Genomic DNA, 53,841 nt, shown 5'->3' on the forward strand with positions numbered 1-53,841 from the left:
GTTGTTCGGGCGTACCTTGCTCTCCCGTGAACTCGCCAAGATTCCGGGGGAGTTGCTGCCGGGGCAGCGGGTGCGGCTGAGTGAGCCCTGGCGGGGGGCGCCGCAACTCGACTGGGGCGATGTGAAGTTGACGGCGAGCGCGAAGGATACGCGTGAGTCTGCGAGTGCGGGGTTCTTTGCGTTGCCTTGGTTGGTTGCGGTGGTGCTGTTCTTGGCGGGTGCCGTGGGAGGGGGGTTGTGGGTTCGTTTGCGGGTGCGGGCCGGTGGGGGCTGGTCGCGCCCACGCGGCGGAGCCGCAAATTGACACAGCCCCGCGCCCCTGAAGGGGCGCTTTACAGCGCGTCGGTGCCCCGCTCGCCCGTCCGTACCCGTACGACCGCCTCGACCGGCAGGGCCCAGACCTTGCCGTCGCCGATCTTGCCCGTCCGGGCCGCCTTGACGATCGCGTCGACGACCGCGTCCGAGTCGGCGTCGTCGACGACGACCTCGATACGGACCTTGGGCACCAGGTCGACCTGGTACTCGGCGCCGCGGTACACCTCGGTGTGGCCGCGCTGCCGGCCGTAGCCGCTGGCCTCGGTCACGGTCAGGCCGTGGACGCCGATCTCCTGGAGCGCGGTCTTGACCTCGTCGAGGCGGTACGGCTTGACGATCGCGGTGATGAGCTTCATGCCTGGGTCTTGGCCTTCTGATCGGAGGGGGTGGAGGGGATCACGGAGGACGCGCCGACCGGGGCACCGTGGCCCAGGACGCCGTGATCGTATGCGGTCTCGGCGTGCACCGTAAGGTCCAGACCGGTGTGCTCGTGCTCCTCGTCGGCCCGGAAGCCCATGGTCCTGTCGATCAGCTTCCCGATGCCGTACGTCAGTACGAAGGCGTACGTCCCCACGGCGGCCACGGCCACCAGCTGCCTGCCGAGCTGGGCGAGCCCGCCGCCGTAGAGGAGGCCCTCGGCGCCGCCGGTCATCGCCTTCTCCGCGAAGACTCCGATCAGGAGCGTGCCGATGACTCCGCCGACCAGGTGGACGCCGACGACGTCGAGCGAGTCGTCGTAGTTCAGCCGGAACTTCCAGCCCACGGCGTACGAGCAGACGACACCGGCGGCGAGGCCGACGACGAGTGCGCCGAGGAGCGAGACCGAACCGCAGGACGGGGTGATCGCGACCAGGCCCGCGACCGCGCCGGACGCCGCGCCGAGCGTGGTCGGGTGGCCGTCGCGCCTCTGCTCGACGAAGAGCCAGCCGAGCAGACCGGTGCAGCCGGCGGCGAGGGTGTTGAGGAAGGCCGCCGCCGCCAGCCCGTTGGCACCGAGGGCGGAACCGGCGTTGAAGCCGAACCAGCCGAACCAGAGGAGACCGGCACCCATCATGACCATGGGCAGGTTGTGCGGGCGCATGGCATCTTTCTTGAAGCCCAGACGCGGGCCGAGGACCAGCGCGAGCGCCAGACCGGAGGCGCCGGAGGTGATCTCCACCGGCAGACCGCCCGCGAAGTCGAGCGCGCCGAGCCGGTCCAGGATCCAGCCGCCAGGGCCCCACACCCAGTGGGCGACGGGAACGTATACGAGCAGCGCCCACACGGGCACGAACACCAGCCACGCCCCGAACTTCGCGCGATCCGCGATCGCGCCGCTGATCAGGGCCGCCGTGATGATCGCGAAGGTGAGCTGGAAGGTGGCGAAGAGGAGGGTCGGGACGGTGCCGTGGACGCTGTCCGGGCCGAGGCCGCTCATGCCGGCGTGCTTCAGCCCGCCGATGAGCCCGCCGCCGATGTCGTCCCCGAAGGCCAGCGAGTAGCCGGCCGCCAGCCACACCACCGTGACCAGGGCGATCGACACGAAGCTCATCATCAGCATGTTGAGGACGCTCTTCGTGCGGACCATGCCGCCGTAGAACAGGGCCAGACCCGGGGTCATCAGCAGGACGAGGGCGGTGGCGGCGAGCAGCCAGGCGGTGTCGCCGGTGTCGATGCCTTGCGCGGCGAGGGGCATGGAGGTCTCCAACGAGGTGGGGGCTCGTCAGAGGGTCACCGGCACGCGTTTCCGGTTGTGCACGGGGGTGTTTCCGATGTGTTTCATTGCGGTCGGGTTACCGGAAGCTCACCGTCGGGACGGTGTTCGGGCGCCTGTACGGCGGGGCTCTGTGGATCAGGGAGAATGGGGCCCATGAGCGTTCGCAGTCAGTCATCCGAGTCGTCGGCGTCGTCGGCGGCACCCCACCGCGCCGGCTTCGCCTGCTTCGTGGGTCGCCCCAACGCGGGCAAGTCCACCCTTACGAACGCTCTGGTCGGCCAGAAGGTGGCGATCACCGCGAACCAGCCGCAGACGACGCGGCACACGGTACGCGGGATCGTGCACCGGCCCGAGGCCCAGCTGATCCTCGTCGACACCCCCGGTCTCCACAAGCCGCGCACGCTGCTCGGCCAGCGGCTGAACGACGTCGTCCGGACCACCTGGGCCGAGGTCGACGTGATCGGCTTCTGCCTGCCCGCGAACGAGAAGCTCGGCCCGGGTGACCGGTTCATCGCGAAGGAACTGGCGGGGATCAAGAAGTCCCCGAAGGTCGCGATCATCACGAAGACCGACCTCGTCGACTCCAAGACCCTCGCCGAGCAGCTGATCGCCGTCGACCAGCTCGGCAAGGAGCTCGGTATCGAGTGGGCGGAGATCGTCCCGGTGTCGGCGACCGCGAACCAGCAGGTGGACCTGCTGGCGGACCTGCTGATCCCGATGCTTCCCGAGGGTCCGGCGCTGTATCCCGAGGGCGACCTCACCGACGAGCCCGAGCAGGTCATGATCGCGGAGTTGATCCGGGAGGCGGCGCTCGAGGGTGTGCGAGACGAGCTTCCGCACTCCATCGCCGTCGTCGTGGAGGAGATGCTGCCCCGCGAGGACCGGCCCGCCGACAAGCCCCTCCTCGACATCCACGCCTTCGTCTACATCGAGCGGCCGAGCCAGAAGGGCATCATCATCGGGCCCAAGGGGAAGCGGCTGAAGGAGGTCGGCATCAAGTCGCGGAAGCAGATCGAGGCGTTGCTGGGGACGCCGGTGTTTTTGGATCTGCACGTGAAGGTGGCGAAGGACTGGCAGCGGGATCCGCGGCAGCTGCGGAAGCTGGGGTTCTAGGTTTTTTTCGCCCCCGCCGCCCCTACCCGTCCCGTCCTTCGGGGGCTCCGCCCCCGGGCCCCCGCTCCTCAAACGCCGGAGGGGCTATTTTTAGCCTGTCCGGCGTTTGAGGACGAGGCCCCTTCAGGGCCGATGGGGGTCTGGGGGCGCAGCCCCCAGGGTCGGGGTCAGGTCCTGCAGGCCCACCACCTGCAGTAGTCGCAGGCGGTCGTACGCCTCTGTTCCTGGGCGGGCCGTGTGGACTACCAGGAGGTGGTGGTGTTCGTGGCTGACCATGACCTCGCAGTCCAGCTCCAGCAGGCCGACCACGGGGTGCACGAAGCGCTTCGTCGCCCTGTCCCGCTGGGACACCTCGTGCTCGTCCCACAGGCGCGCGAACTCCTCGCTCGCGGACCGGAGTTCGGCGACCAGCGCGGTCGGTTCCGGATCGTCGGGGCGGGCCGCGGCCACCGCGCGCAGGGTGGCGACCTGGGTGCGCGCGTGGTCCGCGAGGTCCTCCTCGGGGAAGAGCGTGCGCGCGGCCGGGTCCAGGAAGAAGCGGCGGACCAGGTTGCGGTCGCGGCGCGGACGGGACATCACGTCGCCGACCAGCGCCCGGGCCATCGCGTTCTGTGCCAGCACCTCACCGCAGTCGTTCACCACCTGCGCCGGGGTGTCGTGCAGCCGGTCCAGGATCAGCAGCAGCCCCGGGCGGACATGCGCCGACGCCGTCTCGCGCCGCGGGGGCTCCTCGCCGGCCAGGTGGAACAGGTGGTCCTGCTCCACGGCGGTCAGTCGCAGCGCGCGGGCCAGCGCGGTCAGCATCTGACGGGACGGACGCGGTCCCCGGGACTGTTCGAGGCGGGTGTAGTAGTCCACCGACATCCCGGCGAGCTGGGCCACCTCCTCCCGGCGCAGGCCCGGTGTACGGCGGCGCGCACCGGCCGTGAGGCCCACGTCGGACGGGTTCAGCCGGGCACGGCCACGGCGCAGGAAGTCGGCGAGTTCGGCTCGGTTCACCCCTCCAGCGTGCGGCAGCCCGCCCGGCTTATCCAGGGACTGTCGATCCCCTGATCAGGAGGTCTCTCCCGGTGCGTCCGCGGCCGTTCCACGCTGGTCGGGACGACAGGAGCAGAACATGCTGACTTTGGTGACAGGTACGACAGGACAGGTCGGCCGGCGCTTCGTACCGAGGCTGCTGGCGCAATCCCGGCCGGGGGAGAAGGTGCGGGTTCTCGTACGGGACGCCTCGCGCGCTGAGCCCTTCGCGGAACTCGGCGCCGAGGTCGTCGTAGGGGATCTGCGGGACACCGAGGTGCTGGGCAAGGCCGTCGCGGGCGTCGATGCGGTGGTGAACGTCGCCGCGGCCTTCCGGGGAGTGCCGGACGAGGAGGCGTGGGCCGTCAACCGGGACGCGGCGGTGGAGCTGGGGCGCGCCGCGGTGGCCTCCGGGGTGCAGAGGTTCGTGCAGGTCAGCACCGGTCTCGTGTACGGCGCCGGGCGCGGCCGCCCGCTCACCGAGGACGACGAGAGCCTGCCGGGCGGGGCGATGTGGGGTGCCTATCCCGAGTCCAAGGCGGAGGCCGAGCGGCGGTTGCTCGCGATGGAGGGTCTCGACGTGCGCGTCGGGCGGCTTCCCTTCGTCTACGGCGAGGGGGATCCGCATCTCGCGCAGTCCCTGATGTGGGCCAAGAACTGGGCGGCGAACCAGCGGCTCCAGATGGGGCACCACGCGGATGTCGGCCAGGCGTTGCTGCGGATCCTGCACGCGCCGGGGATCTCGGGGCGGGTGTACAACATCGCCGACGACGCGCCTGTGACGGCGGTGGAGTTGCATCAGCTCAACGGGGTGGAGATTCCGGCCGCGCTCTACACCCGGACCGACCCGGACCCGTGGGCTGTCATCACGTCCACCGAGCGGATTCGGCGGGAGCTGGGGTATCGGGCGGTGTATCCGTCGGTTTATGCGGCTCGGGAGGCCGGGGCGCTGTAGCTCTGGGCCGGTTGGCGTCTGCGGGCCGGTGGGGGCTGGTCGCGCAGTTCCCCGCGCCCCTGACTGGGTCTAGTCGACGTTTCTTATGCGGCCGACCAGTACCGCCCCTCCCAAACCCACCACCGCCGCCACCCCATACAGCACCCGGTACCCCCCTAGGTGCGTCACGATCGGTGCTGCCAACGCGGGGGCGGCCACCTGGGGGAGGGCATTGGCGATGTTGATGACGCCCAAGTCCTTTCCCCGGTCCATCGCCGTGGGCAGGACATCTGTCATCAAGGCGAAGTCGACCGACATGAAAACCCCCAGCCCGACCCCCAGCAGCGCCGCCACGATGATCGCGCTCGGCCAGGTCTGCCAGACGGCGAGCAGTCCCGTGGCGACCGCCATCAGCACCCCGGACCAGCGCACGAAGGGCTTGCGCCGCCCCACACGGTCCGACCAGACGCCGCCCACGACCACCGTGGCCAGCAGCGCCACGCTGTCCACCGCGGTCAGGATCAGGACGCCCTGCTCGGGATCGTCGTAGTGGAGGCTGTCCCGCAGGTAGTAGAGGAGGTAGAGGAGCACCAGCGCGTTGCTGAGGTTGATCAGGAAGCGGGTCAGCCAGGCCCACGCGAAGTCCGGGTAGCGGCGTGGGCTGAGCCGGAAGCCGCGCGCGAACGACCGCCATGACCAGGCCGGCCGGTCCGTGGCCGACAGCCGCAGATCCCGGTGCGCGAGCACGTACGGCAGCACCCCCGCCAGGGTGAACACCGCGCAGGCCGCGTAGCCCGCCGCGATGCCGCCCGCCGCCGTCGCGAGTCCCGTGCCGACGACCGCGCCGAGGATCTGCGCCGCGCCGATCCAGCCGCCCACCGCGCCCCGCTGGAACCGAGGCACCCGGTCCGGTACGGCCGCCGTGACGGCCGCGAAGGACGCGTTCAGGGTGAGCTGGACCAGACACCAGCCGAGCGTCATGAGCCACAGCCCGCCCGCACCGGCGAGCACCAGCAGCGACAGCGCGCCGCCCGCCGCACCGGCCACGATCCACGGGCTGCGGCGGCCCCAGCGGGCCGTGGTGCGGTCCGACAGGGCGCCGAAGAACGGGTTCGCCGCCAGCGACACCACCGCGCCCACGCCCGTCACCCAGGCCAGCAGCGTCTCCTTCGACATGCCGGTGCCGGGCGCGAAGTCCTCCGCCTGCCGGGCCAGCAGGATCTGCAGCGGCCCGTACCAGCCCACCCAGATCGCCACGTTGGCCAGCGACAGGGACGCGGTCCAGCCCTTGCCGACCCGCTCGACGGGTTCGGCGAGGGCGTCCGGGCGGACGGTCGTCACTTCTGGGCCCGCAGCAGCTCCTGGAACCAGCCGTAGGACGCCTTCGGGGTCCTGGTGAGCGTCGCGGGGTCGTCGAAGTCCACGTGGACCAAGCCGAACCGCCGCGCGTACCCCTCCGCCCACTCGAAGTTGTCCATCAGCGACCACACGAAGTACCCGCGCACGTCCACGCCTGCCTCGACCGCCTTGTGCAGGGCGCGGATGTGGCCGTCCAGGTAGGCGATCCGCTTCTGGTCGTCGATGCCCTCGTAGGAGCAGCCGTTCTCGGTGATGACCACGGGCGGGAGCCGGTCGCCGTAGCGCTCGCGCATGCCGGTGAGGAGTTCGGTGAGTCCTTCCGGGACCACCGGCCACCCGAAGTCGGTCACCGGGACGTTCTCGATCTCCTGGACGGAGAAGGGGAGTTCGGCGGGGATCGTCAGGCCGCCGAACTCGATGTCCTCGCCCTGCGGGGCGCCCACGCGGGTCGGGGCGTAGTAGTTGACGCCGTAGAAGTCGAGGGGTTCGCTGATCACCTTCAGGTCGGCGGCGACGTCGCCCGGCATCAACTCGCCTAGTCCGGACGGGTATTCGCCCAGCAGGACCGGGTCGGCGAAGAGCCGGTTGAGCAGCAGGTCGTAGAAGTCGGCTGCCTCCAGGTCCGGTTGGTCCTGGGAGGCCGGCCAGGTCGGGCCGTGCGAGTTGGCGATCCCGATGTCCGTGGCGCCGGAGGCGCGCAGTGCCTGGACGGCCAGGCCGTGGGCCAGGAGCTGGTGGTGGGCGGCGGGCAGCGCGTCGAACATCAGCTGCTTGCCGGGGGCGTGGGCGCCGAGCGCATGGCCGAACAGGGTGTGTTCGGCGGGCTCGTTGATGGTGATCCACTTGGTGACGCGGTCGCCGAGACGGTCGGCGACGACGGAGACGTACTCGGCGAACCGGGAGGCGGTGTCCCGCTCCAGCCAGCCGCCCTCCTCCTGAAGGGTCACCGGCAGGTCCCAGTGGAAGAGGGTCGGGACCGGACGCACGCCCGCCCCGGCCAGTTCGTCCACGAGGCGGTCGTAGAAGTCCAGGCCCTTGTCCGTGCGGACGCGCGGCCAGGAGATCGAGAAGCGGTACGCGTCCACGCCCAGGCCCGCCAGCAGGGACACGTCCTCGCGGTAGCGGTGGTAGTGGTCGCAGGCCACCGCCGCCGTCGAGCCGTCCTTCACGCGGCCCGGTTCGGCCGTGAAGGTGTCCCACACGGACCGCTCGCGCTCGTCCGCCGCGCCCTCGATCTGATGGGCCGAGGTCGAGACACCCCACAGGAAGCCGGCCGGGAACCGGGGGATCGCATGCTCTTCAGTCGCCATGCGCCGGATCATCGGTACTGGCGGGTAGGGAAGTCAACGGGCAGGCGTGAACAAGCAGTTACGCGCCCTCTTTGAGCACCTTCGAGATCAGTTTCCGCTGCTCTTCCGTCAGCCGGGGATCGGCCGCGTACACCGTCCTGCCGTCCACGGTGATCTCGTAGCTGAAGCCGTCCGGAACCCCGATCGGCCGGGTGCCCCGGCCGGCCGCGACCGCCTTCTCGGCCAGGGCCTGCCATTCGTGGGCATCGGGCAGCCCGGAGGTGTCGACCACCTTGTGCCGCTCGATGCCCGCGAACCCGCCCGTGCGCCTCACCTGAATACGCATGGGTCCCTGTCTAGTACGGACTCACAGGATCCGCACCCCCACCTGCTCCCAGGCCTTCGACACGGCCTGGAGCTCCTCGCCGCCGTCGCCGTAGCGCTCGCGGGCCGCCTTGGTGGTCAGCTTCGCGAAGTCGTTGAACAGGGCGCTCGCGCTCAGCTCGCCGCCGGTCAGCACGTCGTACCAGATCTGGCCCGCGCGCTCCCAGGCGTGGCCGCCGAGGGCGGACGCGACCAGGTAGAACGCGTGGTTGGGGATACCGGAGTTGATGTGCACGCCGCCGTTGTCGCGGCCGGTGCGGACGTAGTCGTCCATGGTCGCGGGCTGCGGGTCCTTGCCGAGCACGTCGTCGTCGTACGCGCTGCCCGGCTCCTTCATCGAACGCAGCGCCTTGCCGGAGACGCTCGGCGCGAGCAGGCCCGCACCGATCAGCCAGTCGGCCTCGGCCGCGGTCTGGCCGAGCGTGTACTGCTTGATGAGCGAGCCGAACACGTCGGACATCGACTCGTTGAGGGCGCCCGGCTGGCCGTAGTAGGTGAGGTTCGCCGTGTACTGCGTGACGCCGTGCGTGAGTTCGTGGCCGATGACGTCGATCGGGATGGTGAAGTCGAGGAAGATCTCGCCGTCACCGTCGCCGAACACCATCTGCTCGCCGTTCCAGAAGGCGTTGTTGTAGTTCTCGTCGAAGTGGACGGTGGCGTCGAGCGGGAGGCCGTCGCCGTCGATGGAGTGGCGCGTGTAGGCCTTCATGTACAGCTCGAAGGTGGCGCCGAGGCCGGCGTAGGCGCGGTTGACGGTGGCGTCCTGGCCGGGGTCGGAACCCTCGGCGCGGACCTTCGTGCCCGGCAGGTCCGTGCTGTGCCCGGCGTCGTAGATGGTGCGCAGCGGCTGGTCCGACGGTGCCTTCGTGGTCGGCGTGGCCGCGAGGCCGAACTCGGTCGTCACACGGCGGCGGCCGCGCAGTTCGCTGTCGCGCATCAAGGTGCGCTGGGCGGGACCGGAGAGTGCGGGATCGTCGTTCCGGGCCAGCCTGTCGAGGACATGCGGCGGAATGACGGTGCAGAAGACGGGCTCGAAGCCCCCGTTGGTCGTCATGCCCGGCACCCTTGCACTGAGTCATGTGCGTGTCACTAGCCGCAACCATGATTGGTGAAATATACGGACAGGGTTGCGCACGCTCCGTGACGGAGTGGTATGGCGCACTTTTTGCCCCATTCGTCCCGCGAGTCCCGCATACTGATACGGCGCCCCCGCACCCGCACCGGCTCGGCTAGCATGCTTCGCATCATGCATTTCGGGCTGCTTCTTCTTAGCTGCCGCGGCGAGGGCCTGTAGTCCAGGTCGACTCCCTCCCCGCGGAGCTTCGTGTTGCGTGTCGGCCGTCCTTTCCGGACATCCTGAGGAGCCCCGCAATCATGGCGAACCGCCAGCAGCCCAGCACCATGCCGATCCACAAGTACGGCCGGTACGAGCAGGTCGAGATCCCCGACCGCACCTGGCCGAACCAGCGGATCACCGTCGCCCCCCGCTGGCTCTCCACCGACCTGCGTGACGGCAACCAGTCGCTGATCGACCCGATGTCGCCCGAGCGCAAGCGCCGGATGTTCGACCAGCTCGTCAAGATGGGCTACAAGGAGATCGAGGTCGGCTTCCCCGCCTCGGGCCAGACCGACTTCGACTTCGTACGCTCGATCATCGAGGAGCCCGGGGTCATCCCCGACGACGTCACGATCTCCGTACTGACCCAGGCCCGCGAGGACCTGATCGAGCGGACCGTGGAGTCCCTGAAGGGCGCCAAGCGGGCCACCGTCCACCTGTACAACGCCACCGCGCCCGTCTTCCGCCGCGTGGTCTTCCGCGGCTCCAAGGACGACATCAAGCAGATCGCCGTCGACGGCACCCGCCTGGTCATGGAGTACGCGGAGAAACTGCTGGGCCCCGAGACGGAGTTCGGCTACCAGTACAGCCCCGAGATCTTCACGGACACCGAGCTGGACTTCGCGCTGGAGGTCTGCGAGGCGGTCATGGACGTCTACCAGCCGGGTCCGGGCCGCGAGATCATCCTCAACCTGCCCGCCACGGTGGAGCGTTCGACTCCCTCCACCCACGCGGACCGCTTCGAGTGGATGAGCCGCAACATCTCCCGCCGCGAGCACGTCGTCATCTCCGTCCACCCGCACAACGACCGCGGCACGGCCGTCGCCGCCGCCGAACTGGCCCTGATGGCCGGCGCCGACCGCGTCGAGGGCTGTCTGTTCGGCCAGGGCGAGCGCACCGGCAACGTCGACCTGGTCACCCTGGGCATGAACCTGTTCTCGCAGGGCGTCGACCCGCAGATCGACTTCTCCGACATCGACGAGATCCGTCGTACGTGGGAGTACTGCAACCAGATGGAGGTCCACCCGCGCCACCCGTACGTGGGCGACCTGGTCTACACGTCCTTCTCCGGCTCCCACCAGGACGCCATCAAGAAGGGCTTCGACGCGATGGAGGCCGACGCCAAGGCCAAGGGCGTCACCGTCGACGACATCGAGTGGGCGGTCCCGTACCTGCCCATCGACCCCAAGGACGTCGGCCGCTCCTACGAGGCCGTCATCCGGGTCAACTCGCAGTCCGGCAAGGGCGGTATCGCGTACGTCCTGAAGAACGACCACAAGCTGGACCTGCCCCGCCGGATGCAGATCGAGTTCTCGAAGATCATCCAGGCGAAGACCGACGCCGAGGGCGGCGAGGTCACCGGCTCGGACATCTGGGCGACCTTCCAGGACGAGTACCTGCCCAACCCCGAGAACCCGTGGGGCCGCATCCAGGTCAGGAACGGCCAGTCGACCACCGACACCGACGGGGTGGACACCCTGAAGGTGGAGGCCACCGTCGACGGCGCCGACACCGTCCTGACCGGCTCGGGCAACGGTCCGATCTCGGCCTTCTTCGACGCGCTGGCCGAGGTCGGCATCGACGCCCGGCTGCTGGACTACCAGGAGCACACGATGAGCGAGGGCGCCTCCGCACAGGCCGCCTCCTACATCGAATGCGCGATCGACGGCAAGGTTCTGTGGGGAATCGGCATCGACGCGAACACGACGCGTGCGTCGCTGAAGGCGGTCGTCTCGGCCGTCAACCGGGCAGCTCGATAGTCACTCTGACCGGCGGTTTCGGGGCCTTGATCGCTGTATACGGCGATCAAGGCCCCGTCGTTTATCGGCCATCGGCGCGTGGAGGTCACGAGCAGGTCTCGTCGAAGGTGCTGACTCCACCTCATGGATGTGGCTAACATCACGCAAGCGCGGCGATGTTGCCGCGGGGTTACGCGGAGGTGTGACGTGCTGCCAGGACGGGGACGAAACGGCCGTGCTGCCAGGCCTGCGCGCCTCCTGGGCACCCGTACCGCGTGGACCACCGTCGGCGACGGTGAGTTCTTCTGTCCCGGGTGCGGGGGCGACCGCAACTACCGGCGCCTGACGGGCCGCCGCCGCTTCACCCTGCTCGGCGTCCCGGTCCTGCCGCGCGGCGACACCGGCCCGGTGGTGGAATGCGTGGCCTGCCAACGCCACTTCGGCACGGACGTCCTCGACCACCCGACCACCACCCGCTTCTCGGCGATGCTCCGCGACGCCGTTCACACGGTCGCCCTCGCGGTCCTGGCGGCGGGCGGCACCTGTTCCCGCACCTCCCTCGAGGTCGCGGCCGCCACGGTCCGCGCGGCCGGCTTCGACGACTGCACCGAGGGCCAGCTGGAGACGCTCGTCGAGGCCCTCGCCGAGGACACCGGCCGGGTCTACGACCGCCCCTGCGGCGCAGGCCTCGCCATAGAGCTCCACGAGGCACTCGACCCCCTCGCCCCCCACCTCGCCCCCGCGGGCCGCGAGTCGATCCTCCTCCAGGCCGCCCGCATCGCCCTCGCGGACGGCCCGTACACCCCACCGGAACGGGACGCCCTCACGACGGTCGGCACGGCCCTGACGATCTGCTCGGACGACGTGACACGCCTGCTGGCGGCGGCACGGACGCCGTCCTGATACTCCCGGGGGAGTAACGCCGACTGCCGGGCCACCCCCGGCAGTACCCCCCAACTCGCCCTCCGGCCCGACGATTCGCCCCCTCCCCGCCGGGAGTCTGGAACCGACCCAGACGTTCGAACCGGAGGGAGGCCCGTCGATGGGGGCCGCAAAGATGAGCGCACGGCGACGGGCCGTGCCCTGGCTGGTGCTGGGGTTGTGGATCGTCCTGCTGGTGGCTGTGTCGCCGTTCGCGGCGAAGCTCGCCGATGTGCAGCGGGACCGGGCCGTGGACTATCTGCCGGCGAGCGCCGACTCGACCCAGGTCGCGAAGATCCAGGAGGAGCTGCCCGGCGGCGGGGCCACGCAGATGGTCGTCGTCTACCACCGGGACGGTGGGCTGACCGCGGCCGACAGGGCGACCGCCGCCGAGCAGATCGGGCGGATCGCCGACACGCACACGCTCACCACCGAGCCGCGGGGGATTCCGTCCAAGGACGGGACCACCGTGATGTATCCCGTCGCCAGCACCGAGCCGGGCACGGACGAGAAGGCCCGCGACCTGCTCGTCAACGACGTGCGGGACATCACCGAGGGCGGGGACGGGCTCGGCGTCGAGGTCGGCGGGGAGGGTGCCCTGGCCACCGACGCAGGCGAGGTCTACGACTCGCTCGGCGGGCCGCTGCTCTACACCACCGCCGGGGTCGTCGCCCTGCTGCTGATCGTCATCTACCGCAGCCCGCTGCTGTGGCTGGTGCCGCTCGGGGTCGCGGGCATGTCGGAGTTCCTCGCCCGAGGTGTGGCCTACGGGCTCAACCAGGGCTTCGGGACCTCCGTCACCGGCCAGAGCGGCGGCATCATGACGATCCTCGTGTTCGGCGCGGGGACCGACTACGCGCTGCTGCTCGTCTCCCGGTACCGGGAGGAGCTGAGGCGCACCGAGCGGCCGTACGACGCCATGGCGGCCGCGCTGAAGGGCTGCGGGCCCGCCGTGCTCGCCTCCTCCGGGACCGTGGCCGCCGGGCTGCTGTGTCTGCTCGCCGCCGACCTCAACAGCAGCCGCGGGATGGGGCCGTTGGGCACGGTCGGGGTCCTGGTCGCGCTCGTCGCGATGATGACGCTGCTGCCCGCGGTCCTGGTGCTGCTCGGCCGCAGGGTCTTCTGGCCGCTCGTGCCGCGCTACGGCAGTACACCCAAGGTCCGCCGGTCACTGTTCGCCGCGATGGGCAGCTCCGCCGGGCGGCGGCCGCTCACCGTGCTGGCCGCCGGCGCCGTACTGCTCGGGGCGCTCGCCCTTGGCACGCTGAACCTGCCGGGCAGTATCAAGCAGGAGGACTCCTTCACCACCAAGCCGGATGCCGTCGCCGCCATGCAGACGCTCGCCGAGGCGTATCCGGAACGGGGTACGCAGCCCATCAGCGTCATGACCCCGGCCGACCGCGCCGACACCACCCTGGCCGCGATCCGGGGCACGGACGGGGTCGACAGCGCCCAGCGCGGTCGTACCGGAGGCGGCTGGACCGAGATCGCCGTCACGGCGAAGGGCGCCCCGCAGTCCGCGGGGGAGACCGCCACCATCGAGGCACTGCGCGACACGCTGGACGGGTCGTACGTCGGCGGGCCCAGCGCCCAGCAGATCGACCTGGAGGACACCAACGCCCGGGACCGGTCCATCGTCGTACCGATCGTCCTCGTCTCCGTGCTGCTGATCCTGATCGTGCTGCTCAGGTCGCTGGTCGCACCGCTGATCCTGGTGGTCGCCGTGGTCGCCGTGTGGGGCGCGGCCCTCGGTATCGGCGGGCTGGTCTTCGGGCCGGTGTTCGGGTTCGAGGGCACCGATCCCGGACTCGGACTGCTGTCCTTCGTGTTCCTGGTCGCCCTGGGAGTCGACTACGGCATCTTCCTGATGCACCGGATGCGCGAGGAGTCCCTGGCCGGCGCCGAACCCGTCGACGCGGCCCTCACCGCGCTGCGCTCCACCGGCGGGGTCATCGCCTCGGCCGGCCTGGTCCTCGCGGCCACCTTCGCGGTGCTCACCAACATGCCGCTGGTCCAGCTCGTCGAGCTGGGCTTCGTGATCGCGGTCGGCGTGCTGCTCGACACCTTCCTGGTGCGGACCTACCTGGTCACCAGCGCGGCCGTCGCCCTGCGCCGGAAGGTGTGGTGGCCGGGGCCGCTGTCCCGGGCGCCCGAGCCGCCCGTACCGGCCGAGCGGCAGCGGGAACCGGTGTGACGAGGTCGGTCCTGGGCGCCCTTCCCTCCCGGAAGGGCGCCCTCCGCCACGAAGATGAGACCGTGCAACAGATCACCGGACCCCGACTCGGCGAGCGGATCATGGCGGCGGTCAACCGGGACCCCCGCACCGCCCCGCACGGCACCCGCAACGACGCGCTGCTCGCCGTCGCGCTGGCGGCGGTGGCCGTCTGCGCCGGCCTGTTCATCGACGACGGCCGCCGCCCGGACGCCCTCGGCTGGACGCTGCTGCTCGCCGCCCACGTGCCGATCGTGTGGCGCCGCCGCCGTCCGCTGCTCGTACTGGCCGCGATGGTGGCGCTGATCGCGCCGTACCACGCCCTCGACAACAACCACGCGGCCCCCACCCCCGTCGCCTACGTCGCCCTCTACACGGTCGCCGTCACCGGCCGCCCCCTGCGGACGGTCCTGACGGGCGCCGTCGTGCTGAGTGTCTCGATGACCGTGATGCTCACCGTCAACGCGCACCGGGCCCTCGAACTGCTGCAGACCTCCGGCTGGATCATCGCCGTCCTCTTCTGCGGCATCGATGTCCGCTACTACCGCCAGTACGTGGCCTCCATCGTCGAGCGTGCCGTCCGTGCCGAACGCACCCGGGAGGAGGAGGCCCGTCGCCGGGTCGCCGAGGAACGCCTGCGCATCGCCCGCGACCTGCACGACCTGCTCGCCCACACCATCACCCTGATCGGCGTCCAGACCTCCGTGGCGGCCCACGTCCTGGCCGCCGACCCCGAGCGCCTCGACCGGGAGTCGGTCGCCAAGTCCCTCGACGACATCGCCGAGACCTGCCGGACCGCGCGCGGCGAACTCCGTACGACCCTGGAGGTACTGCGCGAACACGGCCTGCCCGACACCCGCGGCCCGCTGCCCGGACTCGACGGACTGCCCGACCTCGTCGCCGCGGCCCGGCTCGCGGGCGCCCGCGTCGAACAGGACCTGCGGATCCGCACCGAGCCACCGCCCGCCGTCGGCGCCGCCGCCTACCGGATCGTCCAGGAAGCACTCACCAACGCGGTCCGGCACGCGGGACCCGAACCCGCCGTACGACTGCGGCTGTACGACGAACCGGGCGCCCTGCGCCTCGCCGTGATCGACGACGGCACCGGGCCGACCCCCGGCGGCACCCCCGGTTTCGGGCTGCTCGGCATGCGGGAGCGGGCCCGCAGCGTCGGTGGCACACTCGACGCCGGGCCACGCCCTGACGGCGGCTTCGAGGTGACGGCGGCGCTGCCGCTCACCATGGGGAAAGGAACCGTATGACCATCCGCGTACTGCTCGCCGACGACCAGACCCTGGTGCGGGCCGCGTTCGCCATGCTCGTCGAGTCGGCGCGGGACATGCAGGTCGTGGGCGAGGCCGGCAGCGGACGGGAGGCCGTGGGCGCGGCCCGCGAAGTGCGGCCCGACCTGGTGGTGATGGACATCCGCATGCCCGACCTGGACGGTATCGAGGCGACCCGGCTCATCGCGGCCGACGAGGCACTCGCCGGGGTGCGGGTACTGGTCCTGACCACCTACGACACCGACGAGAACATCGTCGAGGCGCTGCGCGCGGGGGCCTCAGGCTTCCTGGTGAAGGACACCAGGCCGGCCGAACTCCTCGACGCCATCCGCACGGTGGCGGCCGGTGAGGCGCTGCTCTCCCCGGGACCGACGGCCCGCCTGATCGAGCGGTTCCTGCGCAGCCCGTCCATGCCGATGCCGTCGGCGGGCAACGGGCCCGAGTGCCTCTCCGGCCGGGAACGCGAGGTGCTGGCGCTGGTCGCGCGGGGCCTCAACAACACCGAGATCGCCGAGGCGTTGGGCCTCAGCCCGCTCACCGCGAAGACCCACGTCAGCCGGATCATGGGCAAGCTGGGAGTGCGGGACCGGGCGCAACTGGTCATCGTGGCGTACGAGTCGGGCATGGTGACACCGGGGACCCCGTGACGGCCGGGTCGTTCCGCCACCTCCGTCGGGAGGGGGCGCCGACCCCTGTACGGCGCCCCCTCCTTCCGATGGCCCGAGAGGTCCCGCGACTACATCGTCTGCTGGTACGTCGAGTCCTCGTCGGAGTCGTAGATCAGCTTGCCGCCCTTGTCGTAGCCCTTGACGTGCGGGTTCTTGGTGACCTGCTCGGTCAGGGTGCCGGAGGCGGCGAACCAGCCGTGGTCGAGGACGGCCTCACGGGTGGCGCCGCCGTAGGAGACGGTCACCTTGGCCACCGTCGGATCGACCGTGCCGATGAAGCCCCAGCTGAACGGCAGTTTCCAGTGGCCCTTGTTCAGGAACGACTGCTGGTAGAGCTTGTTGGCGCCCGTGTCGACCAGCACGGGCGGTGAGTCCGGCTGCCGGTCGCCGCCGGCGGTGTTGAGCCCGGAGGCCCCGCCGTCCTTGATGTTGCAGACCAGCCGGATCTGCGTCGCCTTCTCCTTCACGGCGACCACGAAGATGCCGTCGCCTGGCGAGTTGAAGTCGCCGGTGCTGTCGAGCGCCAGGATGATCCGGTAGTCCTCGGCCTTGCCCAGGTTCATCTTGTGAGCGCCCTGGGCCTCGTTATGGCGTTGCCACGCCAGGCACTTGTCCAGCCCGTCCACGGCCTGCGCGAGCGTGATCCCGTCCCGGAGCTGCCCGGCCGTGGCCGGCCCCGCGGGCCCACCGGGTGTGGGGGAGGGGGTGCGTGCCGGTGTGGCGCTCGCGGACGCCGTCGGTGTGGTCGCGGTCTCGGCCACCCCCCCTCGCCCGCCGTCCAGCGCGAACGCCCCCACCGGCACCGCGGCCAGCGTCACCAGGACCGCGCCGGCCACCGCCACCCGTCGGCGCCGCTCGACCACGCCCTGGCGGCGGATCTGCGGATACGGCACCGGCGACGGCCGGATCGTGTACGCGTCCTCGGCGAGGAGCTCCCGCAGCTGCTCCTCGAAGTCCCGCTCCTCTTCGCTCACTTCGTGCCTCCCTGCGGGGCGCGGTCCATGACCTGCGCGAGTCCCGGATACGTACGCAACTTCGCCAGCCCCTTGGACGCCTGGCTCTTGACCGTGCCCTGGGAGCAGCCGAGCACCTCGGCGACCTCCAGCTCCGACAGGTCCTCCCAGTACCGCATGACCACCACCGCCCGCTGCCTGGGCGGCAGCCCGGCCAACGCGCCCAGCAGCACCCCGCGTTCGTCCACCCGGGCCACGGCCTCGTCCCGGCCCGCCATCTCGGGCGGCGCGTCGGTCAGCGACTCCTTGACGCGCCGCTTGCGGAAGCGGTCGCTGTTGCACGTGACGAGCATCCGCCGGACGTACGCCTCCGGGTTGTCGCTGCCCGACACGCGCCGCCAGGAGCGGTACGCCTTCGCCAGCGCCGTCTGCGTCAGGTCCTCGGCGTGATGTGCGTCGCCGGTGAGCAGATAGGCGGTCCGCACGAGGTGCGACCACCTGGCTCTGACGAATTCCTGGAACCGGTCCTCTTGTTCGGCCTGCATCAAGCACCCTCCCTCGCCCACCAGACCACGGTCCGGGCGGATTCGGTTGCCCGAGTGTCGATGACGGGTTCGAATGGGGTGATGAAGCGTGGGGACTGGGACAGGGACTGGGACTGGGACTGGGACGAACAGGACGCGGGTGTCCTCCGGTTGCCGTCCGGCCGCCTGGTCCGGGGCCGAGGCCTGCGGCACCCACTGGACCCGGCCGCGCCGACACCGTCGTACGGCCCCTATCTGCTCGGCGGCGACCCGCCGGAGGTTCCCTGGGCCTCCCGCTGGCTCCGCTGGCCGGACTTCCGGTTGCTGGCGGACCGGAGGGAGGCCCGCGGCGTCCTGACCGACGCCTGGGAACGGTCGGCAACCGAACGGGTCGAGATCGCCTGCGGGGGCGGCAAGGGCCGCACGGGAACGGCCCTTGCCTGCTTGGCGGTTCTGGACGGAGTGCCCGCGCAGAACGCCGTGGCGTACGTACGCCGGTTCCGACCGGTCAGGTGAGGGTGTCGGCGACCGCCCGTGCCGCGTCGGCGACCAGGGCGTCGTCCCGTACGGCGTCCTGCGCGGGCATGGTCGACAGCACCGCGAGGACGATCGGGTCGCCGTCGTCGGTCCAGACCACGCCCACGTCGTTGGCGGTGCCGTAGGAACCGCTGCCCGTCTTGTCGGCGATCGTCCACGTCTTCGGCAGGCCCGCGTGGAACCGGTTCACGCTGGTCGTGTTGCTCAGCAACCAGTGCGTGAGCAGCTCACGGTCCCGGCGGTTCAACGCGTCGCCGAGGACCAGCCGGCCGTAGGTGCGACCGATGGCGTACGGGCTCGTCGTGTCCGTGCGCCGCCACGGCTCGGCGGTGTTGAGCTCGGGCTCCCAGCGGTCGAGGCGGGTCACCGGGTCGCCGAGGGAGCGGGCGAAGCGGGTGATCGCGGTGGGGCCGCCGAGTTCGCGCAGGAGGAGGTTGCCGGCCGTGTTGTCGCTGTAGGTGATGGCCACCTCGGCGAGCTCGGCGATCGTCATGCCCTCCGCCAGATGCTCGGCGGTCCGGTCCGAGCCCGGGATCACCAGGTCGTCCTCGGTGTAGTGGACGCGGCGGGCGAGGACCTCGCCGTGGCGGTCCAGGTCGCGCAGGACGGCGGCGGCCGCGAGGGCCTTGAACACGGAGCACATCGGGAAGCGCTCGTCGGCGCGGAAACCGACGGACCGCTTGGTCGTGAGGCGATGCGCGAAGACGCCGAGCCGGGCGTTGTACCGCTCTTCCAGCGCACGCAGCCGGGCGGTCACGTCGTCTTCGGCTTCGGCGGCATGCGCGGCCGTGCCGGTCAGGACGGTGGCCGTGCCGGCGGCCAGGAGGGTGCGTCGGGGCAGCTTTCCGGAGCCTGAGATCTCGTTCTCCTTCGCTCGGGGACAGAGGCCGATCTCCTCAATTCTCTTCAATGATCGACGTCGGGGCTCATCCCTTGGTTGCACCGCTGTAGACCATCGGCGGACGGACAGGCTCGCTCGCGGCCGACACAGTGGCGGCATGGAGAAGACAACGGGGATCGACCGGGCGCGGTTTCTGGCGGGGGTCGCAGGGGCCGGGGCCGCTTTGCTCCTGCCGGCGACTCGGGCGCAAGGGAAGGCGCGAAAGCCCGGACTCAAGCGCCATGGCGTCGTCTACACCGTCGGCGAGGGCGAGACGCCCGCCACCGCCTGGAACGCCGCCCGCATGCGCGCCGACATCCGGGCCGTCCGCGACGACCTGCACGCCGACACCGTCGACGTCACCGGTGACGGCGTCGAACGCCTCACCGCCACCGCCGCCGAGGCAGCCGAACGCGGGCTGCACGTCTGGCTCCAGCCGACCCTCGGGGACGTTCCGCGGCGGGACATCCTCGACCACCTCGCGGAGACGGGCCGGTTCGCCGAGCGGCTGCGCCGGCAGGGCGCGAGCGTGGAGCTCGGCGTGGGCTGCGAGTTCTGGCTGTTCGTGCCGGGGATCCTGCCGGGGGACACCGTCCTGGAGCGGGTCGAGAACCGGATGAAGGGCCACTACGACCCGGTGCGGATGCAGCGCGAACTGGACCGCTTCACCGCCGAGGCGGCCAGGGTGGGCCGCTCGGTCTTCCACGGCCGCCTCAGCTACGCGGCCGCCCAGGACGACCGGGTCGACTGGAACCTGTTCGACGTGGTCGGCATCGACTACTACTCGTACTTCCGCCAACCACGTGACTATGTACGCGAGTTGAGCCAGTACCTGCGCTGGGGCAAGCCCGTCGCCATCACCGAGTTCGGCACCTGTACCTTCGTCGGTGCGCCCGAGGCGGGCGGCATGGGCTGGGACATCGTCGACTACGACAAGGACCCGCCGGAGATCAAGGGCGACGTCGTCCGCAGCGAACACACCCAGGCCGTCTACCTCACCCAACTCCTGGACGTCTTCGAGTCGATGGGCCTCTACGCCGCGATGGCCTTCGAGTTCCTCACCGCGGACGCTCCCCACCGCCCCGACGACCCGCGCCACGACCTCGACATGGCCAGCTACGGCATCACCAAGGCGATCAAGGACCGCCCCGACGACCCGGGTTCGGACTGGCACTGGGAACCGAAGGAGGCGTTCCATGCCCTGGCCCGCCGGTACGGACGGTGCGCTCGCTCGCAGTAGAGGTGTGCGGCGAACAGGGCGACACACCCTCCCACCTGGGTAACAGGCCATGTCCCAGAGAGAATGGCATCGTTGCCGCACTCCCCGACCGGCCGACGGGCGTGCCCACGCCGGTTCGGTTAGTCTCGAAGTCCGGTGCCGGACGACGGAGGGTGCAGCGGTGTCGGCCAGTGCAGTGGTGATCGGCGCCGGAGTCTCAGGACTCACCACGGCGGTGTGCCTGGCGGAGTCCGGGATGGACGTCCGGGTGGACACCGACCGGCTCCCGGGCGACACGACCTCGGCGGCCGCGGGCGCGATGTGGGACCCCTACCTGGCCGAGCCGAGAGACCTGGTGGACCGTTGGAGCCGGCAGACCCTGGCCGAGCTGACAGCGCTGAGCACGGACGCCGATACCGGCATCCGGCTCATGGAGGGCACCCACGAGTCCCGCATCCCGTGCGACATGCCGGCCTGGGGCAGCGCGGTCGGCGCGTCGCCGTGCCCGCCGGAGGACCTCCGGGACGGATATGTCACCGGCTGGCGCTACCGGGCTCCGCTCGTCGACATGCCCCGCTATCTGGACCATCTCCTCCGACGGCTGGAGCGGGCCGGCGGGTCCGTTCGACAGCACCGCTACGACTCCCTCGGCGAGGCGCTCGCGGAGGCCCCGGTGGTCGTCAACTGCTCGGGCGCCGAAGCCCGGTTCCTGGCGGACGACCCGTCGGTGGACGCGTTGCGCGGCCGGCTCGTCGTGCTCGAGAACCCCGGGATCGGAGCCTTCTTCTGCGACGACACCCCCGGCGCCGAGGAGCTCACCTACATCTACCCGCACGCGGACACGGTGGTCCTCGGTGGCACGGCCGAGCCGGGGGCCTGGGAGCTATGGCCCGACGAGGATGCCGCCCGGGAGATCGTCCGGCGCTGCGTGGCAGTCGAGCCGTCGCTCGCGGGCGCCCGGGTGATCGAGCAGCGGGTGGGACTGCGGCCGGTCCGCGGCAGTGTGCGCCTGACGGGCGAGTGGCACGGGGACACACTGCTGCTGCACAACTACGGCCACGGCGGCGCCGGAGTGACGCTGTCCTGGGGCTGCGCCCGCGAGATCGCGGAGCGGGTGCGGACGGCCGCAGGACCTAGTCGATGAGCTGCCACTGACGGCGCTCCGCGATGTCGGCCTCCGCGCCACGGCGGAAGAGATACAGCCAGGTCCGGACCGCGAGCGTCACGGTCAGGGCGATGGTCCACGGCCAGCTGGTGGCGTCCGCCGCCACCAGCGCCGCGCCGACCGTGGGCGAGGCCGCCGTGAACAGTGTGAGTGCGGTCTCGGCCAGGCTGCGCCGGAACCGGTGGGCGATGGAGAACTCGGACCGCTCGTACACGGCGATCGCCACGCTGAGCAGGACGGCCAGGACCATGGTCGACCAGGGGTCGCCGCTGGCCTGCGCGTAGGTGACGGGAAGCGAGATCAGGAAGGGCAGCACGCCGCCGTACTCGGACAGCACGTTCCCCCACTTCATGATCTTGCCGAACGAGTTCGAGCGGATCCGCGCGAGTTCGCCGGAGGCGCTCGCGTAGACGATCAGGGAGAGCACGGTGCTGAACGTCGCCGCGATGAGGAGCAGACGTACGTCGTCGGGAAAGCGGGCGGACGAGAAGGCGAAACCCAGCAGGAAGGTGATGGCGGCCAGTATCGAACCGGAGAACGCGATGCCGGCCGCCGCCTCCCCGGACTGGAGGGTCGCGGGGTCGTCCTGCTCGAACCGGGCGATCTCGAAGGCGGGTTGACCGCCCAGGGTCACCAGCGCGGTGACCGCGTGGCCGGAGGGTGACAGGGACTCCATGAGCTGTCGCCGGTCGGCGACGGGGACGAGGTGCCTGGAGTCCGGATCGATGTACTCCACCCGGGACTTGTACTGGTAGTGCAGGTGCGGGGCGCCGCCCGGGCCGTCGGCGCGCATGACCCGGGTTCCGATGAACCCGCAGGCCAACAGGAGGTGCATCACCGCCAGTTGCTCCGCTCTCGCGAGGGCGGATATCAACGGTGGCTCGGCCGGCCTGCGGGAAAGCTCCTTCACCATCTCGGTCAGGAGCCGCCTGGCCAGGCCCTGTCGGCGATGCCCGTCACGGACTGCGATCACCGACAGCCGCGCGTGCCCCGGCGCGGGCGCTTCGGCGGTGACGCACCCCACCAACTCGCCGTCGGATTCGGCCACCCGGACCAGATCGAGGTTCAGGGCGGTGGCCAGGAGCGCTTCCGGGGGAACGGCGGTCGGCTCACAGGTATCGGCCAGCAGGGAGCGCAGCCGGGCCAGATCGGCGGGGGAGGCCGCCCGGGTGGAGCACGCAGCCATGTCCGTCCGTTTCGTTCGACCCGGCCAACGCCGGTCAGGTGATCGCCGACCGCTGAATTCTACCGATCAACTTTTCCTCGTACAGGCGTAGTTGGTGCTCCGTCAGGAGCAGTGGAGGTCCGTGGCCGGTCGCTTGCCCGTGGCCAGGAAGCGGGACACCGTCGCGTCGCCGCACGCCGTGCCGTTGTCCAGGTAGGCGTCGTGGCCGGTGGAGTTGTTGGTGATCATGACGGCACGTCGGCCGAGGGCCTCGCGGAGCTTGAGGGCGCCGCTGAGGGGGGTGGCCGGGTCCCGTTCGTTCTGGACGAGCAGGACGTTGGACGGGCCGCGGTCGGTGACGTGCACCGGTGCTTCCCTCGGCTCCCACGGCCAGGTGGCGCACGGCATGGCGTTCCTCGGCATGCCCCCGGTCAGCGGGTACTTCGCGCGGCTCTCGGCGACGCCCTTGCGGTACACCTCCGGGTCGCCCGGCCAGTCGGCGTCGTTGCAGATGGTGGCTGCGGCGACCGCGGTGACGTTCTGGAGAACCTCCTCGGGCGGGCCCGCCGGTGCGGGCGGCACCGTGCCCTTCTGCGCGGCGAGGATCAGCTTGGCGAGCGCCGGGTAGTCGTCGGGGTCGTAGAAGGAGTCGAGCATCGACTGGCGCAGGACGTTGCCGTTCAGCTCCGCCGGGTTGGCGCCCGGCCAGGGCAGCGGCTCGCGGTCGAGGCGGGCCGCCAGGCGCAGGAAGAGCGGGCGCACCTCGGCGGCCGTGTCGGCGAGGCGGTCCGGATTGCCGGGCGCGGACGCCCACTTGGCGAACTCCGGGAAGTTGTCCTCGGCGCCTCGCTCGAACGCGGCGAGCCACGCGCGCTCCGCGAGGACGGGGTCCGCGTTGTCGTTGCTGTCCAGGACGACGCGGTCGGTGCGCTGCGGGAACAACTGGAGGTAGGCGGCGCCGACATAGGTGCCGTACGACACGCCCCACGCGGACACCTTGCGCTCGCCGAGCGCGGCGCGGACGCGGTCCAGGTCGCGGGCCTCGTTGAGGGTGCTGATGTGCCGGATCAGTTCGCCGCCGTTGCGTGCGCAGGCGTCGGAGATGCGCTTGCCGGCGGCCATGGTCGCATCGACCGAGCCGTCCGCGGCGGGCCAGGGAAGCAGGGTCGTCCGGGCCAGGTCCCGGTGTTCGAGGCCGCAGTCGACGGCCGTCGAGGGCGCCATCCCGCGCGGCGCGAACCCGATCAGGTCGTAGGCGTCCCGCACCTTCTGCGGCAGCTTCTGCCCCTTCTTCGAGGGATCGTTCATGCTGTCGCCGCCGGGCCCTCCGGGAATCAGCAGCAGGGCACCGTGCCGGGCGGCCGGATGCTCGGCGGGGATACGGGAGACGGCGATCTCGATCTTCGGGCCGTGCGGGTCGGCGTAGTCCATGGGCACGGAGACGGTCGCGCACCGCTGACGCGGATCGAGGCCGCTGCCCTCGCACTTGGTCCATTTCAGCGCCGTCGGCTTGGCAGCGGCGTATGCGGATGCGGATGCGGAGAGCGGGGTCAGGCCACCGAGGAGGACCCCCGAGGCGGCTGCGATCAGAGCGAGGCTTTTCGTCATCTGCTTCATGACCACGAGCCTCGCGGACCCCACGCGTCCACCCCATCCGGCCAACTGCCTTGTCTGTAGGGGGGTTTACCCCCGCGCGTCAGCCGACGTGCCACTCCAGCATCCGTCCCTCGTGCAGAACGGGAACACGGGGGAGGGATGTCACCGGGGTTCCGTTCTCCATCGAGTCGCACAGATCCGCCAGCATGAGATCCAGGCGCGGCCACCGCATGTGGTACTCGGGATCACCGAACGACATCTCCCCGATCTCTCCCCAGTGCTGCGGCCGATGGTCCATGAACAGCAGAGCACCGGAGAAGTCCTGCGCGAGGGGAACCCACCGGCTGTCGGCGATCCGGCCGAGGACCAGGTCCTCCTCGCCCTCCTCGCGGGCGTCCTCCACCATCGACACGAGATCCCGGTGCGCTGCCAGAATTCCGTCGACGTCCAGGAGGCTGTAACCGAGGAGGAAGGCTCCCGGTTCCGTACTGGCCCGCCGCATGACGACCCCGTTGTGACGTAGGAGTGTCGTCCGCACAGCCTCGTGGACGGGGAAGCCGAGCCCTTCCTCCAGCCGCTCGATGTCCCTCTCGGTGCAACCCTCCCGCAAGACCCCGTGATCTCCGGGGGCGTGCGCGGCCAGCCAGGCCTCGAAGCGCTGCCACAACTCGGTGGGGTCGGGTGTTCCGGTAGTCATGAGGGTCAGGATGCCGGAACGCCCCCTCGGGGTCGGCACCGGCCCGACCACAATCGCGGACGTGGACGACGAGGGCTTCCGGGGTAGGCGAGAATGGCCCCATGAGTCTGTTCCGCGACGACGGCATCGTGCTGCGCACCCAGAAGCTGGGCGAGGCGGACCGGATCATGCTGTGCTGTCCCGGGGGACGACCCCCGGACCCCCGGCCGAATGCTCGCGGGGGTGCGCGATGAGCCTCTTCCGTGACGACGGCATCGTGCTGCGCACCCAGAAGCTCGGGGAAGCGGACCGGATCATCACGTTGCTCACCCGTGGGCACGGGCGGGTGCGGGCCGTGGCTCGGGGGGTGCGGCGGACGAAGTCGAAGTTCGGGGCGCGGCTGGAGCCGTTCTCGCATGTCGACGTGCAGTTCTTCGCGCGGGGGAGCGAGCTGATCGGGCGCGGGCTGCCGTTGTGCACGCAGAGCGAGACGATCGCTCCGTACGGTGGCGGGATCGTCTCCGACTACGCGCGGTACACCGCCGGGACGGCCATGCTGGAGACCGCCGAGCGGTTCACGGACCACGAGGGGGAGCCCGCCGTCCAGCAGTATCTGCTGCTCGTCGGGGCCCTCAGGACCCTCGCCCGGGGTGAGCACGCCTCGCATCTCGTGCTCGACGCGTTCCTGCTGCGCTCCCTCGCCGTCAACGGCTACGCCCCCAGCTTCAGCGACTGCGCGAAGTGCGGCATGCCCGGCCCGAACCGTTTCTTCTCCGTCGCCGCCGGAGGCTCCGTCTGCGTGGACTGCCGGGTGCCCGGCAGCGTCGTACCGTCGCCGCAGACCCTGGAACTCCTCGCCGCGCTGCTTACGGGAGACTGGGAGACCGCGGACGCGAGCGAGCCGCGGCACGTCCGGGAGGGCAGCGGTCTTGTGTCCGCCTACCTGCACTGGCATCTGGAACGCGGGCTCAGATCCCTGCGTTACGTAGAGAAGACGTAGAGAAGCAACCCTGAGAGGGAGACGAGAACCACCATGGTCGTACGCGGGATCCTCGGTCGTCAGCGCCGCGAGTACAGGGCGCCTGAGCCGCACCCGTCGGGCGCGCGTGCGCCGAAGCTCCCCGGCGAGCTGATCCCCGAGCATGTGGCGATCGTCATGGACGGGAACGGCCGGTGGGCGAAGGAGCGGGGCCTGCCCAGGACCGAGGGGCACAAGGTCGGCGCCGAGCGCGTGCTCGACGTGCTCCAGGGCGCGGTCGAGGTCGGCGTGAAGAACATCTCGCTGTACGCGTTCTCGACCGAGAACTGGAAGCGTTCGCCCGACGAGGTGCGCTTCCTCATGAACTTCAACCGCGACTTCATCCGCAAGACGCGGGACCAGCTCGACGAACTCGGTATCCGGGTGCGCTGGGTGGGGCGGATGCCCAAGCTGTGGAAGTCCGTCGCCAAGGAGCTCCAGGTCGCCCAGGAGCAGACCAAGGGGAACGACAAGCTCACGCTGTACTTCTGCATGAACTACGGCGGCCGGGCCGAGATCGCCGATGCCGCGCAGGCCCTCGCCGAGGACGTGAAGGCGGGCCGGCTGGACCCGTCCAAGGTCACCGAGAAGACCCTCGCGAAGTACCTGTACTACCCGGACATGCCCGACGTGGACCTCTTCCTGCGGCCCAGCGGCGAGCAGCGCACCTCCAACTACCTTCTCTGGCAGAGCGCTTACGCCGAGATGGTCTTCCAGGACGTCCTGTGGCCCGACTTCGACCGCCGTGACCTGTGGCGGGCGTGCCTCGAGTTCGCCTCCCGGGACCGGCGGTTCGGCGGGGCCGTGCCCAACGAGGAACTCCTCGCCATGGAGGAAGCGATGAAGGGCGAGCCGGAGGACTGACCTCCGACCCGCCCCCTGCCCGAAAGGGCTCAGCCGGTCGTGACCGCGGTGTCGTCGATCACGAAGCTCGTCTGGAGCGAGGAGTCCTCGACGCCGGAGAACTTCAGGGCGACCGTGGTCCCCGCGAAGGCCGACAGGCTGAAGGACTTCTGGACGTAACCGCTGGCCGCGTTGAGGTTCGAGTACGTGGCCAGGGTCGTCGAACCGGCGGTGACCGTCAGCTTGTCGTACTGGCTGCTGGTGGTGGTCTCTGCCGTGTCGACGTGCAGGTAGAAGGTGAACGTGGTCTTCGTGCAGCCGCTCGGCACGGTCACCGACTGGGAGAGCGTGTCGGTGTGGGTGGAGCCGTAGCCGTCGAGCCAGGCCTTGTACGAGCCGGTGCGGGCGGCCTGGCTGGTGGAGTTGGTGATGACTCCGCTGGACGCGGTCCAGGTCGTGTTGCCCGACTCGAAGCCCTGGTTGCCGAGCAGCTGCGTGACGGTGCAGGTGCCGCCACCGCCGGACGCGCTGACCGTCCAGGTGAAGGCCGCCGTGCCGGTGGCTCCCGTGCTGTCGGTGACCGTGACCGTGGTGCTGTAGCTGCCGGCCGTGGTCGGGGTGCCGGAGATCACGCCCGTGGAGCTGCTGATCGACAGGCCGGCGGGCAGACCGGTCGCGGCGTACGTCAGTGAGCCGCTGTTGGTCGAGCTCGCGCCGATCTGGAGGCTCACGGCCGTTCCGACGGTCGCGGACTGGCTGCCCGGGTTGGTCACCGTCACGCCGGTCGACGGCACGGTGATGTGGCTGCCGACGTTGATGCCCGCGAAGGCGTTGCCGACCCCGGCGTACTGCGCTGAGCTGGTGCCGTAGAGGGCGGCTGCCGCGTTCAGGGCGGCGGTGCGGGCCCCGGCGTAGTTGGTGCTGGACGTCATGTACGTCGTCAGCGCCTTGTACCAGATCTGCAGGGCGGCGGCCCGGCCGATGCCCGCGACGGCGACCCCGTCGGAGGTGGAGCTGTTGTAGGTGACGCCGTTGATGGTCTTGCTGCCGCTGCCCTCGGAGAGCAGGTAGAACATGTGGTTCGCCGGGCCCGAGGAGTAGTGCACGTCGAGGTTGCCGACGCCCGAGTACCAACTGTCCGCGGAGCCGCCGTCCTTGCTCGGCTTGTCCATGTAACGCAGCGGCGTGCCGTCGCCGTTGATGTCGATCTTCTCGCCGATGAGGTAGTCGCCGACGTCGGAGGAGTTGCCCGCGTAGAACTCCACGCCGGTGCCGAAGATGTCGGAGGTCGCCTCGTTCAACCCGCCTGACTCACCGGAGTAGTCGAGGCCCGCGGTGTTGGACGTGACACCGTGGCTCATCTCGTGACCGGCCACGTCCAGCGAGGTCAGCGCGTGGGTGCTGCTGGTGCCGTCGCCGTACGTCATGCAGAAGCAGTCGTCGTCCCAGAAGGCGTTGACGTACGCCGAGCTGTAGTGGACGCGGCTGTAGGCGGCGACTCCGTCGTTCTTGATGCCGCTGCGGCCGAAGGTGTTCTTGTAGAAGTCCCAGGTGGTCTGGGCGCCGTAGTGGGCGTCGACGCCGGCGGTCTGGGTGTTGGAGCCGAGGCCGTTGCCCCAGGTGTCGTCGGCGTCCGTCATCAGGGTGCCGGTGCCCGACGTGCCGTTGTTGAGGCTGTAGGTCTTGTGGCCGCCGCGCGTGGTGTCGTACAGCTGGTACGTCGAGCCGGACAGCGTGGTGCCCATGGTGACCGTGCCGCTGTACTGGCTGTTGCCGGTGCCGGTCTCGATGCCCTCGAAGCGGGAGAGTTCGGCGCCGGTCGTGGCGTCGGTGATGACGTGCAGCTTGCTGGGCGTGCCGTCGTCCTGGAACCCGGAGACCACCGTCTCCCAGGCGAGCTTCGGTGTGCCGGTGCCGGCCCAGATCACCTTGCGGGGGCTCTGCGCGGCCGGCTTCTCGGCGTCGAGCGCCTTGGCGGTGCTGAGTGCCTTCGTCTCGGCGGCCGACTTGCCGAACGTGGCGGTCGTGGACTTGACCGAGACGGTACGGCGGTTGTTGTTGAAGGTCGTGCTCACGGTGCCGGCGGCCAGCGAGGCCGGGGGTGTGTGCACGACCAGGTCGCCGCCGAGGACGGGCAGACCGGCGAAGGTCCGCTCGTAACGGGTGTGGAGGGTGCCGTCGTTGTCCTTGACGACGTCCTTGACGACCAGTTTCTCCTGGGCGCCGAGTCCGAGGGACCGGGCGGTCGTCGCGGTCCTGCCGGCCGCGCTCTTGAGCAGCGCGGTGCGCTGGGCCGGGGTGACCTTCGCCTCCTGGCCTCCGGTGCGCAGGGGGCTGGGGTGGGGTGCCGCGGGCTTCGCAGTCGCGGGGACCGACTGGATGCCTACGGCGAGCAGGGATGCGGCGGCGACCAGGGAGGCGGCGGCCGATCTTCGGGGGGAACGTCTCACTCGTGACTCCTACTGCGACGTGGGGTGGAGGTGCCGTGCGGGAACTGCGTGAGAACAGGACGGAGAGTGGCACGGTTGACCTGGCCATGTCATTCGCGAGCGGGTGAGTCGAGGGTTAACCCTCGACAAAACTGTGAGACGGCCATGAAAGAACCCCACCCGTCGGTCCATGGGTGGGGTCCGTGTCGCCCTGCGGTCAGGTCAGATCGTCAGTCCTTGGCCGCCGCGCAGTCCGCGCAGGTCCCGAAGATCTCCACGGTGTGTGCCACGTTGACGTATCCGTGCTCGGCCGCGATCGCGTCCGCCCACTTCTCCACGGCCGGGCCCTCGACCTCCACCGCCTTGCCGCAGATCCGGCAGACGAGGTGATGGTGGTGGTCGCCGGTGGAGCAGCGCCGGTAGACGGACTCGCCGTCGGAGGTGCGCAGGACGTCGACCTCGCCCGCGTCAGCGAGGTTCTGGAGCGTGCGGTAGACCGTGGTCAGACCGACGGCGTCGCCCTTGTGCTTGAGCATGTCGTGCAGTTCCTGCGCGCTGCGGAACTCGTCGACCTCGTCGAGCGCCGCCGCCACGGCGGCCCGCTGCCGGGTGGCACGGCCCTTCACGGGCGGTCCTGCGGTCGTCACGGGTTCCTCCTTCACCTGGCGTGATCGCCTACGGGGCGTCGGGTGCCGGGTCCGAGACCGGGCTCGACCCTCCGGGCCGCCACGCGCCCCTTCGGCTCTCACACGTCTTGCATCGGCGCCTGCCGGGCCATTGTGCCAGCCCCGTCCGTACCGGGTCGGACGCCGACCGTGCCGTCCGCCTCCCGACTGGCCGGAATCGCGCACTCCGCCGGATCGCCGGCCGGCTGCCGGGCGGCCAGCGCGCGGGCGCGGCGACGGGCCAGCGGGGTCGCCAGGCCGGTCAGCAGGATGAAGGCCGCAATGGTCAGCAGCACGATCGTCGCGCCGGGCGGCACATCCTGGTAGTACGAGGTCACGGTGCCGCCGATGGTCACCGTCACCCCGATCGCCACCGCGATCGCGAACGTCGCCGCGAAGCTCCGGGTGAGCTGCTGCGCCGCCGCCACGGGCACCACCATCAGCGCGCTGACCAGCAACAGGCCGACCACGCGCATCGCGACGGTCACCGTCACCGCCGCCGTGACCGCCGTCAGCAGGTTCAGCGCGCGCACCGGCAGCCCGGTCACCCGCGCGAACTCCTCGTCCTGGCTGACCGCGAAGAGCTGGCGGCGCAGACCGAGGGTGACGAGGACCACGAACGCGGCCAGCACACAGATCGCCGTCACGTCGGACTGCGAGACCGTGGAGAGCGAACCGAACAGGTACGACGTCAGGTTGGCGTTCGAGCCGCCGGGCGCGAGGTTGATGAACATCACGCCGCCGGCCATGCCGCCGTAGAAGAGCATCGCGAGGGCGATGTCGCCGCGGGTCTTGCCGTACCAGCGGATCAGCTCCATGAGGACCGCGCCGAGCACCGAGACGACGGTCGCCATCCACACCGGCGACCAGGAGAGCAGGAAGCCGAGGCCGACGCCGGTCATCGCGACATGGCCGATTCCGTCGCCCATCAGGGCCTGGCGGCGCTGGACGAGGTAGATGCCGACGGCGGGGGCGGTGATGCCGACCAGGACGGCGGCGAGCAGGGCCCGCTGCATGAAGGCGTAGTCGAGGAAGTCCATCAGCTCAGCAGTCCCGTGCGGATCGGCTCGTGGTCGTGGGGGTGGACGTGGTCGTGGCCGGGAAGGGCGTGCTGGCCGACCGCGCGCGGGGGCGGTCCGTCGTGCTGCACACAGCCGTCGCGCAGGACGACCGCCCGGTCGATCAGGGGCTCCAGCGGGCCGAGTTCGTGCAGGACGAGCAGGACCGAGGTGCCCTGCGCGACCTGCTCACCGAGCGTCCGCGCGAGCACCTCCTGGCTGGCCAGGTCCACGCCCGCCATCGGCTCGTCCATGATCAGCAGTTCGGGCTCGGCGGCCAGCGCGCGGGCGATCAGCACCCGCTGGTGCTGGCCGCCGGACAGGGCGTTCACGGAGTCCTTCGCCCGGTCCGCCATGCCGACCAGCTCCAGGGCCCGCCGTACGGCCGCGTGGTCGGCCTTGCGGAGCACGCCGAAGCGGGCGCGCGACAGACGCCCGGAGGACACGATCTCGGTGACGGTGGCGGGGACCCCGCCCGCGGCGGTGGTGCGCTGCGGGACGTACCCGACGCGCGCCCAGTGCCGGAACCGCGCGCGCGGGGTGCCGAACAGCTCGATCTCACCGGCGGCGGTGGGCACTTGGCCGATGATCGTGCGGATCGCGGTGGACTTGCCGGAGCCGTTGGCGCCGAGCAGCGCGACGACCTCACCGTGGTCCACGGTGAGGTCGATGCCGCGCAGTACGGGGCGTGAGCCCAGGTCGGCGCGGACTCCGCGCAGCGATACGACGGACTCGGTCACGCCGTCCTCCGTTTCATGCTCACTTGGCCCCCAACGCGGACCGGAGGGCCTTGAGGTTGGCTTCCTGGACCGAGAAGTAGTCCTTGCCGCGGGACTTGGCGGTGATGCCCTCGATCGGGTCGAGGACGTCCGTCTTCAGCCCGGCGTCGGAGGCGATGGTCTTCGCGGTCTTGTCGCTGACGAGCGTCTCGTAGAACACGGTGGTGACGCCGTCGGCCTTCGCCATCTTCTCAAGGTCCTTGACGCGGTCGGCACTTGGCTCCGACTCGGGGTCGAGGCCGTTGATGGCCTCCTCGGTGAGGCCGTAGCGCTCGGCGAGGTAGCCGAAGGCGGCGTGCGTGGTGATGAAGACCTTGGTGTCGGTGTTCTTCAGCCCCGTCTCGAACTTCGTGTTGAGCGCGCCGAGCTTCTTCACCAGGGCCGCGGTGTTGGCCTTGTAGTCGGCCGCGTGGTCCGGGTCGGCCTTCTCCAGGGCCTTGCCGACGCCCTCGGCGACCTGGGAGTAGCGCACCGGGTCGAGCCAGATGTGGGGGTCGAGGCCCGCGAGCTCGTCGTCGGCGTGGTCGTCGTGCTCGGCCGCGTGACCGCCGACCTCGTTGCCGTGCTTCTCCAGGTCGGTGAGGGCGGCCGCGTCGATCTTGGTCTTGATCTCGGACTGGGCCACCGCGTCGTCGACGGAGGGCTGGAGGTTCTTCAGGTAGAGCACCGCGTCGGAGTCCTGGAGCTGTGCGGTCTGCTTGGCGCTGATCTCCAGGTCGTGCGGCTCCTGGCCGGGCTCGGTCAGGCTGGTGACGTGCACATGGTCCCCGCCTATCTGCTCGGCGAGGAATGCCATCGGGTAGAAGGACGCGACGACGTCGAACCGGTCGGTGTTGCCCGCGGCGGCACTGTCGGTGGAGCAGGCCGACAGGGCGGCGAGGCCGGCGGCCGCGGCCACCATGGGTATGAGGCGTCGTCGTACGTTCATGACAGTCATTTTCATCAAATATGGAAACCGTTGTCAACAAAGCTGGTGAACGGCCTGTAAGCGGCCCACAAGCCGAACCGATTTGATTGAGAGGGCGGGCCCGCCGGTAACCTGAGGCATTCGCTCTGAAGCACTGCTCCGTTGAGACTGCTTCGTCGCCCGTCGTCGTAATGAAGAGAGCACCGTGGCCGCCGACAAGATCGACACCATCGTCAGCCTGAGCAAGCGCCGTGGCTTCGTATTCCCCTGTAGTGAGATCTACGGCGGTCAGAAGGCCGCCTGGGACTACGGACCGCTGGGTGTCGAGCTCAAGGAGAACCTGAAGCGCCAGTGGTGGCGCTACATGGTGACGTCGCGCGAGGACGTGGTCGGTCTCGACTCGTCCGTGATCCTTGCCCCCGAGGTCTGGGTCGCCTCCGGTCACGTCGCCACCTTCTCCGACCCGCTCACCGAGTGCACCTCCTGTCACAAGCGGTACCGCGCGGACCACTTGACGGAGGCCTACGAGGCCAAGCACAAGCGTGAGCCGGAGAACGGCCTGGCGGACATCAACTGCCCCAACTGCGGCAACAAGGGTCAGTTCACCGAGCCGAAGCAGTTCTCGGGTCTGCTCTCCACCCACCTCGGCCCGACGCAGGACACCGGCTCGGTCGCGTACCTGCGCCCGGAGACCGCGCAGGGCATCTTCACCAACTTCGCCCAGGTGCAGGTCGCTTCGCGCAAGAAGCCGCCGTTCGGCATCGCGCAGATGGGCAAGTCCTTCCGCAACGAGATCACGCCCGGCAACTTCATCTTCCGCACCCGCGAGTTCGAGCAGATGGAGATGGAGTTCTTCGTCAAGCCGGGCGAGGACGAGAAGTGGCAGGAGTACTGGATGGAGCAGCGCTGGAACTGGTACACCGGCCTCGGTCTCCGTGCGGAGAACATGCGCTGGTACGACCACCCGGCCGAGAAGCTCTCGCACTATTCCAAGCGCACCGCCGACATCGAGTACCGCTTCCAGTTCGGCGGCAACGAGTGGGGTGAGCTGGAGGGCGTCGCCAACCGCACGGACTACGACCTCACCGCGCACTCCAAGGCCTCCGGCCAGGACCTGTTCTACTTCGACCAGGAGGCCGGCGAGCGCTACACCCCGTACGTCATCGAGCCCGCGGCCGGTGTCGGCCGCGCGATGCTGGCGTTCCTCCTCGACGCGTACGTCGAGGACGAGGCGCCCAACGCCAAGGGCAAGCTGGAGAAGCGCACGGTGCTGCGCCTGGACCACCGTCTGGCCCCGGTGAAGGTCGCGGTGCTCCCGCTCTCCCGCAATCCCGAGCTCTCCCCGAAGGCCAAGGGCCTCGCCCAGGCGCTGCGGCAGAACTGGAACATCGAGTTCGACGACGCCGGCGCGATCGGCCGCCGCTACCGCCGCCAGGACGAGATCGGCACGCCGTACTGCGTCACGGTCGACTTCGACACCCTCGAGGACAACGCGGTGACGGTCCGCGAGCGTGACTCGATGAAGCAGGAGCGCGTGTCGCTGGACCAGATCGAGGGCTACCTGGCCGGGCGGCTCGTGGGCTGCTAGTCCGTCGTAGCTGGTCGCGCAGTTCTCCGCGCCCCTGGGCGGGGGCGGAGAACTGCGCGTTTTTTTGAGCTTGGCTGACAGATATTGAAATCTGTCAGCTGTCATGCCAAGGTGGAGGCATGACGATGCGAACCCGAACCCTCGGAACCACCGGACCTCAGGTCTCCGCCCTCGGTCTCGGCTGCATGGGCATGTCCGCGCTCTACGGCGAGGCCGACCGGACGGAGTCGATCGCGACGATCCACGCCGCCCTGGAGGCAGGCGTGACCCTGCTCGACACCGGCGACTTCTACGCCATGGGGCACAACGAGATGCTGATCGGCGAGGCGCTGCGCACCGCGCCCGCCGCCCGCCGCGAACAGGCCCTGGTGAGCGTGAAGTTCGGCGCACTGCGCAGCCCCGACGGCCAGTGGGCCGGCTACGACGGCCGCCCCGCAGCCGTGAAGAACTTCGCCGCCTACTCGCTCCAGCGCCTCGGCGTCGACCACATCGACGTCTACCGGATCGCCCGGCTCGACCCGGACGTACCGATCGAGGAGACCGTCGGCGCGATCGCGGAACTGGTCGAGCAGGGATACGTCCGGCACGTGGGCCTCAGCGAGGTCGGCGCCGAGACCATCCGCCGGGCCGCCGCCACCGCGCCGATCGCGGACCTGCAGATCGAGTACTCCCTCATCTCGCGCGGCATCGAGGACCGGATCCTGCCGACCACCCGTGAGCTGGGCATCTCCGTCACGGCGTACGGCGTCCTGTCCCGCGGCCTGATCTCCGGCCACTTCACCCGCGACCGGCAGCTCTCCGCGACCGACTTCCGCGCCCACTCCCCCCGCTTCCAGGGCGACAACCTCCAGCACAACCTGAACCTGGTCGAGGCGCTGCGGAAGATCGCGGAGCAGAAGGGCGTGAGCGTGGCCCAGATCGCGATCGCCTGGGTGCTCTCCCGCGGCGAGGACATCGTGCCGCTGATCGGCGCCCGCACCCGCGAGCGGCTCACGGAGTCCCTGGGCGCGCTGGACGTGACCCTGGACGCCGCCGAGCTCGCGGAGATCGAGGAGGCGGTGCCGTCCGGTGCCGCCGCGGGCGAGCGCTACGCGGCCGCGCAGCTGGCACAGGTCGAGCGGTGATCGGTCGGCCAGGTACGGTCTGACCCATGGCACCGCCCCCGCAGCCCCTGACCGCCGAGCGCATCCTCGAAGCCACCGAGGAAGTGCTGCGCCGCCACGGCCCGGCCAAGGCCACCGTGGTCGACGTGGCCCGCGTGCTCGGCGTCAGCCACGGCAGCGTCTACCGGCACTTCGGGACGAAGGCGGAGCTGCGCGGCGCGGTGACCAAGCGGTGGCTGGACCGGACGACGGGGGTCCTCGCCGACATCGTCGCCGGGGACCGGGACCCGGAGACCCGGTTGCGGGACTGGTTCACCGCCCTGTACGCGGCCAAGTACCGCAAGGCGGTCGCCGACCCGGAGCTGTTCGCCACGTACACGGTGCTCACCGACGAGAACGGCGCCGTGGTGGGTGAACACATCGCCGAGCTGACCGACCAGGTGACGCGGCTGGTCCGGGCCGGCGCCGACGCGGGCGTCTTCGAGGCCGCCGACCCCGCCGGCACCGCCCGCGCCCTCTTCCAGGCCACCGCCCGCTTCCACGACCCGGCCTACGCCAGGGAGTGGGAACAGCCGGGTACGGAAGGGGACTTGCGGGCCGTCATGGACCTGCTGCTGAAGGGGTTGCGGAGCCGGCCGGGCGCCGGGGCGGTACCGTCCGACTGACAGCGCCCCGAGAGAGAGCCGAGAGACCGATGCCCCCGACCATCCGCAGGGCCGTGATCCCCGCCGCAGGACTCGGCTCCCGGCTGCTGCCCCTGACCAAGGCGACGCCGAAGGAGATGCTCCCGGTCGGCGACAAGCCGGTGATCGAGCACACCGTGCGGGAGCTGGTGGACTCCGGCATCAGCGACATCACCATCGTCGTCTCCGGCGGCAAGTCCCTGATCCAGGACCACTTCCGCCCCAACCCCGCCCTGGTCGAGCAGCTTCGCGCCGACGGCAAGACGGCCTACGCGGACGCCGTGGAGGAGATCGCCGAGCTGGCCCGCCGCGGCCACATCACCTACCTCGATCAGCGCGGCCCCTACGGCAACGGCACCCCGGTGCTGAACGCCGCCCGCTCCTTCGGCGACGAACCCGTCCTGGTGCTGTGGCCGGACGACGTGTTCGTGGCCGAGGTGCCGCGCGCCCAGCAGCTGATCCGCGCCTACGAGCAGACCGGCTGCCCGGTGCTGGCCCTCCTGCCGATGGACCCCACGGAGTCCCAGCGCTACGGCGTGCCCCTCGTGAAGGAGGACCTCGGCGGCGGCACCCTGCGCATCACCGGCCTGGTCGAGAAGCCCCGGCCCACCGAGGCGCCCTCCTCCTACGCGGCCATCGGCGGCTACGTCATCACCCCGGGCATCGTCGACGAACTGCGTGAGCGGACCCGCCGCTGGTACGAGCACCGCACCGGCGAGATCTACCTGACCGACGCCATCAACGCCTACGCCACCACCCGGGCGGTGTACGGCCAGGTCATCCAGGGCCGCTGGTACGACACCGGCAATCCGGCCGACTACCTGGTCGCCCAGATGGCACACGCCCTGGCCCACCCCGAGTACGGGCCGCTGCTGCGGCGGCTGGTCGGCGACCTGGACACCCCCGACGGTTCCTGAACCTCAGCCCGCCGACGGATCCACCGTCGCCTGATGGACCTGCGCCAGGTGCTCCTCCGCCTTCAGCCACGGCAGGAACTGCGCGGCCCTGCGCCAGCCGCAGGTGTCGCAGCTGATGGTGCGCTGGGTGCCTTTGCGCAGCACGTGGACGACGTGCTCGTGCCCTTGCTGGTCCCAGCGGCTCACCTTGCTGGTGTTGGTCTGCAACATCTGCCTCGCCTCCGGCAAGGAGTGTGCAGCAAGAACAACATCAACAGCAGTATCTTCACGGGGCGTTCGCCAGGACTTGAACCTGTCCGCAGCCCTGCCGGTGACCCTGTCAGCCGATCGCGCAGGTGGTGAGCGGGGGCTCAGGGGTGCGGGGTGTGCCGGTACGGCCGGCTTCCACCGGTCGGCAGCCGCGACCTACGCGGTGACGCCCGCCGCTTCGCGTACCTCGGCCGACTCCAGCCGCGCGGCCGTCCGCTCGGCGGTGCCCCGGGCCCACCGTCCACTGGTCACGGTTCCGAGCACCAGCACCGCGAGCCCGCACCCGGCGAGGATCCACCACCCCGGCACGGCAGCGGACACGAACGTCTCCTTGTACGACGACGAGCCCACCCCGGAAGCCAGGACCGCGCCGATCACCGCGACCCCGAGCGTCATACCGAGCTGACGGCTCGTCGACGCGACGGCGGCGGCGACCCCGGCCTGGGCCCGCGGCATCCCCGACACCGCCGTGTTCGTGATCGGCGCGTTGACCAGCCCGAACCCGATCCCGAACAGCACGTACCCGAGGAACAGCGTCCCGTCGGACGTCTCCGCGTCGAAGGCCGCGAACAGCACCCCGCTGGCGGTGATCATGACTCCCGCGGCGACGAGCGGCAGCCTCGGCCCCCGGCTCCCCACCAGCCGGCCGGCCAGCGGCGCGCACAGGAACATCGGCACGGCCATCGGCAGCATCCACAGGCCCGCGTGCAGCGCGTCCAGCCCCCGGATGTTCTGCAGATACAGCGTCGACAGGAACAGGAACCCGCCCAGCCCCGCGAACGCGCTGATCGCGATCACCGTGGCCCCGCTGAACGGAGCAGACCGGAAGAACCGCAGGTCGATGAGGGGTTCGTCGCGGCGGGGCTCGTACCAGAGGAGCCCGGCCAGCGCGAGGAGGGCGACGACAGCGAAGGGCAGGACGTACGAGAACCCCGAGGCCGGCGCCTCGATGATCGCGTACGTCAGCGAGCCGAACAGGGTGATCACCAGGAGCTGCCCGACCGGGTCGGGGCGGCGGGCCTTGGGTGCTCGGGACTCGGGGACGTACCGCAGGGTGAGCAGCAGGGCCGCGATGCCGACCGGGATGTTGACCCAGAAGATCGAGCGCCAGCCGACCGAGTCCACGAGCGCTCCGCCCACCAGCGGCCCCGCCGCCATGGAGATGCCGACGACCGCGCCCCACACCCCGATCGCGCGGGCGCGCTCGCGCGGGTCCGTGAAGGTGTTGGTGATGATCGACATGGCGACCGGGTTCAGCATCGAGCCGCCGACCGCCTGCACCATGCGGAAGGCGACCAGCGCCTCCAGGTTCGGGGCGAGGGAGCACAGCGCGGAGCCGATCGTGAAGACGACCAGGCCCGCCATGAAGACCCGTCTGCGGCCGATCCGGTCGGCCGTGGATCCGGCCAGCATCAGCAGCGAGGCGAGGACCAGCGTGTACGCGTCGATCGTCCACTGGAGTCCGGCGGTACTCGCGTCGAGGTCCCGCTGCATGGCGGGCAGGGCGACGTTGAGGGCGGTGGTGTCGAGGCTCACGATCAGGAGGCTCATGCAGCAGATCGCGAGAACCAGCATGCGTCGGCGTTGGCTGAGCTCGGGCATGCGTGTCATCGTACGCCGAGTTCGATAGTGCGTCTAACTAATGGTTGTTACAGGATCACTGGACGGAGGTCCCGGAGGGATGCGTGACAATGGGGGAATGCAGATCGGTCCCCACCTCGTCCAGCCTCCCGTCGTCCTGGCCCCCATGGCCGGGATCACCAACGCGCCCTTCCGCACGTTGTGCAGGGAGTTCAGCGGCGGGAAGGGCCTGTTCGTGAGCGAGATGATCACGACCCGGGCGCTGGTCGAGCGCAACGAGAAGACCATGCAGCTGGTCCACTTCGACGCGACAGAGAAGCCGCGCTCGATCCAGCTGTACGGCGTCGACCCGGCCACCGTCGGCAAGGCCGTCCGCATGATCGCGGAGGAGGACCTCGCCGACCACATCGACCTGAACTTCGGCTGCCCGGTCCCCAAGGTGACGCGGAAGGGCGGCGGTTCCGCGCTGCCGTTCAAGCGTCCGCTGCTCCGGGCGATCCTGCGCGAGGCGGTGAGCGGGGCGGGTGACCTGCCGGTCACGATGAAGATGCGCAAGGGCATCGACGATGACCACATCACGTACCTGGACGCCGGGCGTATCGCGGTCGAGGAGGGGGTCACCTCCATCGCGCTGCACGGCCGTACCGCCGCCCAGCACTACGGCGGCACCGCCGACTGGGACGCCATCGCCCGGCTCAAGGAGCATGTGCCGGAGATCCCCGTGCTCGGCAACGGCGACATCTGGTCGGCGGAGGACGCGCTGCGGATGGTGCGGTCCACCGGGTGTGACGGGGTGGTTGTGGGGCGGGGGTGTCTGGGGCGGCCGTGGCTGTTCGCGGACCTGGTGGCGGCGTTCGAGGGGCGTACGGAGGATATTGCGCGGCCGTCCTTGCGTGAGGTGGCGGATGTCATGGTCCGGCATGCCGGCCTCCTCGGTGAGTGGATCGGTGACGAGTCGCGCGGGGTCATCGACTTCCGTAAGCACGTGGCCTGGTACCTGAAGGGGTTCGCGGTCGGCAGCGAGATGCGAAAGCGTCTCGCGATCACGTCCTCTCTGGAGGAACTCCGTTCCGGGTTGGACGAGTTGGACCTCGACCAGCCCTGGCCGGCCGGTGCCGACGGGCCCCGTGGCCGTACGTCCGGCAACAACAGGGTTGTCCTGCCGGACGGGTGGCTGAAGGACCCGTACGACTGCGCGGGGATCGGCGAGGACGCGGAACTGGACACGTCCGGAGGGTGACGGGTTCGGTGGGGGCGGGGGTTTTGCGCAGTTCCCCGCGCCCCTGAGGTGGGTGGGTCGGGGCGGGGGTGGGGGGTGTCCGTCCTCGGTCCGGCGGCTCGGTCGTTTCAACAGTGCCCGGTTCCGGACGCCGGCCGCTGCGGGCGGACACCCCCCACCCCGTCCCCTTCACGCCGCCGGCGACTGCAGGCACGTCCACCGTCCCACGCTGTTAGGCGTCCAAAGACACGTCCACCATCCCCACCCAGGGGCGCGGGGAACTGCGCGACCAGCCCCCACTCCGTGCACGTCCAAAGGTGCGTCCACCGTCCCCACCCGGGGGCGCGCGGGGCCGTGCATGTCCAAAGGTGCGTCCACCGTCCCCACTCAGGGGCGCGGGGAACTGCGCGACCAGCCACGACGGACCTGCGGCCGACCCCAACGGGACCCGGTACCCCCTACTTCGCGCCCCCGCGCCGCCGCAGCAACAGCAGTCCACCCGCCACCGCCGTGACCCCCGCCGCCGCGGTCCACCCGACAACGTCACCGGCCCCGGACGCCGCAAGGTCCTGCCCGCCCGACACGGCACCGGAGTCCGTGGACGCGCTCGCACTGGCCGAAGGGCGAGGAGAGGCCCCCGTGTCCGCCACCCGGTCCCGCGTGAACGCCAGCGTGCCGAAGCCGAGTTGGTCGTAGCCCCCGCTGTTGGGGCCGTAGTCCCCACCCCCGCCCTCCGGCGAGGACTTCGCCGCGATCCGGGTGAGGTACGACGCCGGAAGCCCGCGGCGTTTCGTGTAGTGGTTGGCGATCATCGCCCAGATGGGACGGCTCATCGCGGGGTCGACGCCGGCCGCCGCGGACGCCGTCTCCCTCCCCGACCACCCCCCGATCGCCCCCTTCGCGCGAGTGTTAGCGGTGTAGGACACCTCCCCGCCCATGCTCCACTTCGCCACGTACTGGGCCCCCTTGAGGAACCGGCTGTCGTCATAGCCGTACAGGTCGTACCCCTGGTTCCACGCCATCTCGCAGAACGTGCCCATGAGCCCGACGCCGAGGAGCGCGTGCCCCTGGTCCCGTCCCGCCTCCAGCCACTCGCCGAGTCCGTCGTCGTGTACGACGGGAATGGCGTTCTTGACGGAGCCGAGCCCCTCGCCGTGCTTGAAGTAGTCGACCGCCCGGGCGACTTGGGAGCGGTCGTCGCAGAAGATGCCGGTCGCCAGGACGCACGCCATGGCGCACAGGTCCCAGTTGGTCCAGTAGTTGGTGATCACGGCCCCGTTGTGCCGGACCAGGAAGTCGTCGCTGAGCGGGGCGAAGACCTTGGCGAGCATCTCCTGGAAGCGGGTCAGGTCGAAGTCGGGGTGTTCGCGGACGAGTTCGGCTGCGTTCGCGAACTGGTAGCCGTAGAGACCCGCGGCGAGGAATCGGTCCGCGGTGCCTTCGACGGAAGTCAGCTTCGCCGACCAGGCGTTGAGGATCGCCACCGCCGTGTCGGCGTACGCGCTGTCACCGCTGACGTGGTGACGCAGGCCGTTCTGGTAGGCGGCGTGGATGTCGTTGTAGAGCGTTGCGTAGTTCTGGGGGCTGCCCGCGCCCCGGTACACCGTCGCCTGCGGATTCGGCGTCCAGCCGCTCTGCGCATGGCGGTTGGCGGTCAGCCTGGCGAAACCGGCCGTGTAGGGCGCGGCGCCCGCCTTCACCTTGGCTGCCATGCGGTCGAGGTCGGCCCGTGTGTGCAGCAGACCCGGGTGGGCGAAGGCCGAGCCGGCCGCGGCGGCCGGGGTCGCGGGGGTGACGGTGGACGCTACGGTCACCGCGACACCCGCGGCTCCCGCCGCCCTGAGCATGCTGCGGCGGCTGATCTGTGAAGTCACGAACGTCATTCCTCGCGTGCCGGTGGCTGGGGACGGTCAGGAGACGCGAGGGTGGAGAAGGCGATAACAGAAAAGGCGCCGACGGCTGAATCGGTGCCGGTGAGTGGAAGGAGCCGTGCCCATGAGCATCCGCAGGGTCATGCCCGACGTCCATGTCGAGTCCGGCGAGGCCATGACGGCCAACCGCGACTTCTACGGCCTTCTCGGCTTCGAAGAGGTCATGGACATGGGGTGGGTCGTGACGATGGCGTCGCCCGCCAACCCGACCGCCCAGATCAGCTTCCTCACCGAGGAGCGCACCGCTCCCGTCGTCCCCGACCTGAGCGTGGAGGTCGAGGACGTCGACGCCGTGTACGCCCAGGTCGTGGCGTCGGGCGCCGAGGTCGTACGGGAGCTGCGGGACGAGGAGTGGGGCGTACGGCGCTTCTTCGTGCGCGATCCGAACGGCCGGGTGGTGAATGTGCTGGCCCACCGGGCCGGGGGGCCGAGGGAGAGGTAGTCCGGTGCTCCTCAGGCGTTCCGGTCCGCCACCGCCCAGGACGCCAGCGCCACCGCGCCCGCCACCCCGAACACGGCGGGCCACGCGCCCACCTTCTTGGCCAGCGGGTGCGACCCGGCGAAGCCGGCGACATACGCGGCCGTCAGTGCCCCGGCGGCCTTGCCGCCGGCCCGCTCCCGCCACTGGCGCGCCGCCGTGGCCCCGGCGACGGCCAGTACCACCCCGCCGAGCTGCCGTTTCTTCGTCCAGCGGGCCACGCCGTACCCGCCGACGAGCCCGCCCGCGGCGATCACCGCACTGGGAACCCTGGCCATATCTGCCTCCTGATGATCACGTCGATGCCTTCCGAGGCTAACTCCGGCCGGGCACGGACATTCGAACCTGAGCCCAGGCTTGTCAAGTTTCCTCTCTCCGAGCTATATAAGAAGGCGTAGGGCATCGCTCCCAGAGTCTGTGGAGAGGAGATGGATCGTGATGCTCATGCGTACCGACCCCTTCCGCGAGTTCGACCGGCTCGCGCAGCAGGTGTTCGGCTCCACCGCCCGCCCCAGCGCGATGGCGATGGACGCGTACCGGTCGGGGGACGACTTCGTCGTCCACTTCGACCTCCCCGGCATCGACCCCGAGTCGATCGACCTGGACGTCGAACGCAACGTCCTGAACGTCCGCGCCGAGCGCCGCAACCCCGCCCCCGAGGACGCGGAGATGATCGCCGCCGAGCGACCCACGGGCTCCTTCACCCGTCAGCTCTTCCTCGGCGACACCCTCGACGCGGAGCGCATCGACGCCTCGTACGACGCCGGTGTGCTGACCCTGCGGATCCCCGTGGCCGAGCAGGCCAAGCCCCGCCGGATCCACATCACGGGCGGCGGCAGCGGCCGTCGGCAGATCAGCGGCTGAACCTCACGCAGCAGACGGTGGTGTCCTGCGGACCGGCATGACCTGGCATGAGCGGCATGAGCGGCATGTCGGTCCGTGGGGCGCCTGGCGCAACGACCCCCAGGAGAGCTGTACATGAGCGCGAACCCATCCGACTGGACCGGCCTCGTCGAGGCGGTGCGGGACGCCGGGCAGTACGCGGCGCGGGCGGAGGCGGAACACGTCACCCGTGTCGTCCTGTCCGCCCTCGGCGGCCACGTCACCGGCGAGGAACGCGTCGACCTCGCCCGTGCCCTGCCCGAGGAGGCGGCACGCATCCTCGCCTCCCGGGCCCCGCTCAACAGGGCTTTGACGGCACCGGAGTTCGTGGACTCGGTGGCCTCCCACATCGATGGCGCGACCCCGGCGACGGCCCGCTGGGACGTCAGCTCGGTGCTGGGCGTCCTGCCGAAGCTGGTCGGCGACGAGCTCGTCGACCGGGTGATCGGCCAACTCCCCTCCGGTTACGCCCTGTTGTTCGGCAAGGCGGAGCTGGCCCTGACCGCTTGAGGCCTGCCCTCCACGCCTACCGGGCTTCGCCCTTCCGTGCCTCGGCCCGCAGTCGCAGCTCCGTCACGTACGCGGCGGAGACGGCACAGATCGCGGCGGTGAGGGCGAGGCCCAGGGCGACGGGATTGACGTACGCGGGGATCGTCCCGGAGGCGTAGCTGCCACCGTCCGTCATCTCGCAGTCGAAGGAGAGGGGGAGGAAGCTCACCGAGTAGTCGATGACATGGACGGCCTGCTCGTTCCCACGGCACGGCGGGATCGGGGCGGAGTTCGTTCCGCCGTCCTCCGCCTCCAGGACCGCGCCTGCCAGATGGAGCAACCCCCATGTGTACACGGCGATCGCCACGGTCCCCGCCAGCACGGCGATCCCGCGCAGACGCCGACTCGACAACGACATCCCGGCCCCCTGACTGCTCACTGCGCCGAACGAGCTCGGCTCAACTCGGCTCAACTCAGCTCGGCCTGGGCTTCCTTGGCGGACGCCTCCAGCCTGTTCCAGTACTCCCGGTACCAGGACTCGTCGCCGCCGTCCATGTTGCCGTTGGTCTCCCGCATGCCGACCTTGCCGTCGATCAGCTCGCGGACGATGTCGGCGTGTCCGGCGTGCCGGTTCGTCTCGGCCGTCATGTGCAGCATGATCCGCTGAAGCGTCACGTGGCCGTTGTCGCCCCACCACTCGACATGGCCCATCGCGTCGAGCGGCAGCGCCTCGATCGTCGCGTCGGCGTGAGCCCAGGCACGGTGGTAGAGGCCGAGGACGTCCTCGCGCGACTCGTCGGCGGGTGCCCACATGTCCGCGTTGGGCTCGGACCCCTCTTCGTGCCAGGGCAGGGACTCGGTGTGGGGGCGGTCGAAGGTCGGGCCGAAGTAACCGAGTTCGACGCTGGCGAGGTGCTTGACGAGGCCCAGGAGGTTGGTGCCGGTCGGCGTCAGAGGGCGGCGGATGTCGTACTCGGACAGTCCGTCCAGCTTCCAGACGACGGCTTCGCGGGCCGCTTTGAGGTAGCGGTGCAGGTCTTCCTTGGGGTCATTGGATGTCATGGGGGCCGAGTCTCGCATCACCTGCCGACAGCGGTCGCGTGGATTTTCCGGGAGTCGAGCCCTGATGCGGGCAGGCGTCCTGCACAGAGGCCGGCGGCCGGCGGAGGGCGACCTGGTGCGAACGGCGCCGGTTCCGGCGGTCGGGAGTGCCCCGGCCTCGTCGGCGAGTGCACGGCGGCCAGGAAGGCCCCCGCCGATCGACGCCTTCGTCACTGCGTCACTGCGTTACTACGCCACTGCGGTCAAAGACCCTTCAGGACACGCTCGAGTGCCGACCGGCCCGCAGGACCCCAGTTCGGCTTGCCGCCGGGCAGGCCGCGGTCCCCGTTCTGGCCCATCAGGAGCAGGAACAGGCTCTTCACCGCGGCCAGCCCACGCGCCCGTCGGATCGCCGCCTCATCCGCCTGCGCATAGCTGTTGAAGAACCGGGACGCGCCGCCCGCGGGGAGCAGCACCCAGGCGGCCGCGAGGTCCCACGCCGGATCGCCGGCGAAGACGTCACCGAAGTCGACGACGCCCGCCAGCGTGCCGTCCGCGACGACGACGTTCGCGGGATGCAGGTCGCCGTGCACCCACATCCGCGGGCCCTCCCACTCGGGAGCCGCGACCGCGTCGTCCCACACGGCCCGGATGTCGTCCTCGGCGAAGTGGCCGAGGTCCACGGCCCGCAGGAAGTTCTCGAAGCCGTCGGTGGATTCCTTGGGGTGACCGCCGCGGTCCAAGGCGTTCGGCGCGTCGGCGGGCGCCTCCGTGTGAAGTGCCTTGAGGAAGGCCGCCAGTTGGTCGGCCGCGTGGTCGCCGCGGGTGATCGAGCCGTGGTCCAGCGGCGTGCCTTCCACCCATGTCATGACGGTCCAGAGCTTGGGGAAGCGCTCGGACGGTGCGCCGTTCCGCACCGGTGTCGGGATCGGAAGCGGCAGGCGCGAGGCCAGGGTCGGCAGCCAGCGGCGTTCCTTGAGCTGTGGATCGGGGCGCGTGTCCATCCGCTGCATCCGGACGGCCAGGTCGTCCCCGAGGCGCCACATCTGGTTGCCCCAGCCACCCGCCACCTCGCGGATGGGCAACTCGGCCAGGTCGGGATGCTGTTCCCGCAGCAGTTCGCGGACCAGATCCTCGCTGATCTCCATCTCGGATTCGATCATGCGGAGTTACGGTACTTGAGGCGGACGGAGTCGGTCTCGCTCTTCGGGGATCCGGATCCCCGGCGCACGCCCCTGTCGAGAACGCCGTCTCACACCTCGTCGAGCAGCGCGGCGAGCCCGTGGTCGAGATGCGGGCCCAGGTCCTCGGCGCCCGGCTCGACGACGTCGTAGGAGCGCAGCAGGAAGCGGCGCAGGGCTGCCGTGCCGAAGCGGATCACGGCGAGGCCCACGGGGGAGTGGAACTCGATGACGGTCCGGGCCCAGCCGTAGGGCCGTATCCGAACGTCCCCCTCCCCGGCCGGTGTTCCGAGCCCCTCCTCCAGCAGCGCTCTCCCGAACATCCACGAGACGCCCTCGCCGTCGGCCGAGACCTGCGCGGGGAAGTCGATGCGTACGGCGAAGGGGTCGGCGGAGCTGTAGCGCAGGGTGGGGCGCACCGGGAGTTCCGGATGGTCGGCGGTGATCAGGCGGGCGCGGACGGTCTGTTCGAGGGTGGCGTGGCGCATGAGGTGATCCCGTTTCGCGTGAGTGATGAGACGTGGGATGTGAAGGGGGAGACGTGAGAGGTGAGTCGGTTTCGCCGCCGACCGGTTTCTCTGTCGACTCACCGCAGTGCCCCCTTATTACGCCGGGATCGAAGTCGAATTATGTGATCTGAATCACTCTCGGAACTGAATGATTGAAAGTTTTGTCATCTACGCTGACAAACCCTTGCATCCCCCGACCGCCGGGATCCGGAGCGTTCCTGCATGACCGACCAACCGGCCAGAGTGCCCGCCCAGACGTCCCCCGCGTCCCCCTCCGCCACCGCCGCGTACGTGCGGATCTACGAGGAGGAACAACCGCGCCTCGTCGCGTACGCACGCTCGCTCACCCGCAACACCTGGGCGGCCGAGGACCTCGTCTCCGAGGCGCACTTCCGCGTGTGGCGCCGGCTGTCCGCGGGGCACGAGATCGACAACGTCCCGGCGTACCTCATGACGACCGTGCGCCACCTCGCGTCCTCCGTCGCGAGCGCCACGCACGAGACCCCGCGGGACCCGCAGGTACCGGAGCAGGCCTTCGGCTCGCCCGTCCGGCACGCGGACGACCCGGCGGACCCGGCCGAACAGGTCTCCTCCACCGACCTGTTGGTACGCGTCCTCGGCGAACTCCCCGAACGCTGGGTGCAGGCCCTGTGGCTCGCCGACGCCGAGGGCCAGCCGCTGGAGTCGGTCGGCCGGCAGATCGGCGCCAAGCAGGGCGCCACGGCCGTACTGCTGCACCGCGCCCGCGAGGGCATGCGCCAGGCGTTCCTGCGCTCCCAGACCGAGGCCCCCGACGATCCCGCCTGCGAGGTCCACTGGGTCCGCATGCCGGCCTACGTCCGCGGCAACGCGACCCCACGCCAGTCCGAACGCCTCCTCGCCCACGTCGACACCTGCGACGGGTGCCGAGGGCGCCTCGCCGTCCTGATCCGCGCCAACAACAGGCTGCCCGCGCTGGTCGGTCCCGCGCTGCTGGTCTTCGTGGTGGGCGGTGGCGGCACGGGGAAGTTCCTGGCGTCGCTGACCGCGGGGTCCGTGGGGGCTGCGGGGTCCGCGGGATCCGCGGGATCCCTGGGGTCCGGTGGGGTGTTCGGCTCCGGTGGCGCGCACGGTCTTCTCCGTACGGCACGTGCGGCGGGCCCGAAGACCAAGGCAGTGCTCGCCTCGGGCACGGCGGCCGCGGCGGCCGTCGCGATCGTGATCGCCCTCGGAGTGAACGAGTCCCCCGCGACGGCGACCGTGCCGGGCAGGGCGCCGGTCGCACAGGCGCCGGCGGCGGGACCGTCGACGGGAACGGCGGGGGAGCAGCCCGGCACGAACCCTCCGGCCGGCGAACGGGATCGGACCCGCGACGACGACACCGGGGCGGTCGTGGCCGGGGGCGGTGCGGATGTGAGCGACGTCCAACTGGTCGCGGACGTTCAGGGGGACGGGGGTTCCGGGGGTCCAGGGGATTCCGGGAACTCTGGGAACTCCGGGGGCTCCGATGGCGGTTCGGGCGGCGGGGGCACGGTGGATGATCCGCCTCCGCCGGGCGAGCCCGCGCCGGGAGCGCCGGACCCGGGTCCGAGCCCGAGCCCGGTAGGACCCACGCCCGGGGGAGAGGCGCCGACGCCTCCGACGGAACAGACGCCGGAGCCGGAACCCGACCCGGTGTCCCCCGAGCCCAAGCCCAAGCCCACGGAACCCGTCACCCCGGGGGACGGGACGCCCGTACCGGAGCCGACGCCGGCCACCCCGACGCCCGCGGATCCCGACCCCGCCGGGGAGACGCCGGAACCCCCGACGTACTCGGAACCGTCACCGTCACCGGCCCCGGAGTCACCTGAACCGTCGGAGCCGTCGGAGCCCCCGGCCGCCCCGGAGCCCCCGTCGGACCCGCCGGTCTCCCCTGCGGCTCCGGAGACTCCCTCGGACCCGCCGACGTCCCCGGCCGCCCCGGAGGTTCCCTCGGACCCGCCGGTATCTCCGACTGCTCCGGAGTCCCCGTCGGACCCGCCCGTGCCCCCACCCACTCCAGAGCCCCCCACGCCCTCGGAACCGTCGACCGACCCCACCCCGGCGGCTCCTCCGACCCCTCCAACCCCTCCTCCAGCCACCGGCGGCGGCTGCGGACCCCACCCCACCGACTAGCCCCACCACCCAAACATCCCGCACCCGCAAGGGAGTTGAACCGGCGTATGGAAGGCTGACGCGAGCCGGGCCGCCGCCGGTCGGGTGTCTGCGGCCGAGTCGAGAGGAGCGCACCGTGAGAGAGAACGGCTTCCGTGCCGAGGAGATCGACACCAGCAAGCCGCACCCCGCACGGATCTACGACTACCTGCTGGGCGGCAAGGACAACTACGAGGTCGACCGTGAGGCCGGTGAGCGGCTCGTCGCGGCGGCCCCGGAGGCGCGGATCGGTGTAAGGGCCAACCGGGCCTTCCTCAACCGGGCCGTCCGCCACGTCGTCGGCAGCGGCGTCCGCCAGATCCTGGACATCGGCACCGGCCTGCCCACCTCACCGAACGTCCACGAGACGGCTCTGGAGGTGGCGCCGGACATCCGGGTGGCGTACGTCGACAACGACCCGATCGTGAACACCCACGCCGGCGCCCTGCTCAGCGCGAACGGCACGACCGGCATCGCACTGGCCGACCTGCGCGACCCGCGGGCGATCCTGGACGACCCCGACGTCCGCAGGGTGATCGACTTCGACGAGCCGGTGGCCCTGCTCCTGGTCGCGGTGGTCCACTTCCTCACGGAGGCGGACAAGCCGGAGGAGATCATCGCGACCCTGCGCGACGCCCTCGCCCCCGGCAGCCACCTGATCCTCTCCCACGCCACGGGCGACTTCGCGGAACGCGGCGACGCGGCGGCGGTCTACGCCAAGGCGACCGCCACCATGAACCTCCGTACCCGTGCCGAGATCGAGCGCCTCTTCGACGGCTTCGAGCTCATCGACCCGGGCGTGGCCCAGGTCCCGTTCTGGCGCCCGGACACGACCCCGCCGCCCCGCTCAGAGGAGATCGGCTTCTACGGCGGGGTGGCCCGCAAGCTCGGCTGAGACCCGGGTTCCGCCAGGGCAAGGGCCAGGGCCGGGGCCCACGGGCTCTCAGTGCTGATGCGGCTGCTGCGGGGCCTGTCCGCCGTACACCTGACCCCCGGTCCCGCCGGCGGCCGAGGCCTGCGTCTGCAGCTGCTCGGCCTCCTGCGAGCTCACCTTCGTCTCCGCGCCGCAGAACGTGCACTGCGACACGTACTTGGTGGAGATCGGGAACAGCGGCACGAAGAACAGCGTGAACTTCGTGACCCGCTTGCGCAGGGTGTGCGCGGCCGGATTCCCGCATTGCCCACACACCAGCGTGAGTATCGCGAGCTGGTACAGGTAACTCTTGGTGCCGAAGAGGATGAACATGGTGTTGTCGCCTTCCAGATCAGTGCTTGAGCGGCAGTATCCCCGCAGCAGGGGCCCCACCGCTCGCCGCCCGGGCAGTTACGGCAGCAGTACACGATGGTCCCGAAGGCGGTTCAGCCGCAGTCGACCGTATTGATCCCCGAAACGGCTGAGGGTGTACGACCCGTCGGCGACGGGCCGGCAGCCAGGCGTCGCCGACGTACGACCCAGGACTCCTCCTGGGCCGACGATCCGGTCACCGGGGTGGCCAGTGACTGCTCGGCGCCCAGGGCGGCGGTACGGCACTGCGAGCACGTCAGGAAAACCCGGTTGCTCGGCCCCGACACCGTTGACAGGGTCTCGGCCATGCCTACCTTCGCCGCGTATGACGGAACCGAACTCGCCTACCACGTCTCCGGAGACGGCCCACCGCTGGTCTGCCTGCCCGGAGGCCCGACGGATTCCGCATACCTTGGCGACCTTGGCGGCCTTTCCGCACACCGGCAGTTGATCAGGCTGGACCTCCGCGGCACGGGCCGGTCCTCCACACCGCAGGACACCACCTCCTACCGCTGCGACCGACTCGTCGACGACGTGGAGGCCCTGCGCGAACACCTGCGCCTCGACCGGATGGACCTGCTCGCGCATTGCGCCGGCGCCAACCTGGCCGCGCTCTATGTGAGCCGTCACCCGGAGAACGTCCGCAAGCTCGCGCTGATCACACCGAGCGTCAGGGCCGTAGGCCTCACGATCACGGGGGACCTCCGGCTCGAGACCGCGCAACTGCGCCGTGGCGAACCGTGGTTCCCGGACGCGTTCGCCGCCCTGGAGGCGATCGTGGCAGGCAGGGCCACCGCCGACAGCTGGCAGGCCGTCGCCCCGTTCTCCTACGGCCGCTGGGACAAGGCGGCCCAGGAACACCAGGTCGCCGGGGACGAGCGGATGAACCCGGAGATCGTCGCTGCCTTCGGCGCCGAAGGCGCCTTCGACCCGGCCACCACACGCACCGCACTCGCCCGGTTCACCCCGCCGGTCCTCCTTCTGGCCGGCGAGCTCGACCTGCAAGCCCCTCCCCACACCATGGCCGAGTTCGCGAACCTCTTCCCCAGCGCCGAACTCGTCATCCAGCCCGACGCCGGACACCACCCCTGGCTCGACGACGCCGACCGATTCGTCACCGCCATCACGGCGTTCCTGGAACACACCGCCGCCTCATCACCGCATCCAACGGGCTTGCAGGGCTGAGCCGTCCCCCAGCGGGTAGTCGAGCACAAGGAAGGGCACTCGCCGGAACCGAGGGAAGGAGAGCCGCCATGCCCCGCATGATGGAACGCATCAAGCAGTTCGCAAGGAGCCCCCAGGGCCGCCGTACGGCCGAACAGGCCCGCCGCGCCGCCGCCGACCCCCGCCGCCGCGCCCAGGCCAAGAGCCTGCTGGGCAAGCTCCGCGGCGGCCGCCGCTGACCGTAGGGGGCCTGTCAACAAGGTGGGCAGACCCTGCCCACCTTGCCGGTCCGCAAGCGGCCTTCACGTCCTCCCAGGGAGCCCCGGCTCAAGCGTGCCGATTCTGCGGGACGGATGGTCGAGCCACACCGCATTCTCGTCGGGCGTCACCGTGAGCCCGTATCGCCCGAGTTCCGGGCACCCGGCACCGAACCACTCCGAGACGGCCGCTTCGATGACGAACCAGAGATTTCGTGGGCCGCCTTGGAAGACGTGCGCGGTGCCCCCAAGGCTGGGTTCCAGTGCTGCCCAGGAACCGTCGGGGTGCAGGAACCAGCGACCCGGCACGCCATTGAGGCTGAGCCCGACGGTCAGCGTCCCCGCCAGCCGGAGCTGAACCGCCCACATCAGGGACGGCACCGACAGCATGGCGGGGGAGATGTTCGACAGCACCCCCTCCGCTCCCTGCCGTTCGTCGACCGCCGGCCGAAGCAACGGCCCCACTTCGGGCGTGGACGTGTCCCTGTCCGGCATGAAGGAAACGGTGCTGTCGATGAACCGCCCCCGCGCCAGCTCTGGCGACTCCACGCGCACCCTGGCATAGCCGTAGGCGCCGAGACTGCCGACGAGCGACGCGAGGACGACTCCGCGGGGGGCCGACTGTTCCAGCCAGGCCGCTGGAATGTGCGTGGGTGAGTACGTGGCGATGACCCGGTCGTACGGAGCCCCGTCGGGACACCCTGCAGCGGCGTCGCCCGTCACGGCCCGGGGACGGTGGCCGAGGGAGGCGAGCCGCTCGCGACCGAGGTCCGACAAGGCGGGGTCGTACTCGGCACGGGTTACCAGGCTGTCCCCAAGTCGCTCGCAGAGAAGGGCGGTCGAGTAGTCCGAGCCGCCGCCCGCCTGGAAGACCGACATTCCGTCCCCGACATCGAGGTCTTCGAGCATGCGCACGACCGAGCCGGGCAGCGTGGAGGAGCTGGTGGGGACGCCTCTCACCGGAGAACCGGTTGAGGTCGTGGCCCCCTGGTCGAGCTGCGTCACCCACGTCTTGTTCTCGTAGCAGAGGCGCAGCCACTCGTCCGGGTCGCGATCCCGGCTGACCCACGTGTACTCGGTCACCCCGTCGGTGCCCGGAGCATCCCGGAAGAACTCGGGCAGGAACACATGACGGGGAACTGCCTCGACGGCCCTGCGCCACTCGGGGGAGTACAACGTCGCGTCAGCTTCCAACTCGCTGACGAGCTGACTGCGGAGCGCCCTCAGTACGGGCGACTCACCGGCTGCCATTCGTTGCGCCCTTCTCGAGTAGTTCGGCGATGCTGCGGGCGATGGGCATACCTGTCTCCTGCTCGATCCAGTGCCACTGACCGTTGGCGTTCACCTCCAGGAACCGCCACGCGCCCTCGGGTGTGACGATGAAGTCGAACGCGCCGAAGGCGAGCTGGAATTGGCGCATGAAGGCCTTCACCCGCAAGCGCAGGGCTTCTGGAACAACTGTCGGGCGGTAGGTGAGGCTGCCGTAGTCGGTCCTCCAGTCGACCCGAGCCGCGTCCGACCCGGCGTGGATCTCCACCGCGAAGAAGCGTGAGTTGACCACTGTCAGCCGTACCTCGTGCGCCTTGTCCACCCACTCCTGGAAGAGATGAGCGCAGAGGCGGACCGAGTCGTCGAACTCGGCGGGTTCGACGACCACCGTGTCCACCGGAGATCCCAGAGACTTCGTGATGACGGGGGTGCCGACATCGGCGGCGAACTTGCCGGCGGCTACCGGGTCGTTGGTGACGATCGAGCGGGGCGGATTGAGCCCGAGCTCCTCGGCGGCCCTGAGCTGCCACGGCTTGTAGTTCGTCTGCTGCTCCCGCGCGGGATGGTTGATCCACAAGCAGGGAAGGGAAGCGACGACCCCGAGGAAACCCGCCCGGGACTGAGCCGCCGCGAACTGCCGCTCAGCCGCGGACATTTCGTCGGGAAGCCGGAACTCCTCGGGCCTGCGGTAGTAGACCGCTCTCACGGCGGAGAGGTCGAGCCGCCGGAGCCCGTTGTCGAGACTGCCGCTCCAACCACCTTCAAGCGTGGCGGACAGCGTGAGTTCCTGAGGGAACTCCGCCGTGTCACAGCGGAAGACCGGCACCCCACGGTCGTTCAACCGCGCCACTACCGAATCCGCGGTCGCGTCGAACCGGTTCGTGAGTACCAGCACCGTCCCGTCGGCGACAGCGGTCACCAGAGATCCGTTCCCTCGTCGTTCTGGCTGTCGCTGTTGGTGTTGCTGCTCGTGTCGCCGGCCACGAGGTCGGCCCAGGGGTTACCGGCCGCCGTCAAGGCGATCTGCAACGACGGATCGTAGGTCACGCCGTTCGTGTCCGCCGCATGGCTGGTCTGGTAGGCGGCGAACCGCATGGCGAATGGTGTTGTCTCTGGGGCTACGGTCGTCATGGTGGCCTCTCTCCGTGGGCGGGATTTGCGGGGCCTGCCCCGCTCGCATCTGG

55 protein-coding genes and 1 pseudogene (1 of these 56 only partly in view) are annotated in these 53,841 nt (G+C 70.4%); 26 read left to right on the forward strand and 30 right to left on the reverse strand.

The window, feature by feature from the left end; translation table 11 throughout:
• A protein-coding gene (locus ACFYRX_RS36830; RefSeq protein WP_389109652.1) for a WxL protein peptidoglycan domain-containing protein crosses the window boundary here: on the forward strand, nt 1–304 show its end. It extends 668 nt beyond the left edge of the window; only the last 304 of its 972 coding nucleotides appear in the window; its start codon lies off the left edge, out of view; its stop codon occupies nt 302–304.
• Nucleotides 305–332: 28 nt separating this feature from the next.
• Here ACFYRX_RS36830 and ACFYRX_RS36835 read toward each other — a convergent pair whose 3' ends face one another.
• Nucleotides 333–671, reverse strand: a complete 339-nt coding sequence (locus ACFYRX_RS36835) for a P-II family nitrogen regulator (RefSeq protein WP_389109655.1) — start codon at nt 669–671, stop codon at nt 333–335.
• Nucleotides 668–1,990: an ammonium transporter gene (locus ACFYRX_RS36840; protein ID WP_389109658.1), complete on the reverse strand. Its 1,323-nt coding sequence runs from the start codon at nt 1,988–1,990 to the stop codon at nt 668–670. Before ACFYRX_RS36840 ends, ACFYRX_RS36835 begins: the two co-directional genes overlap by 4 nt.
• Nucleotides 1,991–2,155: 165 nt before the next feature.
• Between ACFYRX_RS36840 and era the strand changes: the two genes are divergently transcribed.
• The gene (gene era, locus ACFYRX_RS36845; protein ID WP_389109660.1) at nt 2,156–3,124 is read left to right on the forward strand and encodes a GTPase Era; all 969 of its coding nucleotides are present in this window, start codon (nt 2,156–2,158) and stop codon (nt 3,122–3,124) included.
• 123 nt (nt 3,125–3,247) lie between these two features.
• Here era and ACFYRX_RS36850 read toward each other — a convergent pair whose 3' ends face one another.
• Entirely contained in the window at nt 3,248–4,123 is an 876-nt protein-coding gene (locus tag ACFYRX_RS36850; protein WP_389109662.1) for a helix-turn-helix transcriptional regulator, read from the reverse strand.
• A gap of 118 nt (nt 4,124–4,241) precedes the next feature.
• Here ACFYRX_RS36850 and ACFYRX_RS36855 point away from each other — a divergent pair, with 118 nt between their 5' ends.
• On the forward strand, nt 4,242–5,096 hold the full coding sequence (locus ACFYRX_RS36855; protein ID WP_389109665.1) for an NAD-dependent epimerase/dehydratase family protein: 855 nt from the start codon (nt 4,242–4,244) through the stop codon (nt 5,094–5,096).
• Between the two features lie 69 nt (nt 5,097–5,165).
• Here the strand turns inward: ACFYRX_RS36855 and ACFYRX_RS36860 are convergent, their stop codons facing one another.
• Genes ACFYRX_RS36860 through ACFYRX_RS36875 form a run of 4 tightly spaced genes read right to left on the reverse strand, consistent with a single transcriptional unit; the run spans nt 5,166 to nt 9,161 of the window.
• Nucleotides 5,166–6,416: an MFS transporter gene (locus ACFYRX_RS36860; RefSeq protein WP_389109668.1), complete on the reverse strand. Its 1,251-nt coding sequence runs from the start codon at nt 6,414–6,416 to the stop codon at nt 5,166–5,168.
• Entirely contained in the window at nt 6,413–7,756 is a 1,344-nt protein-coding gene (locus tag ACFYRX_RS36865) for a GH1 family beta-glucosidase (protein WP_389109671.1), read from the reverse strand. Before ACFYRX_RS36865 ends, ACFYRX_RS36860 begins: the two co-directional genes overlap by 4 nt.
• Nucleotides 7,757–7,802: 46 nt before the next feature.
• Nucleotides 7,803–8,069, reverse strand: coding sequence for a protealysin inhibitor emfourin (locus ACFYRX_RS36870; RefSeq protein ID WP_389109673.1), 267 nt, complete (start codon nt 8,067–8,069; stop codon nt 7,803–7,805).
• Between the two features lie 21 nt (nt 8,070–8,090).
• Complete coding sequence (locus ACFYRX_RS36875) at nt 8,091–9,161, reverse strand: M4 family metallopeptidase (RefSeq protein WP_389109676.1); 1,071 nt, start codon at nt 9,159–9,161, stop codon at nt 8,091–8,093.
• A gap of 320 nt (nt 9,162–9,481) precedes the next feature.
• Here ACFYRX_RS36875 and leuA point away from each other — a divergent pair, with 320 nt between their 5' ends.
• From leuA to ACFYRX_RS36900, 5 genes are all read left to right on the forward strand, one after another.
• Nucleotides 9,482–11,203 carry a 2-isopropylmalate synthase gene (gene leuA / locus ACFYRX_RS36880; protein WP_389109677.1) on the forward strand — a complete coding sequence of 574 codons (1,722 nt, stop codon included), beginning with the start codon at nt 9,482–9,484 and terminating at the stop codon, nt 11,201–11,203.
• Nucleotides 11,204–11,389: 186 nt separating this feature from the next.
• Nucleotides 11,390–12,085 (forward strand): TerB family tellurite resistance protein, encoded by a 696-nt coding sequence (locus ACFYRX_RS36885; protein WP_389109680.1) that lies wholly within the window; start codon nt 11,390–11,392, stop codon nt 12,083–12,085.
• A gap of 139 nt (nt 12,086–12,224) precedes the next feature.
• Nucleotides 12,225–14,297, forward strand: coding sequence for an MMPL family transporter (locus tag ACFYRX_RS36890; RefSeq protein ID WP_389109682.1), 2,073 nt, complete (start codon nt 12,225–12,227; stop codon nt 14,295–14,297).
• Nucleotides 14,294–15,577, forward strand: a complete 1,284-nt coding sequence (locus ACFYRX_RS36895; protein WP_389109684.1) for a sensor histidine kinase — start codon at nt 14,294–14,296, stop codon at nt 15,575–15,577. Before ACFYRX_RS36890 ends, ACFYRX_RS36895 begins: the two co-directional genes overlap by 4 nt.
• Complete coding sequence (locus ACFYRX_RS36900; RefSeq protein ID WP_389109687.1) at nt 15,574–16,245, forward strand: response regulator; 672 nt, start codon at nt 15,574–15,576, stop codon at nt 16,243–16,245. Before ACFYRX_RS36895 ends, ACFYRX_RS36900 begins: the two co-directional genes overlap by 4 nt.
• An 89-nt stretch (nt 16,246–16,334) precedes the next feature.
• On the opposite strand, the gene ACFYRX_RS36905 is transcribed toward ACFYRX_RS36900, so the two are convergent.
• Together ACFYRX_RS36905 and ACFYRX_RS36910 are read right to left on the reverse strand one after the other, a co-directional pair.
• Nucleotides 16,335–17,240, reverse strand: a complete 906-nt coding sequence (locus ACFYRX_RS36905; RefSeq protein WP_389109688.1) for a hypothetical protein — start codon at nt 17,238–17,240, stop codon at nt 16,335–16,337.
• Entirely contained in the window at nt 17,237–17,764 is a 528-nt protein-coding gene (locus ACFYRX_RS36910; RefSeq protein ID WP_389109690.1) for a SigE family RNA polymerase sigma factor, read from the reverse strand. Before ACFYRX_RS36910 ends, ACFYRX_RS36905 begins: the two co-directional genes overlap by 4 nt.
• 81 nt (nt 17,765–17,845) lie before the next feature.
• On the opposite strand from ACFYRX_RS36910, the gene ACFYRX_RS36915 reads away from it, so the two are divergent.
• Complete coding sequence (locus ACFYRX_RS36915) at nt 17,846–18,259, forward strand: protein phosphatase (protein ID WP_389109693.1); 414 nt, start codon at nt 17,846–17,848, stop codon at nt 18,257–18,259.
• Here the strand turns inward: ACFYRX_RS36915 and bla are convergent.
• Nucleotides 18,252–19,139: a class A beta-lactamase gene (gene bla, locus ACFYRX_RS36920; RefSeq protein ID WP_389109866.1), complete on the reverse strand. Its 888-nt coding sequence runs from the start codon at nt 19,137–19,139 to the stop codon at nt 18,252–18,254. The two genes, ACFYRX_RS36915 and bla, sit on opposite strands and share 8 nt — an antisense overlap.
• Nucleotides 19,140–19,278: 139 nt before the next feature.
• Here bla and ACFYRX_RS36925 point away from each other — a divergent pair, with 139 nt between their 5' ends.
• Both ACFYRX_RS36925 and ACFYRX_RS36930 read left to right on the forward strand, forming a co-directional pair.
• Nucleotides 19,279–20,400 carry an abortive phage infection protein gene (locus ACFYRX_RS36925; protein ID WP_389109696.1) on the forward strand — a complete coding sequence of 374 codons (1,122 nt, stop codon included), beginning with the start codon at nt 19,279–19,281 and terminating at the stop codon, nt 20,398–20,400.
• Between the two features lie 160 nt (nt 20,401–20,560).
• On the forward strand, nt 20,561–21,523 hold the full coding sequence (locus ACFYRX_RS36930; protein ID WP_389109697.1) for an FAD-dependent oxidoreductase: 963 nt from the start codon (nt 20,561–20,563) through the stop codon (nt 21,521–21,523).
• On the opposite strand, the gene ACFYRX_RS36935 is transcribed toward ACFYRX_RS36930, so the two are convergent.
• The 3 genes from ACFYRX_RS36935 to ACFYRX_RS36945 all read right to left on the reverse strand — a co-directional run bounded on the left by ACFYRX_RS36935 (nt 21,513) and on the right by ACFYRX_RS36945 (nt 25,002).
• A complete protein-coding gene (locus ACFYRX_RS36935) occupies nt 21,513–22,730 on the reverse strand; it encodes a GNAT family N-acetyltransferase (protein WP_389109700.1) in 1,218 nt (405 codons plus the stop codon). The two genes, ACFYRX_RS36930 and ACFYRX_RS36935, sit on opposite strands and share 11 nt — an antisense overlap.
• Nucleotides 22,731–22,832: 102 nt before the next feature.
• Nucleotides 22,833–24,326 (reverse strand): alpha/beta hydrolase, encoded by a 1,494-nt coding sequence (locus tag ACFYRX_RS36940; protein WP_389109703.1) that lies wholly within the window; start codon nt 24,324–24,326, stop codon nt 22,833–22,835.
• A 79-nt stretch (nt 24,327–24,405) separates the two neighbouring features.
• Nucleotides 24,406–25,002: an SMI1/KNR4 family protein gene (locus tag ACFYRX_RS36945; RefSeq protein ID WP_389109705.1), complete on the reverse strand. Its 597-nt coding sequence runs from the start codon at nt 25,000–25,002 to the stop codon at nt 24,406–24,408.
• A 101-nt stretch (nt 25,003–25,103) separates the two neighbouring features.
• Between ACFYRX_RS36945 and ACFYRX_RS36950 the strand changes: the two genes are divergently transcribed.
• Genes ACFYRX_RS36950 through ACFYRX_RS36960 form a run of 3 tightly spaced genes read left to right on the forward strand, consistent with a single transcriptional unit; the run spans nt 25,104 to nt 26,863 of the window.
• A complete protein-coding gene (locus ACFYRX_RS36950; protein ID WP_389109707.1) occupies nt 25,104–25,235 on the forward strand; it encodes a hypothetical protein in 132 nt (43 codons plus the stop codon).
• Nucleotides 25,232–25,981, forward strand: a complete 750-nt coding sequence (gene recO / locus ACFYRX_RS36955) for a DNA repair protein RecO (RefSeq protein ID WP_389109709.1) — start codon at nt 25,232–25,234, stop codon at nt 25,979–25,981. Before ACFYRX_RS36950 ends, recO begins: the two co-directional genes overlap by 4 nt.
• 33 nt (nt 25,982–26,014) lie before the next feature.
• Nucleotides 26,015–26,863, forward strand: a complete 849-nt coding sequence (locus ACFYRX_RS36960; RefSeq protein WP_389109712.1) for an isoprenyl transferase — start codon at nt 26,015–26,017, stop codon at nt 26,861–26,863.
• A 29-nt stretch (nt 26,864–26,892) separates the two neighbouring features.
• Here ACFYRX_RS36960 and ACFYRX_RS36965 read toward each other — a convergent pair whose 3' ends face one another.
• The 5 genes and pseudogenes from ACFYRX_RS36965 to ACFYRX_RS36985 form a co-directional block, all read right to left on the reverse strand.
• Complete coding sequence (locus ACFYRX_RS36965; RefSeq protein ID WP_389109715.1) at nt 26,893–29,292, reverse strand: M4 family metallopeptidase; 2,400 nt, start codon at nt 29,290–29,292, stop codon at nt 26,893–26,895.
• A gap of 209 nt (nt 29,293–29,501) precedes the next feature.
• Complete coding sequence (locus ACFYRX_RS36970; RefSeq protein WP_389109718.1) at nt 29,502–29,918, reverse strand: Fur family transcriptional regulator; 417 nt, start codon at nt 29,916–29,918, stop codon at nt 29,502–29,504.
• Between the two features lie 158 nt (nt 29,919–30,076).
• A pseudogene (locus ACFYRX_RS36975) lies at nt 30,077–30,976 on the reverse strand (metal ABC transporter permease); the annotation flags it as partial.
• Entirely contained in the window at nt 30,976–31,734 is a 759-nt protein-coding gene (locus ACFYRX_RS36980) for a metal ABC transporter ATP-binding protein (protein WP_389109721.1), read from the reverse strand. The pseudogene ACFYRX_RS36975 and the gene ACFYRX_RS36980, both read right to left, overlap by 1 nt.
• Nucleotides 31,735–31,753: 19 nt before the next feature.
• On the reverse strand, nt 31,754–32,701 hold the full coding sequence (locus tag ACFYRX_RS36985) for a metal ABC transporter substrate-binding protein (RefSeq protein WP_389109724.1): 948 nt from the start codon (nt 32,699–32,701) through the stop codon (nt 31,754–31,756).
• Nucleotides 32,702–32,885: 184 nt separating this feature from the next.
• Here ACFYRX_RS36985 and ACFYRX_RS36990 point away from each other — a divergent pair, with 184 nt between their 5' ends.
• The 4 genes from ACFYRX_RS36990 (at nt 32,886) to ACFYRX_RS37005 (ending at nt 36,971) form a co-directional block, all read left to right on the forward strand.
• Nucleotides 32,886–34,268: a glycine--tRNA ligase gene (locus ACFYRX_RS36990; RefSeq protein ID WP_389109727.1), complete on the forward strand. Its 1,383-nt coding sequence runs from the start codon at nt 32,886–32,888 to the stop codon at nt 34,266–34,268.
• Between the two features lie 119 nt (nt 34,269–34,387).
• Nucleotides 34,388–35,392, forward strand: a complete 1,005-nt coding sequence (locus ACFYRX_RS36995; RefSeq protein ID WP_389109730.1) for an aldo/keto reductase — start codon at nt 34,388–34,390, stop codon at nt 35,390–35,392.
• A gap of 26 nt (nt 35,393–35,418) precedes the next feature.
• Entirely contained in the window at nt 35,419–36,036 is a 618-nt protein-coding gene (locus ACFYRX_RS37000) for a TetR family transcriptional regulator (RefSeq protein WP_389109733.1), read from the forward strand.
• A gap of 29 nt (nt 36,037–36,065) precedes the next feature.
• Nucleotides 36,066–36,971 carry a UTP--glucose-1-phosphate uridylyltransferase gene (locus ACFYRX_RS37005; RefSeq protein ID WP_389109735.1) on the forward strand — a complete coding sequence of 302 codons (906 nt, stop codon included), beginning with the start codon at nt 36,066–36,068 and terminating at the stop codon, nt 36,969–36,971.
• Between the two features lie 3 nt (nt 36,972–36,974).
• Here ACFYRX_RS37005 and ACFYRX_RS37010 read toward each other — a convergent pair whose 3' ends face one another.
• Together ACFYRX_RS37010 and ACFYRX_RS37015 are read right to left on the reverse strand one after the other, a co-directional pair.
• Nucleotides 36,975–37,181, reverse strand: a complete 207-nt coding sequence (locus tag ACFYRX_RS37010; RefSeq protein ID WP_389109738.1) for a hypothetical protein — start codon at nt 37,179–37,181, stop codon at nt 36,975–36,977.
• Nucleotides 37,182–37,376: 195 nt separating this feature from the next.
• Nucleotides 37,377–38,822 carry an MFS transporter gene (locus ACFYRX_RS37015; protein ID WP_389109740.1) on the reverse strand — a complete coding sequence of 482 codons (1,446 nt, stop codon included), beginning with the start codon at nt 38,820–38,822 and terminating at the stop codon, nt 37,377–37,379.
• A 97-nt stretch (nt 38,823–38,919) separates the two neighbouring features.
• On the opposite strand from ACFYRX_RS37015, the gene dusB reads away from it, so the two are divergent.
• Nucleotides 38,920–40,041: a tRNA dihydrouridine synthase DusB gene (dusB, locus tag ACFYRX_RS37020; RefSeq protein WP_389109743.1), complete on the forward strand. Its 1,122-nt coding sequence runs from the start codon at nt 38,920–38,922 to the stop codon at nt 40,039–40,041.
• 437 nt (nt 40,042–40,478) lie between these two features.
• Here dusB and ACFYRX_RS37025 read toward each other — a convergent pair whose 3' ends face one another.
• Nucleotides 40,479–41,894 carry an alginate lyase family protein gene (locus ACFYRX_RS37025; protein ID WP_389109746.1) on the reverse strand — a complete coding sequence of 472 codons (1,416 nt, stop codon included), beginning with the start codon at nt 41,892–41,894 and terminating at the stop codon, nt 40,479–40,481.
• 121 nt (nt 41,895–42,015) lie between these two features.
• On the opposite strand from ACFYRX_RS37025, the gene ACFYRX_RS37030 reads away from it, so the two are divergent.
• Nucleotides 42,016–42,393 carry a VOC family protein gene (locus ACFYRX_RS37030; RefSeq protein ID WP_389109749.1) on the forward strand — a complete coding sequence of 126 codons (378 nt, stop codon included), beginning with the start codon at nt 42,016–42,018 and terminating at the stop codon, nt 42,391–42,393.
• Between the two features lie 11 nt (nt 42,394–42,404).
• On the opposite strand, the gene ACFYRX_RS37035 is transcribed toward ACFYRX_RS37030, so the two are convergent.
• Nucleotides 42,405–42,707, reverse strand: coding sequence for a hypothetical protein (locus ACFYRX_RS37035; protein WP_389109753.1), 303 nt, complete (start codon nt 42,705–42,707; stop codon nt 42,405–42,407).
• Nucleotides 42,708–42,867: 160 nt separating this feature from the next.
• Between ACFYRX_RS37035 and ACFYRX_RS37040 the strand changes: the two genes are divergently transcribed.
• Both ACFYRX_RS37040 and ACFYRX_RS37045 read left to right on the forward strand, forming a co-directional pair.
• Nucleotides 42,868–43,293: an Hsp20/alpha crystallin family protein gene (locus ACFYRX_RS37040; RefSeq protein WP_389109755.1), complete on the forward strand. Its 426-nt coding sequence runs from the start codon at nt 42,868–42,870 to the stop codon at nt 43,291–43,293.
• A 114-nt stretch (nt 43,294–43,407) separates the two neighbouring features.
• Nucleotides 43,408–43,821 carry a DUF2267 domain-containing protein gene (locus ACFYRX_RS37045; protein WP_389109758.1) on the forward strand — a complete coding sequence of 138 codons (414 nt, stop codon included), beginning with the start codon at nt 43,408–43,410 and terminating at the stop codon, nt 43,819–43,821.
• Nucleotides 43,822–43,837: 16 nt separating this feature from the next.
• Here the strand turns inward: ACFYRX_RS37045 and ACFYRX_RS37050 are convergent, their stop codons facing one another.
• From ACFYRX_RS37050 to ACFYRX_RS37065, 4 genes are all read right to left on the reverse strand, one after another.
• Nucleotides 43,838–44,218, reverse strand: coding sequence for a hypothetical protein (locus ACFYRX_RS37050; RefSeq protein ID WP_389109762.1), 381 nt, complete (start codon nt 44,216–44,218; stop codon nt 43,838–43,840).
• A gap of 50 nt (nt 44,219–44,268) precedes the next feature.
• A complete protein-coding gene (locus ACFYRX_RS37055) occupies nt 44,269–44,862 on the reverse strand; it encodes a DinB family protein (RefSeq protein ID WP_389109765.1) in 594 nt (197 codons plus the stop codon).
• 242 nt (nt 44,863–45,104) lie between these two features.
• A complete protein-coding gene (locus tag ACFYRX_RS37060) occupies nt 45,105–46,004 on the reverse strand; it encodes an aminoglycoside phosphotransferase family protein (protein WP_389109767.1) in 900 nt (299 codons plus the stop codon).
• Nucleotides 46,005–46,093: 89 nt separating this feature from the next.
• Nucleotides 46,094–46,510, reverse strand: a complete 417-nt coding sequence (locus ACFYRX_RS37065) for an SsgA family sporulation/cell division regulator (protein WP_389109769.1) — start codon at nt 46,508–46,510, stop codon at nt 46,094–46,096.
• A 243-nt stretch (nt 46,511–46,753) separates the two neighbouring features.
• Between ACFYRX_RS37065 and ACFYRX_RS37070 the strand changes: the two genes are divergently transcribed.
• Both ACFYRX_RS37070 and ACFYRX_RS37075 read left to right on the forward strand, forming a co-directional pair.
• Nucleotides 46,754–48,664 carry a sigma-70 family RNA polymerase sigma factor gene (locus tag ACFYRX_RS37070; protein WP_389109772.1) on the forward strand — a complete coding sequence of 637 codons (1,911 nt, stop codon included), beginning with the start codon at nt 46,754–46,756 and terminating at the stop codon, nt 48,662–48,664.
• 115 nt (nt 48,665–48,779) lie between these two features.
• A complete protein-coding gene (locus ACFYRX_RS37075; protein WP_389109774.1) occupies nt 48,780–49,577 on the forward strand; it encodes an SAM-dependent methyltransferase in 798 nt (265 codons plus the stop codon).
• Between the two features lie 48 nt (nt 49,578–49,625).
• On the opposite strand, the gene ACFYRX_RS37080 is transcribed toward ACFYRX_RS37075, so the two are convergent.
• Nucleotides 49,626–49,928, reverse strand: coding sequence for a zinc-ribbon domain-containing protein (locus ACFYRX_RS37080; RefSeq protein WP_389109777.1), 303 nt, complete (start codon nt 49,926–49,928; stop codon nt 49,626–49,628).
• 345 nt (nt 49,929–50,273) lie between these two features.
• On the opposite strand from ACFYRX_RS37080, the gene ACFYRX_RS37085 reads away from it, so the two are divergent.
• Together ACFYRX_RS37085 and ACFYRX_RS37090 are read left to right on the forward strand one after the other, a co-directional pair.
• On the forward strand, nt 50,274–51,152 hold the full coding sequence (locus ACFYRX_RS37085) for an alpha/beta fold hydrolase (RefSeq protein ID WP_389109780.1): 879 nt from the start codon (nt 50,274–50,276) through the stop codon (nt 51,150–51,152).
• A 68-nt stretch (nt 51,153–51,220) separates the two neighbouring features.
• Nucleotides 51,221–51,370, forward strand: a complete 150-nt coding sequence (locus ACFYRX_RS37090; RefSeq protein WP_389109782.1) for a hypothetical protein — start codon at nt 51,221–51,223, stop codon at nt 51,368–51,370.
• A gap of 63 nt (nt 51,371–51,433) precedes the next feature.
• On the opposite strand, the gene ACFYRX_RS37095 is transcribed toward ACFYRX_RS37090, so the two are convergent.
• Genes ACFYRX_RS37095 through ACFYRX_RS37105 form a run of 3 tightly spaced genes read right to left on the reverse strand, consistent with a single transcriptional unit; the run spans nt 51,434 to nt 53,788 of the window.
• Nucleotides 51,434–52,639: a methyltransferase gene (locus tag ACFYRX_RS37095; RefSeq protein WP_389109784.1), complete on the reverse strand. Its 1,206-nt coding sequence runs from the start codon at nt 52,637–52,639 to the stop codon at nt 51,434–51,436.
• The gene (gene tgmB / locus ACFYRX_RS37100; protein ID WP_389109787.1) at nt 52,626–53,576 is read right to left on the reverse strand and encodes an ATP-grasp ribosomal peptide maturase; all 951 of its coding nucleotides are present in this window, start codon (nt 53,574–53,576) and stop codon (nt 52,626–52,628) included. Before tgmB ends, ACFYRX_RS37095 begins: the two co-directional genes overlap by 14 nt.
• The gene (locus ACFYRX_RS37105; protein ID WP_389109790.1) at nt 53,573–53,788 is read right to left on the reverse strand and encodes a hypothetical protein; all 216 of its coding nucleotides are present in this window, start codon (nt 53,786–53,788) and stop codon (nt 53,573–53,575) included. The genes tgmB and ACFYRX_RS37105 overlap by 4 nt, the downstream gene beginning before the upstream one ends.
• Nucleotides 53,789–53,841: the final 53 nt, after the last annotated feature.

Source organism: Streptomyces sp. NPDC005374 (assembly GCF_042872225.1).
Classification (GTDB): Bacteria; Actinomycetota; Actinomycetes; order Streptomycetales; family Streptomycetaceae; genus Streptomyces.

What these genes read in the sequence shown, in the direction of transcription:
- ACFYRX_RS37015 (WP_389109740.1), bottom strand. Translation starts at nt 38,822, where the DNA reads ATGCCCGAGCTCAGCCAACGCCGACGCATGCTGGTTCTCGCGATCTGC.
- ACFYRX_RS36910 (WP_389109690.1), bottom strand. Translation starts at nt 17,764, where the DNA reads ATGCAGGCCGAACAAGAGGACCGGTTCCAGGAATTCGTCAGAGCCAGG.
- ACFYRX_RS37040 (WP_389109755.1), top strand. Translation starts at nt 42,868, where the DNA reads ATGCTCATGCGTACCGACCCCTTCCGCGAGTTCGACCGGCTCGCGCAG.
- recO (WP_389109709.1), top strand. Translation starts at nt 25,232, where the DNA reads ATGAGCCTCTTCCGTGACGACGGCATCGTGCTGCGCACCCAGAAGCTC.
- ACFYRX_RS36870 (WP_389109673.1), bottom strand. Translation starts at nt 8,069, where the DNA reads ATGCGTATTCAGGTGAGGCGCACGGGCGGGTTCGCGGGCATCGAGCGG.
- ACFYRX_RS36985 (WP_389109724.1), bottom strand. Translation starts at nt 32,701, where the DNA reads ATGAACGTACGACGACGCCTCATACCCATGGTGGCCGCGGCCGCCGGC.
- ACFYRX_RS36940 (WP_389109703.1), bottom strand. Translation starts at nt 24,326, where the DNA reads ATGAAGCAGATGACGAAAAGCCTCGCTCTGATCGCAGCCGCCTCGGGG.
- ACFYRX_RS36875 (WP_389109676.1), bottom strand. Translation starts at nt 9,161, where the DNA reads ATGACGACCAACGGGGGCTTCGAGCCCGTCTTCTGCACCGTCATTCCG.
- ACFYRX_RS37010 (WP_389109738.1), bottom strand. Translation starts at nt 37,181, where the DNA reads ATGTTGCAGACCAACACCAGCAAGGTGAGCCGCTGGGACCAGCAAGGG.
- ACFYRX_RS36935 (WP_389109700.1), bottom strand. Translation starts at nt 22,730, where the DNA reads ATGGCTGCGTGCTCCACCCGGGCGGCCTCCCCCGCCGATCTGGCCCGG.
- ACFYRX_RS37030 (WP_389109749.1), top strand. Translation starts at nt 42,016, where the DNA reads ATGAGCATCCGCAGGGTCATGCCCGACGTCCATGTCGAGTCCGGCGAG.
- ACFYRX_RS36925 (WP_389109696.1), top strand. Translation starts at nt 19,279, where the DNA reads ATGGAGAAGACAACGGGGATCGACCGGGCGCGGTTTCTGGCGGGGGTC.
- dusB (WP_389109743.1), top strand. Translation starts at nt 38,920, where the DNA reads ATGCAGATCGGTCCCCACCTCGTCCAGCCTCCCGTCGTCCTGGCCCCC.
- ACFYRX_RS36835 (WP_389109655.1), bottom strand. Translation starts at nt 671, where the DNA reads ATGAAGCTCATCACCGCGATCGTCAAGCCGTACCGCCTCGACGAGGTC.
- ACFYRX_RS37095 (WP_389109784.1), bottom strand. Translation starts at nt 52,639, where the DNA reads ATGGCAGCCGGTGAGTCGCCCGTACTGAGGGCGCTCCGCAGTCAGCTC.
- ACFYRX_RS36995 (WP_389109730.1), top strand. Translation starts at nt 34,388, where the DNA reads ATGACGATGCGAACCCGAACCCTCGGAACCACCGGACCTCAGGTCTCC.
- ACFYRX_RS36915 (WP_389109693.1), top strand. Translation starts at nt 17,846, where the DNA reads ATGAAGCGTGGGGACTGGGACAGGGACTGGGACTGGGACTGGGACGAA.
- leuA (WP_389109677.1), top strand. Translation starts at nt 9,482, where the DNA reads ATGGCGAACCGCCAGCAGCCCAGCACCATGCCGATCCACAAGTACGGC.
- ACFYRX_RS36855 (WP_389109665.1), top strand. Translation starts at nt 4,242, where the DNA reads ATGCTGACTTTGGTGACAGGTACGACAGGACAGGTCGGCCGGCGCTTC.
- ACFYRX_RS36960 (WP_389109712.1), top strand. Translation starts at nt 26,015, where the DNA reads ATGGTCGTACGCGGGATCCTCGGTCGTCAGCGCCGCGAGTACAGGGCG.
- ACFYRX_RS37005 (WP_389109735.1), top strand. Translation starts at nt 36,066, where the DNA reads ATGCCCCCGACCATCCGCAGGGCCGTGATCCCCGCCGCAGGACTCGGC.
- ACFYRX_RS36900 (WP_389109687.1), top strand. Translation starts at nt 15,574, where the DNA reads ATGACCATCCGCGTACTGCTCGCCGACGACCAGACCCTGGTGCGGGCC.
- ACFYRX_RS36945 (WP_389109705.1), bottom strand. Translation starts at nt 25,002, where the DNA reads ATGACTACCGGAACACCCGACCCCACCGAGTTGTGGCAGCGCTTCGAG.
- ACFYRX_RS37060 (WP_389109767.1), bottom strand. Translation starts at nt 46,004, where the DNA reads ATGATCGAATCCGAGATGGAGATCAGCGAGGATCTGGTCCGCGAACTG.
- ACFYRX_RS37000 (WP_389109733.1), top strand. Translation starts at nt 35,419, where the DNA reads ATGGCACCGCCCCCGCAGCCCCTGACCGCCGAGCGCATCCTCGAAGCC.
- ACFYRX_RS37105 (WP_389109790.1), bottom strand. Translation starts at nt 53,788, where the DNA reads ATGACGACCGTAGCCCCAGAGACAACACCATTCGCCATGCGGTTCGCC.
- ACFYRX_RS37050 (WP_389109762.1), bottom strand. Translation starts at nt 44,218, where the DNA reads ATGTCGTTGTCGAGTCGGCGTCTGCGCGGGATCGCCGTGCTGGCGGGG.
- ACFYRX_RS37045 (WP_389109758.1), top strand. Translation starts at nt 43,408, where the DNA reads ATGAGCGCGAACCCATCCGACTGGACCGGCCTCGTCGAGGCGGTGCGG.
- ACFYRX_RS37065 (WP_389109769.1), bottom strand. Translation starts at nt 46,510, where the DNA reads ATGCGCCACGCCACCCTCGAACAGACCGTCCGCGCCCGCCTGATCACC.
- ACFYRX_RS36865 (WP_389109671.1), bottom strand. Translation starts at nt 7,756, where the DNA reads ATGATCCGGCGCATGGCGACTGAAGAGCATGCGATCCCCCGGTTCCCG.
- ACFYRX_RS36950 (WP_389109707.1), top strand. Translation starts at nt 25,104, where the DNA reads ATGAGTCTGTTCCGCGACGACGGCATCGTGCTGCGCACCCAGAAGCTG.
- ACFYRX_RS36890 (WP_389109682.1), top strand. Translation starts at nt 12,225, where the DNA reads ATGGGGGCCGCAAAGATGAGCGCACGGCGACGGGCCGTGCCCTGGCTG.
- ACFYRX_RS37035 (WP_389109753.1), bottom strand. Translation starts at nt 42,707, where the DNA reads ATGGCCAGGGTTCCCAGTGCGGTGATCGCCGCGGGCGGGCTCGTCGGC.
- ACFYRX_RS37090 (WP_389109782.1), top strand. Translation starts at nt 51,221, where the DNA reads ATGCCCCGCATGATGGAACGCATCAAGCAGTTCGCAAGGAGCCCCCAG.
- ACFYRX_RS37085 (WP_389109780.1), top strand. Translation starts at nt 50,274, where the DNA reads ATGCCTACCTTCGCCGCGTATGACGGAACCGAACTCGCCTACCACGTC.
- ACFYRX_RS37070 (WP_389109772.1), top strand. Translation starts at nt 46,754, where the DNA reads ATGACCGACCAACCGGCCAGAGTGCCCGCCCAGACGTCCCCCGCGTCC.
- ACFYRX_RS36840 (WP_389109658.1), bottom strand. Translation starts at nt 1,990, where the DNA reads ATGCCCCTCGCCGCGCAAGGCATCGACACCGGCGACACCGCCTGGCTG.
- ACFYRX_RS37080 (WP_389109777.1), bottom strand. Translation starts at nt 49,928, where the DNA reads ATGTTCATCCTCTTCGGCACCAAGAGTTACCTGTACCAGCTCGCGATA.
- ACFYRX_RS37055 (WP_389109765.1), bottom strand. Translation starts at nt 44,862, where the DNA reads ATGACATCCAATGACCCCAAGGAAGACCTGCACCGCTACCTCAAAGCG.
- era (WP_389109660.1), top strand. Translation starts at nt 2,156, where the DNA reads ATGGGGCCCATGAGCGTTCGCAGTCAGTCATCCGAGTCGTCGGCGTCG.